At 42.7% G+C, this 57671-nt stretch carries 42 protein-coding genes and 1 tRNA gene (1 of these 43 running past the window's edge); 33 read left to right on the forward strand and 10 right to left on the reverse strand.

Going from position 1 to position 57671, the window contains the following annotated elements; genetic code table 11:
• The 11 genes from ACHEVO_RS09475 to ACHEVO_RS09525 form a co-directional block, all read left to right on the forward strand.
• On the forward strand, window positions 1-77 hold a 77-nt coding region (locus ACHEVO_RS09475), incomplete at its 5' end, for an EF-Tu C-terminal domain-related protein (protein ID WP_449301519.1).
• Window positions 78-406: 329 nt separating this feature from the next.
• Window positions 407-482 (forward strand) — tRNA-Trp (locus tag ACHEVO_RS09480).
• A gap of 51 nt (window positions 483-533) precedes the next feature.
• The gene (gene secE, locus ACHEVO_RS09485; RefSeq protein WP_057761731.1) at window positions 534-1019 is read left to right on the forward strand and encodes a preprotein translocase subunit SecE; all 486 of its coding nucleotides are present in this window, start codon (window positions 534-536) and stop codon (window positions 1017-1019) included.
• Window positions 1020-1090: 71 nt separating this feature from the next.
• Window positions 1091-1621, forward strand: coding sequence for a transcription termination/antitermination protein NusG (nusG, locus tag ACHEVO_RS09490; protein WP_057761729.1), 531 nt, complete (start codon window positions 1091-1093; stop codon window positions 1619-1621).
• Between the two features lie 90 nt (window positions 1622-1711).
• Window positions 1712-2143, forward strand: coding sequence for a 50S ribosomal protein L11 (rplK, locus tag ACHEVO_RS09495; protein ID WP_057761727.1), 432 nt, complete (start codon window positions 1712-1714; stop codon window positions 2141-2143).
• On the forward strand, window positions 2143-2844 hold the full coding sequence (gene rplA, locus ACHEVO_RS09500; RefSeq protein ID WP_057761725.1) for a 50S ribosomal protein L1: 702 nt from the start codon (window positions 2143-2145) through the stop codon (window positions 2842-2844). The genes rplK and rplA overlap by 1 nt, the downstream gene beginning before the upstream one ends.
• 457 nt (window positions 2845-3301) lie before the next feature.
• A complete protein-coding gene (gene rplJ / locus ACHEVO_RS09505) occupies window positions 3302-3829 on the forward strand; it encodes a 50S ribosomal protein L10 (RefSeq protein ID WP_057761724.1) in 528 nt (175 codons plus the stop codon).
• Between the two features lie 120 nt (window positions 3830-3949).
• Complete coding sequence (rplL, locus tag ACHEVO_RS09510; RefSeq protein WP_057761722.1) at window positions 3950-4321, forward strand: 50S ribosomal protein L7/L12; 372 nt, start codon at window positions 3950-3952, stop codon at window positions 4319-4321.
• Between the two features lie 764 nt (window positions 4322-5085).
• Window positions 5086-9204, forward strand: coding sequence for a DNA-directed RNA polymerase subunit beta (gene rpoB, locus ACHEVO_RS09515; RefSeq protein WP_394124749.1), 4119 nt, complete (start codon window positions 5086-5088; stop codon window positions 9202-9204).
• 151 nt (window positions 9205-9355) lie between these two features.
• The gene (gene rpoC / locus ACHEVO_RS09520; protein ID WP_339343191.1) at window positions 9356-13573 is read left to right on the forward strand and encodes a DNA-directed RNA polymerase subunit beta'; all 4218 of its coding nucleotides are present in this window, start codon (window positions 9356-9358) and stop codon (window positions 13571-13573) included.
• A 166-nt stretch (window positions 13574-13739) separates the two neighbouring features.
• A complete protein-coding gene (locus ACHEVO_RS09525; protein WP_296208234.1) occupies window positions 13740-14264 on the forward strand; it encodes a DUF6586 family protein in 525 nt (174 codons plus the stop codon).
• Between the two features lie 158 nt (window positions 14265-14422).
• Here ACHEVO_RS09525 and ACHEVO_RS09530 read toward each other — a convergent pair whose 3' ends face one another.
• Window positions 14423-17059: a penicillin-binding protein 1A gene (locus tag ACHEVO_RS09530; RefSeq protein WP_394124750.1), complete on the reverse strand. Its 2637-nt coding sequence runs from the start codon at window positions 17057-17059 to the stop codon at window positions 14423-14425.
• 193 nt (window positions 17060-17252) lie between these two features.
• On the opposite strand from ACHEVO_RS09530, the gene pilM reads away from it, so the two are divergent.
• From pilM to ACHEVO_RS09585, 11 genes are all read left to right on the forward strand, one after another.
• Window positions 17253-18308, forward strand: coding sequence for a type IV pilus assembly protein PilM (pilM, locus tag ACHEVO_RS09535; RefSeq protein ID WP_394124751.1), 1056 nt, complete (start codon window positions 17253-17255; stop codon window positions 18306-18308).
• Window positions 18308-18967 (forward strand): PilN domain-containing protein, encoded by a 660-nt coding sequence (locus tag ACHEVO_RS09540; protein ID WP_296208229.1) that lies wholly within the window; start codon window positions 18308-18310, stop codon window positions 18965-18967. The genes pilM and ACHEVO_RS09540 overlap by 1 nt, the downstream gene beginning before the upstream one ends.
• Window positions 18964-19683, forward strand: a complete 720-nt coding sequence (gene pilO, locus ACHEVO_RS09545; RefSeq protein ID WP_296208228.1) for a type IV pilus inner membrane component PilO — start codon at window positions 18964-18966, stop codon at window positions 19681-19683. Before ACHEVO_RS09540 ends, pilO begins: the two co-directional genes overlap by 4 nt.
• A complete protein-coding gene (locus tag ACHEVO_RS09550) occupies window positions 19683-20216 on the forward strand; it encodes a pilus assembly protein PilP (protein ID WP_296208227.1) in 534 nt (177 codons plus the stop codon). Before pilO ends, ACHEVO_RS09550 begins: the two co-directional genes overlap by 1 nt.
• Before the next feature lie 27 nt (window positions 20217-20243).
• Window positions 20244-22598, forward strand: a complete 2355-nt coding sequence (pilQ, locus tag ACHEVO_RS09555) for a type IV pilus secretin PilQ (RefSeq protein WP_296208226.1) — start codon at window positions 20244-20246, stop codon at window positions 22596-22598.
• Between the two features lie 203 nt (window positions 22599-22801).
• On the forward strand, window positions 22802-23365 hold the full coding sequence (aroK, locus tag ACHEVO_RS09560) for a shikimate kinase AroK (RefSeq protein WP_341610504.1): 564 nt from the start codon (window positions 22802-22804) through the stop codon (window positions 23363-23365).
• A gap of 72 nt (window positions 23366-23437) precedes the next feature.
• A complete protein-coding gene (gene aroB, locus ACHEVO_RS09565) occupies window positions 23438-24544 on the forward strand; it encodes a 3-dehydroquinate synthase (RefSeq protein ID WP_394124752.1) in 1107 nt (368 codons plus the stop codon).
• 129 nt (window positions 24545-24673) lie between these two features.
• Window positions 24674-25762 (forward strand): hypothetical protein, encoded by a 1089-nt coding sequence (locus tag ACHEVO_RS09570; RefSeq protein WP_394124753.1) that lies wholly within the window; start codon window positions 24674-24676, stop codon window positions 25760-25762.
• Between the two features lie 864 nt (window positions 25763-26626).
• Entirely contained in the window at window positions 26627-31090 is a 4464-nt protein-coding gene (gene gltB, locus ACHEVO_RS09575; RefSeq protein ID WP_394124754.1) for a glutamate synthase large subunit, read from the forward strand.
• Between the two features lie 231 nt (window positions 31091-31321).
• A complete protein-coding gene (locus ACHEVO_RS09580; protein ID WP_394124755.1) occupies window positions 31322-32743 on the forward strand; it encodes a glutamate synthase subunit beta in 1422 nt (473 codons plus the stop codon).
• 289 nt (window positions 32744-33032) lie between these two features.
• Complete coding sequence (locus tag ACHEVO_RS09585; protein ID WP_201568655.1) at window positions 33033-34244, forward strand: FUSC family protein; 1212 nt, start codon at window positions 33033-33035, stop codon at window positions 34242-34244.
• A gap of 83 nt (window positions 34245-34327) precedes the next feature.
• Here the strand turns inward: ACHEVO_RS09585 and ACHEVO_RS09590 are convergent, their stop codons facing one another.
• Complete coding sequence (locus ACHEVO_RS09590; protein ID WP_394124756.1) at window positions 34328-35461, reverse strand: ABC transporter substrate-binding protein; 1134 nt, start codon at window positions 35459-35461, stop codon at window positions 34328-34330.
• A 376-nt stretch (window positions 35462-35837) separates the two neighbouring features.
• On the opposite strand from ACHEVO_RS09590, the gene ACHEVO_RS09595 reads away from it, so the two are divergent.
• Entirely contained in the window at window positions 35838-36665 is an 828-nt protein-coding gene (locus ACHEVO_RS09595) for a 3-oxoacyl-ACP reductase (protein WP_394124757.1), read from the forward strand.
• Between the two features lie 199 nt (window positions 36666-36864).
• On the opposite strand, the gene ACHEVO_RS09600 is transcribed toward ACHEVO_RS09595, so the two are convergent.
• Window positions 36865-37695 (reverse strand): Cof-type HAD-IIB family hydrolase, encoded by an 831-nt coding sequence (locus tag ACHEVO_RS09600; RefSeq protein ID WP_394124758.1) that lies wholly within the window; start codon window positions 37693-37695, stop codon window positions 36865-36867.
• A gap of 299 nt (window positions 37696-37994) precedes the next feature.
• On the opposite strand from ACHEVO_RS09600, the gene ACHEVO_RS09605 reads away from it, so the two are divergent.
• The 4 genes from ACHEVO_RS09605 to ACHEVO_RS09620 all read left to right on the forward strand — a co-directional run bounded on the left by ACHEVO_RS09605 (window position 37995) and on the right by ACHEVO_RS09620 (window position 40865).
• Complete coding sequence (locus ACHEVO_RS09605) at window positions 37995-38501, forward strand: hypothetical protein (RefSeq protein ID WP_394124759.1); 507 nt, start codon at window positions 37995-37997, stop codon at window positions 38499-38501.
• A 451-nt stretch (window positions 38502-38952) separates the two neighbouring features.
• Window positions 38953-39426 (forward strand): BLUF domain-containing protein, encoded by a 474-nt coding sequence (locus ACHEVO_RS09610; RefSeq protein ID WP_394124760.1) that lies wholly within the window; start codon window positions 38953-38955, stop codon window positions 39424-39426.
• 372 nt (window positions 39427-39798) lie between these two features.
• Window positions 39799-40278, forward strand: a complete 480-nt coding sequence (locus ACHEVO_RS09615) for a BLUF domain-containing protein (RefSeq protein WP_191114249.1) — start codon at window positions 39799-39801, stop codon at window positions 40276-40278.
• A 107-nt stretch (window positions 40279-40385) separates the two neighbouring features.
• A complete protein-coding gene (locus ACHEVO_RS09620; protein ID WP_394124761.1) occupies window positions 40386-40865 on the forward strand; it encodes a BLUF domain-containing protein in 480 nt (159 codons plus the stop codon).
• A gap of 127 nt (window positions 40866-40992) precedes the next feature.
• Here the strand turns inward: ACHEVO_RS09620 and parC are convergent, their stop codons facing one another.
• A complete protein-coding gene (gene parC / locus ACHEVO_RS09625) occupies window positions 40993-43299 on the reverse strand; it encodes a DNA topoisomerase IV subunit A (RefSeq protein ID WP_394124762.1) in 2307 nt (768 codons plus the stop codon).
• A 457-nt stretch (window positions 43300-43756) separates the two neighbouring features.
• Here parC and ACHEVO_RS09630 point away from each other — a divergent pair, with 457 nt between their 5' ends.
• The 6 genes from ACHEVO_RS09630 (at window position 43757) to ACHEVO_RS09655 (ending at window position 52350) form a co-directional block, all read left to right on the forward strand.
• The gene (locus ACHEVO_RS09630; RefSeq protein ID WP_394124763.1) at window positions 43757-45550 is read left to right on the forward strand and encodes a vWA domain-containing protein; all 1794 of its coding nucleotides are present in this window, start codon (window positions 43757-43759) and stop codon (window positions 45548-45550) included.
• 353 nt (window positions 45551-45903) lie between these two features.
• Window positions 45904-47631, forward strand: coding sequence for an AMP-binding protein (locus tag ACHEVO_RS09635; RefSeq protein WP_394124764.1), 1728 nt, complete (start codon window positions 45904-45906; stop codon window positions 47629-47631).
• Between the two features lie 509 nt (window positions 47632-48140).
• A complete protein-coding gene (locus ACHEVO_RS09640; RefSeq protein ID WP_290178603.1) occupies window positions 48141-49940 on the forward strand; it encodes an AMP-binding protein in 1800 nt (599 codons plus the stop codon).
• A gap of 181 nt (window positions 49941-50121) precedes the next feature.
• Window positions 50122-50838 carry a ribonuclease PH gene (gene rph / locus ACHEVO_RS09645; protein ID WP_394124765.1) on the forward strand — a complete coding sequence of 239 codons (717 nt, stop codon included), beginning with the start codon at window positions 50122-50124 and terminating at the stop codon, window positions 50836-50838.
• A 118-nt stretch (window positions 50839-50956) separates the two neighbouring features.
• On the forward strand, window positions 50957-51448 hold the full coding sequence (locus ACHEVO_RS09650) for a hypothetical protein (protein WP_394124766.1): 492 nt from the start codon (window positions 50957-50959) through the stop codon (window positions 51446-51448).
• Between the two features lie 263 nt (window positions 51449-51711).
• On the forward strand, window positions 51712-52350 hold the full coding sequence (locus ACHEVO_RS09655) for a hypothetical protein (RefSeq protein ID WP_394124767.1): 639 nt from the start codon (window positions 51712-51714) through the stop codon (window positions 52348-52350).
• Between the two features lie 111 nt (window positions 52351-52461).
• On the opposite strand, the gene hemJ is transcribed toward ACHEVO_RS09655, so the two are convergent.
• From hemJ to serB, 6 genes are all read right to left on the reverse strand, one after another.
• Window positions 52462-52896 carry a protoporphyrinogen oxidase HemJ gene (gene hemJ / locus ACHEVO_RS09660; RefSeq protein WP_394124768.1) on the reverse strand — a complete coding sequence of 145 codons (435 nt, stop codon included), beginning with the start codon at window positions 52894-52896 and terminating at the stop codon, window positions 52462-52464.
• A gap of 40 nt (window positions 52897-52936) precedes the next feature.
• Window positions 52937-54100: a biotin synthase BioB gene (gene bioB / locus ACHEVO_RS09665; RefSeq protein WP_102090479.1), complete on the reverse strand. Its 1164-nt coding sequence runs from the start codon at window positions 54098-54100 to the stop codon at window positions 52937-52939.
• Window positions 54101-54345: 245 nt separating this feature from the next.
• The gene (locus tag ACHEVO_RS09670) at window positions 54346-54852 is read right to left on the reverse strand and encodes an SCP2 sterol-binding domain-containing protein (RefSeq protein ID WP_394124769.1); all 507 of its coding nucleotides are present in this window, start codon (window positions 54850-54852) and stop codon (window positions 54346-54348) included.
• A 206-nt stretch (window positions 54853-55058) separates the two neighbouring features.
• Window positions 55059-55460: an AciT family ciprofloxacin tolerance protein gene (gene aciT / locus ACHEVO_RS09675; protein ID WP_394124770.1), complete on the reverse strand. Its 402-nt coding sequence runs from the start codon at window positions 55458-55460 to the stop codon at window positions 55059-55061.
• Window positions 55461-55734: 274 nt separating this feature from the next.
• Window positions 55735-56724 carry a DUF368 domain-containing protein gene (locus ACHEVO_RS09680; protein ID WP_394124771.1) on the reverse strand — a complete coding sequence of 330 codons (990 nt, stop codon included), beginning with the start codon at window positions 56722-56724 and terminating at the stop codon, window positions 55735-55737.
• A 317-nt stretch (window positions 56725-57041) separates the two neighbouring features.
• Window positions 57042-57671: the 3' portion of a phosphoserine phosphatase SerB gene (gene serB / locus ACHEVO_RS09685; protein WP_394124772.1), read on the reverse strand. 561 nt of this gene lie beyond the right edge of the window; only the last 630 of its 1191 coding nucleotides appear in the window; its start codon lies beyond the right edge, outside the window; its stop codon occupies window positions 57042-57044.

Raw genomic sequence — 57671 nt, forward strand, 5'->3', positions numbered from 1 at the left:
ACAAAGGTCTTCGCTTCGCTATTCGTGAAGGCGGCCGTACTGTAGGCGCTGGTGTTGTTGCTAACGTATTGAACTAAGACTTAAGTCTCAGTAATGAGCTTATGAATTAGTCATAAAAAAGGCCATCCTATTTAGGGTGGCCTTTTTTTATTGGTGGAAGTAAATCATTACTAAAAATAGAATAAGAGCTTTAGCGAAATAATAACTCACGATATGTGAGATAGAGATAATTATTTGTTAGATAGCATATTGTAATCTACGGCATAGCTTGTTATATTATCGCTGCACTTAACGCTAGCAGCTGTTTTAGATTGCGGCAGTGCAAAATCAGGTAAAATTAATAATTTTGCCGTCAAGGGCTTGCATTCTATGCTAAATATTGTATAATGCTGTCCTTTACACCCATAGGCGATTGGCTCAATTGGTAGAGCATCGGTCTCCAAAACCGAGGGTTGTAGGTTCGAGTCCTACATCGCCTGCCATCTTCTTATCACATCTTTGTTGTACCCCACCACCTCCGAAGCGAGTTCTTTATGAGCAATGATCAAGATAACCTCGAGACTAAGTTATCTGATGCCAAGGCGGTTGCTGGTGGAATGCTGTCTAAAAACAAGCATGTTTCAGCTAGCGGTACTACTGCTGTTGAAGTGGCTAAGACTGGCTCAATAAAAGATTTGATTTTGTGGCTACTTGCCGCAGCTGTATTAATCGGTGCGACTCTAGTAAATCAATACTTACCGGGCTATTGGCAACCTGCCAACGACGTTTGGGTACGTATTGGTATTATTGTCGCACTTGTTGTATTTGCATTAGTCTGTTTGGCGCTAACGCATCAAGGCCGTGCTTTTAAAATATTGTTAAAAGACGCTGCCGTTGAGCTTCGCCGAGTGACATGGCCAGGTAAAGACGAAACCTTTCAGTACACATGGCAAGTGATTGTCGTGATTGCGATTGCCGGTTTCTTTATTTGGTTATTGGATAACTTTTTTAATTGGTTCGTTGGTATCTTTATCGGTTAATAGCACGTATTAGTGACTATTAGCGAGATATTTACTCATAACGACTTATTTATAATGATCAGGAGCGTGATATGCGTTGGTATATTGTCCAAGCGTTTTCAGGATATGAAAAACAAGTACAACGTTCATTAACTGATCGTATTAACCGTAGTGACTTTGCTGAGTCATTCGGTGATGTATTGGTTCCTACTGAAGAAGTCGTCGAAATGAAAGACGGCAAAAAACGTAAGAGTGAGCGCAAGTTCTTTCCTGGATATGTATTGATCCAAATGGAAATGAACGACAATACTTGGCACATCGTAAAAGACTGCCCTCGTATTATGGGCTTCATCGGTGGTACGCCTGAGATGCCTGCACCGATTACGCAAGTAGAAGCTGATCGCATTTTAAACCGTTTGAACCAGACTGAGACTGACCCACGTCCTAAGACTCTATTTGAGCCGGGCGAAGAGTTGTTGGTTATCGATGGTCCATTTACTGACTTTAAAGGGTTGGTAGAAAAAGTGGATTATGAGAAGTCTAAACTACATCTAACGGTAAACGTATTTAATCGACCTACACAGGTTGAGCTTGAATTTAGTAAAGTTGAAAAACTAGACTAAACGAGCAAAAAGTTCATCAACCGGGGAGCTGTTAGTCAATTAGGTATATACCATGTTGATTTGGCGCTATTACCCATTTAGGAGAGTATCATGGCTAAGAAGATTGATGGTTACATCAAACTGCAAGTGCCTGCAGGCAAAGCAAATCCTTCACCACCTATTGGTCCAGCTTTGGGTCAAAAAGGCGTGAACATCATGGCGTTCTGTAAAGAATTTAACGCTGCGACCTCAGGCCAAGAGCCAGGTCTACCGATCCCAACTGAGATCACAGTATACAGCGACAAATCTTTTACCTTCATCATGAAGTCACCACCAGCTGCATACTTACTACGTAAGGCTGCTGGTATTGCTAAAGGTTCAGGTACACCGAACACTGCTAAAGTTGGTAAAGTTGACCGTGCACAACTAGAAGACATCGTTAAGACTAAGAATGCAGATTTAACTGCAGCTGATCTTGACGCTGCTGTTCGTACCATCGCTGGTACTGCACGTTCAATGGGTATTACCGTGGAGGGTGTATAATGTCTAAGCTAACCAAACGTCAAAAAGAAATTCAAAGCCGTATTGATAACGAAAAACAGTACACTATTGAAGAAGCGGTTCAAATCCTAAACGATTTGCCAGCGCTAAAATTCAAAGAGTCTATCGATATCGCAGTAAACTTGGGCGTTGACCCACGTAAATCTGATCAAGTAGTTCGTGGTGCAACCAACCTGCCTGCTGGTACTGGTAAAACCAAACGCGTTGCTGTATTTGCTCAAGGCGCTGCTGCTGAAGCCGCTAAAGAAGCTGGTGCAGACATCGTTGGTTTTGAAGACCTAGCAGAGCAAATCAAAGCCGGTAACATGGACTTTGATGTTGTTATCGCAGCTCCAGATGCTATGCGTGTTGTTGGTCAGTTAGGTACTATCCTAGGCCCACGTGGTCTAATGCCTAACCCTAAAGTTGGTACAGTAACGCCAAACGTTGCTGAAGCTGTGACTAATGCGAAAGCTGGTCAGGCTCAGTACCGTGTTGATAAAGCTGGTATCATCCATGCAACTATCGGCCAAGTTGGTTTCACTGCTGATCAAATCGAGCAAAACGCGCAAGCGATTCTTTCTGATCTAAAGCGTGCTAAGCCTGCTACTTCTAAAGGTACTTTCATTAAGAAAATTACCTTGTCTAGCACGATGGGTCCAGGTCTAACGATCGACGCTGTTCCTTATCGTACTGCTAAATAATTAAAGTTTTTATCTTCAAATATTTTGAATGATAAACACAAACAGTTTTTAAAGAATTAGGTCAGCGTAGTATTTGCTACGCTGTCTAAGACCGTAGGTAGAGAGTAGTTTAGAGTCATAGTTAGCGATCTTCGGATAGTTGCTTATGACAATAAGTCACTTTTGTTAATCGACGACAGATGAAAATCTTAGTTGTCCTACGCAGACGGTGGCCCACACAGTTTAAGACACGAGCGAATAGGGCGATAAGATTATTTATAATCTTCAAACTATTACTCAACGTCATTCTGATAACGGTGCCGTAATCAGTCGTTACCAGTAGGTGCTTTTTTTATTAATTGAATCCGCTGGTAATGTGTCGTATCAAGTCAGTCTTAGCTTACAGTTTGAGCGCATAAAAACCTTGTTTTTGGCACTTTTATTATAAGTCGATTGATAAGATTAAAGGAGTCAACTTATGGCATTAACGCTAGAACAAAAACAACAAGTTGTGGCTGAAGTGTCTGAAGTTGCTGCTAATGCTTACTCAGCAGTAGCTGCCGAATATCACGGTATTGGTGTTGCACAGCTTACTAAGCTGCGCGAACAAGCTCGTGATAAAGGTGTCGTTTTAAAAGTGGTAAAAAATACACTAGCAAAACGCGCTTTTGAAGGCACTAAGTTTGAGAGCATGTCAGACCGTATGACTGGTCCACTACTTTTGGCTTTCTCTATGGAAGATTTGGGATCTGCTGCTCGAGTCGTTTTCGACTTCAGCAAAGATAACAAAGCTTTAGAGACCAAATTAGTATCAGTCGGTGGTGAAGTTTATGGTCCAGAAGAGCTAGAGCGCGTATCGAAGCTACCAACTCGCGACGAAGCAATCTCTATCTTGATGGCTACTATGAATGCACCAGTGACCAAGCTTGTCCAGACTATGAACGCTGTTCCTGGCAAGTTCGTTCGCACTGTAGCGGCAATCAAAGACGCAAAAGAAGCTGCTTAATTGCTTGTTTTAACGTAACTTTAACATCGCTAATTTTGGTTGCATTTTATTGTCATATTAGGCAAGCAATCAAGGCGATATTAGAATCAATTAATTTTTATCAGATAACGGAGAGTTCTCATGGCACTATCTAAAGATGACGTGTTAAATGCAATCGCTGAAATGTCAGTAATGGATATCGTTGAGTTAATCAGCGACATGGAAGAAAAATTCGGCGTAACAGCTGCTGTTGCTGCTGCACCTGCTGCTGCTGGTCCTGCTGCTGCTGCTGCTGAAGAAAAAGACGAGTTTGACGTAGTTCTTGCCAGCTTTGGCGAGAAGAAAGTTGGCGTAATTAAAGCCGTACGTGAAGCTACTGGTCTTGGCCTAAAAGAAGCGAAAGATTTGGTTGAAAGCGCTCCAGCTCCAATCAAAGAAGGCGCATCTAAAGCTGAAGCTGAAGAGTTGAAAAAGAAACTTGAAGAAGCTGGTGCAACTGTTGAACTAAAATAAGTTTAACACTGTACGAAAAAAAGCTGGTAATGCCTTGCATTGCCAGCTTTTTTTTACTATAATTCGTAGCTTGACCTTTTGTGTCTGCCAACATACGTATGCAACATCACGGTGGATACCCATCAAAAGGACAGACGATATACATGCAAGCACACATGCCAGTTTTTGAAATCAGTTAATATGAGCTAAACGTCTGTAGATGTTTGGCATTTTTTTGTGTCTGCATGCTTTCCTATCAACACTATAGTTTATACTGATTCTAAAAGTTATAGTTACCCCGATTATTAATCCTGAAAAAAGCGGTATTCTTAAAAAAGCTGTTGATCATAAGTTGCCTACTTGGTGTGGCATGACTGTCGATATTCAGTCTCATAGACAGTTTGTATGTGTAGGGAACATGGTTCGGTAATAAGTAGTCTAGATGGCAAGTGGTATGGATGCAATCTTAATAGACATTATTTCCTAGCAATGTATTTGTAAAGTAAGCCTGATAGGCAATGCGTTATAGATTATATAATATTGAATTTTTTGGTTGCAACAGTCATATAGACTGATTCACTTACCATGAATCTAGCAAGCAACGACGAGATTAAGTGAAGTGTGCTAGGTAAGCACTGAAGAGTAAAGTAGTAATTGACAGAAAAGACATGAACTGAACACGAAAACCCGTTTTATATTATCGTTTACGTCGTCACGTTTGCATCGTATTTATGCATGCTGACCACGCTTTTAATTTGTTTCCACGTTTACTGTAAGGACTCTCGATGGCATATTCTTATACTGAAAAAAAGCGTATTCGCAAAAGTTTTGCTGAATTGCCCACTGTAATGGACATTCCCTATTTACTGTCTATTCAAGTAGATTCTTACGAGCAATTTTTGCAAGAGCACAAAAAGCCGAAAGCTCGTGAGAATACTGGTTTGCAAGCTGCGTATTCCTCTATTTTCCCAATTGAGAGTCACTCTGGTAACGCAGAGCTACAATTTGTTGAGTACTATTTAGGCACGCCTGAATTTGATGAGCGTGAGTGTATCTTACGTGGTTCAACGTTTGCTGCGCCTATGCGTGTCAAAATCCGTTTGATCATCAAAGATAAAGACAGCAAAGACAAAGATAGCAAAGCTGCTATCAAAGATATCCGTGAGCAAAGCGTTTACATGGGCGAGATGCCTTTGATGACTGCTAACGGTACTTTCATTATCAATGGTACTGAGCGTGTTATCGTATCTCAGCTACATCGTTCACCTGGTGTGTTCTTTGACCATGATAAAGGTAAGTCGCATTCAAGTGGTAAAGTGCTTTATAACGCACGTATTATCCCTTACCGTGGTTCATGGTTAGACTTTGAATTTGATGCAAAAGATTTAGTATTTGCTCGTATTGATCGTCGCCGTAAGCTACTTGCATCAATTATTCTACGCGCACTTGGTCTAACAACTTCTGAAATCCTAGATTTATTCTTTGATAAAGTCGCTGTTTATAAAGCTGAAGAGACGTTTGAAATTGATCTAGTTGCTGATCGTCTACGTGGCGAGATGGCTCAGTTCGATATCGTATCACCTGAAGGTGACGTTATTGTAGAGCAGGGCAAACGCATTAACGCACGCCGTATCCGTCAGCTTGAAGAAGCAGGTATGACGAAAATTGCTGTGCCTGATGAGTATCTATACGAGCGTATCTTAGCAGAAGATATCGTCGTTAATGATGAAGTCATCGCTAAAGCAAACACGCCAATCGACCACGAGTTATTGGTTAAATTGAACTCATTTGAAGCCAGTGGTGCTATCAAAGAGTTCAGCATTCTATTCACGAACGATATCGACCAAGGTAGTTATATTGCCGATACGCTACGTGCTGATAGTACCTCAAGCCGTGAAGAAGCGTTGATCGAAATCTACAAAGTAATGCGTCCAGGTGAGCCACCAACGGTCGAAACTGCTGAGAAACTGTTTGAGAGCATGTTCTTTAACGCAGATCGTTATGACTTATCAAACGTCGGTCGTATGAAATTCAACCGTCGTCTTGGTTTAGAATTTGATAATACTGATGATCCTGATATCCAGCGCGAACGCAGTGTATTGACCAACGATGATATCGTTAATGTTCTAAAAGAACTTATCGAGATTCGTAATGGTCGTGGCGATGTCGATGATATTGACCATCTTGGTAACCGTCGTATTCGTTCAGTGGGCGAGATGGCAGAAAACCAATTCCGTGTTGGTCTAGTACGTGTTGAGCGTGCCGTAAAAGAGCGTTTAAGCTCAGCAGAGTCAGACAACTTGTCACCACAAGATTTGATTAACTCTAAGCCAGTAGCGGCTGCGGTTAAAGAATTCTTTGGTTCAAGTCAGTTGTCACAGTTTATGGATCAGAACAACCCGTTGTCTGAAGTTACCCATAAGCGCCGCGTATCAGCGTTAGGACCTGGTGGTCTAACTCGTGAACGTGCAGGCTTTGAAGTACGTGACGTACATGATACCCATTATGGCCGTGTATGTCCTATTGAGACTCCTGAAGGTCCAAACATTGGTCTGATCAACTCACTAGCGACTTTTGCTAAAACCAACAGCTTTGGTTTCTTAGAAACGCCATATCGCCGTGTGGTTGATGGTAAAGTGACTGACGTTATTGAGTATCTATCAGCAATCGAAGAAGTAGGCACTGTCATTGCACAGGCTGATTCTCCAATGACTGAAGATGGCGCGTTATCTGACGAGATGGTCAGTGTACGTAGCTATGGTGAATTTGTTCGTATGCCGCCAGAAAAAGTGACGCATATGGATGTATCGCCAAGCCAGGTAGTGTCGGTTGCAGCAGGTCTGATTCCGTTCCTAGAGCATGATGATGCTAACCGTGCCTTGATGGGCTCGAACATGCAGCGTCAGGCTGTTCCTACGCTACGTGCTGATAAGCCGTTAGTAGGTACTGGTATGGAGCGTCACGTTGCTCGTGACTCTGGTGTTTGTGTTATCGCTAAGCGTGGCGGTGTAATTGAAGATGTTGATGCATCACGTATCGTTGTTCGTGTAAACGAAGACGAGATGACTGCTGGTGAAGCGGGTATCGATATCTATAACTTGATCAAATACACGCGTTCTAACCAGAACACTTGTATCAACCAACGTATCATCGTTAACCAAGGTGACGAGATTGCTTTGGGTGATATCTTGGCTGATGGTCCATCAACGGATCTTGGTGAGCTAGCACTAGGCCAGAACATCCGCATCGCATTTATGCCGTGGAATGGTTACAACTTCGAAGATTCAATCTTGTTATCTGAAAAAGTAGTTAAAGAAGATCGTTTCACTACGATTCATATCCAAGAATTGACTTGTGTGGCTCGTGATACCAAGCTAGGTACAGAAGAGATTACTGCTGATATTCCAAACGTTGGTGAAGCAGCATTATCAAGTCTGGATGAAGCAGGTATCGTCTATATCGGTGCTGAAGTTGATGCTGGTGATATCCTAGTTGGTAAAGTGACGCCAAAAGGTGAAACACAACTAACGCCAGAAGAGAAACTACTACGGGCTATCTTTGGCGAAAAAGCGGCTGATGTGAAAGACACTTCACTACGTGTACCGACTTCAAGTAAAGGTACGGTTATTGATGTACAGGTATTCACCCGTGATGGCGTTGAAAAAGACGCACGCGCAAGAGCGATTGAAAAATCGCAGCTTGATAGCTATCGCAAAGATTTGAAAGAAGAGCTACGTATCTTTGAAGAAGCAGCACGTGGTCGTATTGGTAATCTATTAGATGGCCAAAAAGTCAGCGGCGGTGCTGGTCTAAAAGCTGGTACAGTTATGGCATTGGCTGATATGAAAGATATGAGCCTTGAGACGTTGCTTGATATCCAACCAGTAGAAGAAGAAATCTCTGAGCGTCTAACGCAAATCGCTGATTACTTAGTTGATAAGCAAAAAGACATCGATGTGAAGTTTGCTGAGAAAAAACGCAAATTGACTGCTGGTGATGACTTACAACATGGCGTACAGAAAATCGTTAAAGTATATCTAGCGGTTAAGCGTCGTATTCAGCCTGGTGATAAGATGGCTGGTCGTCATGGTAACAAAGGTGTGGTATCGCGCATCATGCCAGTTGAAGACATGCCTTATGATGAAAATGGTAATACCGTTGACATCGTATTGAACCCACTTGGTGTACCATCTCGTATGAACATCGGTCAGGTTCTAGAGACACATTTGGGTATGGCAGCGAAAGGTTTGGGCGAGAAGATTGACGGTATGCTCAAATCGCAAGCAGCAATCAAAGAGCTACGTGACTTCTTGGACAAAATCTATAACCAAGTAGGCGGTGAGCAAGTTGATCTTGATAGCTTGAGTGATGATGACATCATGGCGCTAGCAGACAACTTACGTGGCGGTGTACCGATGGGCACAGCAGTATTTGACGGCGCAAGAGAAAGCCAAGTTAAAGACTTGCTCGAGCTTGCTGGTATGGATCGCGATGGTCAGCAGACGTTATATGATGGTCGTACAGGTCAGAAGTTTGACCGTAAAGTAACCGTTGGTTACATGTACATGCTCAAGCTTAACCATTTGGTTGATGACAAAATGCATGCGCGTTCAACCGGTTCTTATTCTCTAGTAACGCAGCAGCCATTGGGTGGTAAAGCTCAGTTTGGTGGTCAGCGCTTCGGTGAGATGGAAGTGTGGGCACTAGAAGCATACGGCGCGACTTACACCTTGCAAGAAATGCTAACAGTGAAGTCGGATGACGTTGAAGGTCGTACTCGTATGTACAAAAACATCGTTGATGGTGAGCAGTATATGGATCCAGGCATGCCTGAGTCGTTTAACGTACTGACCAAAGAAATCAAATCACTGGGTATTAATATTGAGTTAAAACAAAGCAACTAGCCCGTTGTTTAACTTAGTTGTCCACTAAAGGCAGTCTGCTTTATTGCTGCTGCTTTTAGTGATTTGTCTCAACCCTATTCATTGCCTTCATTCATCTTATCTGCGTCAATGGTACGCTGTCAGATGATTATAAAGATAACGGAGAAGCAACTTGAAAGATTTACTCGATATCATGCAAAGCCCTACCGGCAACGGTAACCAAGAGTTTGATAGCATTCAAATTACTTTAGCCTCACCTGACGTTATTAAGTCATGGTCGCACGGCGAAGTAAAAAAGCCTGAAACCATCAACTATCGCACGTTCAAGCCTGAGCGTGATGGTCTTTTTTGTGCCAAAATTTTTGGCCCAGTAAAAGACTTCGAATGTTTATGTGGTAAGTATAAGCGCCGTAAGTTCCAAGGCGTTATCTGTGAAAAATGTGGTGTTGAAGTTACCACTGCTAAAGTTCGTCGTGATCGCATGGGTCATATCGACCTAGCCAGTCCAGTTGCGCATATTTGGTTCCTAAAATCATTACCAAGCCGTATCGGTTTATTGCTAGACATGACGCTACGTGATATCGAGCGCGTTCTATATTTTGAAAGCTACATCGTTACTGAGCCTGGTCTAACTAGCTTAGAAAAGTACCAGTTGCTTGATGATGAAGATTATTACAAAGCGCTTGAAGAGTTTGGTGATGAATTCACAGCCAAGATGGGTGCTGAAGCCGTTCAAGACCTATTAAAAGACATCGATATCGATCTTGAAATTGATGAACTACGTGAAGCGATTCCACAAACTGGTTCTGAGACTAAGCTTAAGAAGATGTCTAAGCGTCTCAAATTATTAGAAGCATTCCGTGATTCTAATAACAAGCCTGAGTGGATGGTAATGAACATCTTGCCAGTACTACCACCAGATTTGCGTCCTCTAGTACCGCTAGAAGGCGGCCGTTTTGCGACGTCAGATCTAAACGATCTATATCGCCGTGTGATCAACCGTAACAACCGTCTTAAGCGTCTGCTTGAGCTAAGCGCACCTGACATCATCGTGCGTAACGAAAAACGTATGTTGCAAGAGTCAGTAGATGCGTTGCTTGATAACGGTCGTCGCGGTCGTGCCATCACTGGTAGTAACAAGCGTCCATTGAAATCTTTGGCAGATATGATCAAAGGTAAGCAAGGTCGTTTCCGTCAGAACTTACTTGGTAAGCGTGTCGATTACTCTGGTCGTTCGGTTATCGTTGTAGGTCCAACACTACGTCTACATCAGTGTGGTCTACCTAAGAAAATGGCACTAGAATTATTCAAGCCATTTACTTATAACAAACTATTGTCTCATGGTTTAGCGACTACGATTAAAGCTGCCAAAAAGATGGTAGAGCGTGAAGAGCCACAAGTATGGGATATGCTGGCCATGGTTATCCGTGAGCATCCAGTACTTCTTAACCGTGCGCCAACACTTCACCGTTTGGGTCTACAGGCATTTGAGCCAGTATTGATCGAAGGTAAAGCCATCCAGTTGCATCCGCTTGTTTGTACTGCATTCAACGCCGATTTCGATGGTGACCAAATGGCCGTTCACGTGCCATTGACGCTAGAAGCACAGCTTGAATCACGTGCCTTGATGATGTCTACCAACAACATCTTGTCACCTGCGAACGGTGATCCGATCATCGTACCATCTCAGGATGTTGTGCTAGGTCTATATTACATCAGTCGCTCGTCTATCAATGCCAAAGGCGAGAGCATGATTTTTGCTACCGTTAATGAAGCATTGCGTGCGATTGGTTCAAACGATCTACATGTAAACGCCAAGATCAAAGTGCGTGTTACTGAGACGCAAATTGACGAAGACGGTAACGAGACTAAAGAAATCAGTATCAAAGATACGGTTGCTGGTCGTCTACTTATCTGGAACATCATGCCTAAAGGTATGACGTTTGATGAGTGTAACCAAGAGATGACGAAGAAAAACATCTCTCGTTTGATCAACTCTTGCTACCGTAAAGTTGGCGTAAAAGAAAGTGTTATGTTTGCTGACCAATTGATGTATCTTGGTTTTGCTCAAGCAACACTATCTGGCGTGTCTATCGGTATCGACGACATGGTCATTCCACCACTTAAGAAGCAAATCATCGAAGTGGCAGAAGGCGAAGTTCGCGAAATCGAAGATCAGTTCGAGCAAGGCTTTGTAACTGCTGGTGAGCGCTATAACAAAGTAGTTGATATCTGGTCACGTACCAATGACAAAGTCGCTAAAGCGATGATGGACAACTTGGCAACAGATAAAGTTATCAACGCAAAAGGTGAAGAAGACGAGCAGAAGTCATTCAACTCTATCTTTATCATGTCAGATTCTGGTGCTCGTGGTAGTGCGGCACAGATTCGTCAGTTGGCTGGTATGCGTGGTTTGATGGCGAAACCAGATGGCTCAATCATTGAGACGCCGATTAAAGCTAACTTCCGTGAAGGTTTGACGGTACTACAGTACTTCATCTCAACTCACGGTGCACGTAAAGGTCTAGCAGATACAGCACTGAAAACAGCTAACTCAGGTTACCTAACTCGTCGTCTAGTTGATGTGGCACAAGATTTGGTTATCACTAGCGATGATTGTGGTACTGAAGAAGGCCTACTCATGAAACCACATATTCAAGGTGGTGAAATCATTGAGAAGCTAGGTGAGCTAGTACTGGGTCGTGTGACTGCTCGTGACGTTACTTATAATGACGATGCTGATAAAGTATTGATTCCAGCTGGTACATTGATCGATGAGTACTGGGTTAACGTCCTTGATAACAACGCAATCGATGATATCTGGGTACGTTCAGTAATTACTTGTGATATCGAACATGGCGTATGTTCACAGTGTTATGGTCGTGACCTTGCACGTGGTCATAAAGTGAATATCGGCGAATCAGTCGGTGTTATGGCAGCTCAGTCTATTGGTGAGCCAGGTACTCAGTTAACCATGCGTACGTTCCACGTGGGCGGGGCCGCGAGCTCAGCCTCTGTAGACAACAGCATCTCTGTACGTAATGCTGGTCAAGCGCACTTTGAAAACATGAAAACAGTACAGCATACCGATGGTCACTTAGTCATTGTATCGCGTTCAGCTGAAATCGCATTGACCGATGAGCTTGGCCGTGAGCGTGAGCGCTATAAAGTACCGTACGGTTCAAGCGTACTTGTGAAAGACGAAGAGCAGGTTGAAGGCGGTCAAACTATCGCTAAATGGGATCCGCATACGCATCCAATCATCACAGAATTTGCTGGTACAGCACGCTTCAGTGACATCACTGACGGTATGACTGCAACAGTAAAAGTTGATGATGCGACTGGTATGAGCTCATTTGAGATTCTAGCTACTCGTGACCGTTCAAGTTCAGCAAAAGACTTACGTCCTGCGATTATCTTGAACACTGACGAAGGCAAAGAAGTGGTTTACTTCTTACCAGCTGAAACTATCATCCGCGTGAGCGATGGTGAAAAAGTAGCAGCAGGTTCGATTCTAGGCCGTGTACCACAAGCGTCTTCTGGTACAAAAGATATTACCGGTGGTCTACCACGTGTTGCTGACTTGTTCGAAGCACGTCGTCCAAAAGATCACGCCATTATGGCAGAAATGACTGGTGTGGTTAGCTTTGGTAAAGAGACTAAAGGTAAGAACCGCTTCATTATTACTAATGAAGATGGTGAAGTACATGAAGAGCTAATCCCGAAATGGCGTCAAATCAACGTCTTTGAAAACGAGACGGTAGCACGTGGTGAAGTGATCGCTGATGGTCCACAGAACCCACATGATATCTTACGTTTGAAAGGTCAGACTGCACTTGCTGATTATATCGTCAACGAAGTACAGGACGTTTATCGCTTGCAGGGTGTAAAAATCAACGACAAGCACATCGAAGTTATCATTCGTCAGATGTTGCGTAAAGTTGAAATCACTGACGGCGGCGATTCAAGTCACTTCAAAGGTGATCAGGTCGAGTATGCAGATATCAAAGCATTGAATGCTAAGCTAGAAGCGGAAGATAAATTCCCAGTACAGTTTGAGCGTCAATTACTAGGTATCACCAAAGCAAGTCTAGCAACTGAAAGCTTTATTTCAGCGGCTTCTTTCCAGGAAACAACCCGTGTACTAACTGCGGCTGCTGTGACTGGTAAAGTAGATGAGCTACGTGGTCTGAAAGAAAACGTGGTTGTTGGTCGCTTGATTCCTGCAGGTACTGGTCTTGCTTATCATAAAGCACGTAAAGAAAAAGCAGATCAGAAACTACAAGATAAAGATTTGAATGCAGCGTTTGATATGACTGCAAGCACTGATAGCAAAGACTTTGCAAGCTTCGACGAAGCATTTGCTCAAGAGTTAAATCAAGATAATTAATCGTATTAAGTATTTTGATTCATTCTTAATTTGATAAAAAAGCCAGCCTAAGTTGCTGGCTTTTTTGTGCGTATAAAAAACTGAGAAAGGCATGGTGCTATTATCTAAAAAAATAGTACACTGGAAATATGCTCTAATTCACTATTCACAAAAGGATAATTAGCAAATGGCAGGTAAAACTCGCGTCGCCAAATATCAAGCAGATCGGACCAATCAAAAGTTATATTTTTGTCGTTTATCTTGCCAATCTGCAGGAAGTACCAATGATAAGCAGTTATACCAAGCACACTGTGAGACTGCTATTTTTCACTTGCATGGTGCTTTGCTAGCATTTATTCAGGAGCTCGGTCATTTCTATAGCCTAAATATGACGGCGCCAACTTTGCTCGATATTGAGCAAGCACTGAGCGAGCGTACCCAAGTATCTCCTGAGATTCAGCGTTTGCAGCAATTACAGCAGCAAGGTTTTATTGCCAATATAGAACGTGCTTATCAGCGTTGTCTTTATGCAGTACCGCCAGATACTATCGTCGATGAAGCGCCAAGCAGCCATTTAGCGTCGCCAGACTTGATTGTCAATGTCGTCACTTTATCTAACCAATGGCTGCCTGATGAGACCACAATACGAGAATGGCGTAATCAGCTTTTAGAGTTGATTGAACAACTGCGTGCAGGTATGGTTGAATTCTAATAGGAAGTAAACTAGCAAATTTATTCTTGATAGCTATTTATTGAACAATTTGAAAGTATGATTAAGTAGGGTAGGCCATAGTCTAAAGCACATAAAAAAGGCTTATTCAGTCATTACTGAATAAGCCTTTTTTTATTGATTAAGAATTGTCTTGTTTGTTACTCTGGCATCGGTGGCATACTTTCAACGGGCGTCACTGTCAATGGATTTTCCGGTACGCTATCATCACTACGATTGTTGCTTGGTTTCGTTGATGGTGGAGTACGGGTATTTTCAGTAGGCTCTGGAGCCGAAGGCTTACGCTGCTGAGTTTGAGTCTTAACTGGCTTGGCTGATTTCTTGGCGTCATCATCAACTAGGATGCCATCATCAGTCATCTCTATGATACTTTGCTGTTGCTTTCTGGATTTTGAGCGGTTATTGATAGATACCCATTGGCTTGGCGTGTCTTTTAGCTGAGCTTTCATAAAGTCCATCCAGACTGGCAGCGCTGCCACACCACCATATTCACGGCGACCCATAGTCGCTGGTTGATCAAAGCCCATCCATACTACTGTCGCATTGGTAGGGTGAAAGCCTGCAAACCAAGCATCTTTAGCTTTATTGGTGGTACCAGTTTTTCCGCCAATATCATCACGGCCCAACGCTTTTGCTCTCCGCGCAGTCCCAAGCTGTACAACATCTTGTAATATATCTGCCATCTCAAAAGCCACTCTAGGTTGCAGTATACGCGGTGCTTGTTTGGCTCTTACATATTGTACGGCAGGTGCTTTCAGGCGGTCTGATTGTGGACCTGCGTTATATACCTTTAAATCAAGCTCTTTATCTGTTGTTTCGCTATCATCATTACTTTTCGATGATGAATTATCGGTAGTTATTTCATTAGTGCCATCATCAAGCGCTTCAATTGACTTCTCATACTCTTCAACTAAGCTGCTATTAACCTTTTCAAGTTTTTCGTTAAAGCATAGTGCACATGCTTGACGTGGATTTGCCTGAAACAACAGCTCGTTTTTATAATTGTAAATTTGTTCAATAAAGTAAGGTTGGACACGATGACCACCATTCGCGAAGGTTGAGTAAGCCGTGGCCATTTGTAATGGTGTGGCTTGTCCTGCTCCAAGTGCTAATGACAAGGTTGTTGGTAGCTTTTCTTTATCAAGACCGAATTCATCTAATAGGTTGCGCGTACTTGAGATACCGATAGCTTGTAACAAGCGAATAGATACGAGGTTACGGGATAAATATAAACCACGACGTAAAGTGATATCACCTAAGAAACGTTCATCAGAGTTTTTAGGTTTCCAGTCACCTACTTGGATAGCTTTATCAGACACTATGGTATCTGGGCGATAACCTTTCTCTAAAGCAGCGGTATAAACAAGTGGCTTAATGATAGAGCCAGGTTGACGCCATCCTTGCAAGGCACGGTTGAATTTACTGTGGTTAAAATCAAAGCCACCAACCAATGCATTTACAGCACCAGTCTCTGGATTCAACGAGACCAAACTGCCTTGAATTTTAGGTATTTGACCTAATTGCCAGTTGCCATTTGAAGTAGGTATCACACGAACGATATCATTTTTCTTAACAACTTGACTGGCATTGCTAGGGTAATAACCAATACGGTCAGCAGAAATATATTTACGTGCCCATTTCATACCAGACCAATTAACGGTCACTTCTTCACCAGATTGTAGAACCGCATTAAAACTACGAGAATTGACTTTAGTCACCTTGGCAGGAGACATATTGCTGTAGCGTCGGAAGTTTTCGAGAGGCTCATCGTTTGCTTCAGCCCCGCGCCAACCATGGCGATGCTCGTAGGCAATTAATCCTGTTACTACTGCTGCTTCTGCATCTGTTTGTGCTTTACTATCTACTGTGAGACGTACGCGCCATCCACCGTGCATAACTTGATCGCCATAACGTTCGACTAAAGCAGCGCGTGTCATTTCTGCTAAATAAGGCATATTTACATCGAGCTTTTCTTTATATAGGTTGATACCTATAGGAGAGTTGACCGCTTCATCGTACTGAGCTTTGGTAATATAGCCAAGCTCATGCATGCGTCCAATAATCCAGTTACGGCGAGTCAATGCGCGGCTAGGATTGGCAACAGGGTTATACTTAGAAGGGGCTTTTGGTAGACCTGCTAACATCGCCATTTCAGCAATAGTTAGATTGTCTAATGACTTACTATAATATTTTTTGGCTGCAGCGCGGATGCCATAGGCGCCTTCACCTAGATAGATCTTATTGACATATAGTGTCAAGATGTCATTTTTGCTCAGTTCGTCTTCGATCTTCCGCGCCAAAAACAACTCTGTTAGTTTGCGGTTTAAAGTACGTTCTGGACTTAAAAAATAGTTTTTAGCGACCTGCATCGTAATGGTAGAGCCACCGGTTTGACCATCGTCATCAGTGACTGCTTCGGTGACAGCGCGACCAAGACCTTTAATACTAATTCCGCTATGCTGAAAGAAAGAAGCATCTTCGGCTGCTAAAAAGGCATGAGTTAAATCTTCAGGAATCTCATCAAAACTAACTGGTAACGATAAACGATTGCCATATTGGCCGATTAATTTATCATCACTACTATAAATCTGTAATGGCATTTCTAGTTTGGCTGTTTTAATTTCTTGCGTACTAGGTAGGGTTGGTGACAAATACATTGCCATCCCATAGAAACCAATAGGTACAGCAAGTGCTAGAACAACTGCCAATGCTAGGCAAGCGATAAAAAGTCCCACTAAAAAACGAATGAGACGAGCAGTAGCATTTTTCTTGGCCATAATAAGACTTATTAGTTAGAATTTGTAGCAGACAATATTATTATACCTTGAACAAAATGAGCAGGTAATAATAAATGTGTAAGTTAGCCTTAATATATTTTTAAATGCTTGAATCTATCAATTAAGTAAAGTATTGTATTCAATTATTACAAATAACTATCAGATTGTACACTTAATATAAGGTATAGAGTTTGTGAGGCTATTTACTTCGAAAAGTCGACATTTGATTGGTGTGGATATTTGTGCCACCTCAGTAAAGTTGGTTGACATACAGCGCCAACAAGGCATGTTCCACCTAAAATCTTATGGTATTGAAAGGCTACCAGAAGGTGTCGTCATTGATAAGCTTCTAGCAGATACAGAGGCAGTTGGCAACATTATAATGAGTTTGGCAAAACGTTGCCAAGTATCGGGTAGTAGTGCTGCAACTGCGGTCTCAGGGTCTGCAGTGATCACTAAAATCATTGATATGGATATGGCACTTAGCGATGTTGAGCGTGAGGCTCAGATACGTCTAGATGCTGACCAATATGTGCCTTATCCATTAGAAGATGTCAACTTAGACTTTGAAGTATTAGGACCATCTTTAGTTAGCGAAGATATGGTTCAGGTATTGCTTGCTGCTTCTCGCTCGGAAAATGTTGACCAACGTGTAGATGCTTTAGCGTTCGGTGGGATGCAAACGAAAGTCATGGATATCGAATCGCATGCAATTGAGCGTGCGTTTGGATTGATGGTGGATAGTCTCCCAAATGTACCAGAACTGGTGGCTTTGATAGACATAGGTCATAATCAAACTACCTTATATATCGCCAAAAATGGTGAGTTTATCTATAGTCGGGAACAGTTATTTGGAGGTGTTCAATTAACAGAAGCCATACAAAACCGCTATGGCTTATCGGCAGAAGAGGCGACGCTGAGTAAGCGCGAACGCACCTTACCTGATGATTATTATCCTGAAGTTTTGACACCCTTTATAGAAAACACTATTCAGCAAATCACTCGCTCTCTACAGTTTTACTTCTCATCAAGCCAATATAGCAGCATCGATCATGTGGTGCTCGCAGGGGGAAGTAGTTCCATTGCAGGTCTCGCTGGTATGGCACAACAAAAGCTAGGTGTAACTGTCAGTGTTGCTAATCCATTTACTAATATGACTATTGCACCAAATATTGATAATGAGCAATTGGCTATTGATGCTCCAAGTTTGATGGCTGCATGCGGTCTTGCGTTGAGGAGCTTTGACTAATGGCTCGTATTAACCTTTTACCTTGGCGACAAGAAGAACGTGAACGTCGCAACAAAGAGTTCATCACTTTAGTAGTTGCAGTTACATTGCTAACTTTATTGGCAGCCTTTGCTTCATGGAGTTATTTTAACAATGAGCTTGATGAACAGCTTGATGCCAACGCTTTGATCGAACAAGAAAACACTCGCTTAGACACCGCATTGACTGAAATTGATAGTTTAGAACAGCGTCGTGACGATATTATTTCACGCATGCAAGTTATTCAAGATTTACAAGGTCGACGTCCTGTCCCTGTACGCCTATGGGATGATCTTGCTAAAGCTATTCCACCAGCGCTATATCTAAATAACCTTAAACGTGAAGGCGATGTCTTAACTTTAACAGGTTTAGCAGATAATCCAAATATTGTATCAAGCTTAATCCGTAACCTTGATAGTAGCAAATGGATGGGTAACTCAGCAGTAAGTAACATTCAACAGAATATTACTGCTTATCAAGCTGCACCAGCTCTCAATAATACAGTTGAGACAGGTGAACAGCCACGTCCTGTGTATCCTGAAGACAGTTACGTACAGTTTATAGTGACGACTAAAGTCCAGTCAGAGACACCTAACCCTGATGACGCTGATACTAGTGCTAGTCTTGGAGGTGAGTTATGAAGCTTATCCGTAAAAAAAGCCTCACTAAAACCAAAAAATCTGCTTTAAAACCGAAAAAGCAATTTGATTTAAATGAGTTTCGCCGTAGCTTTGAGTCGTTAGATTCAGAAAATTATGGCAGTTGGCCATTACCAGTAAAAGTGACAGTAATTGGCCTTATTATTATCTTTATCGCAGCTTTGTCATGGGCCTTACCGATTAGCAGCAAAATTGATGCAATTAATGCTGCTGAGGCTCAACAACGAACCTTACTTGATAGCTATCGTGAAAAAGAGTCGCGCGCTCGTCATTTAAAAGCTTATCAGGCGCAAGTGGTTCAAATGGAAACTGAGTTTAATACTTTATTAGATCAGTTGCCAAAAGATACTCGTGTGTCAGAATTGGTAGAAGGCATAAACATGACAGGCGTTGGTAGTAATATCCGTTTTCAAGATATTTCAGTAGAGCCTGAGATTGAAAATGAATTCTTTATTGAGCAACCAATACGTATTGCTGCGTTAGGTGAATATCATCAGTTTGGTAGCTTTATTAGTGGTCTTGCCGCACTTCCTCGAATTATTACGATGCATGATTTTGAAGTCAGTAACCCGCAGCCTACTTTGGATGTTTTACCAGAGCTTAACTTAGTCTTGCAAACTAAGACTTATCGCTCTAAAGAAGCGGCTCCTGAAGGTGATGAAGCCGTTGCTACTGATGCAAACGCAGGAGGCAACTAATGAGTATTCAAAAAATGCCCATGCTATTGGCTTTAAGTATTGCTGTTTTATCTATGACAGGGTGTAGTGACCGTATAGGTATGGCAGAGCAGTCAATGACTGATATCCGTAATCAGCCTGCACAGCCTATTGAGCCGCCACCCAAAGCTGAACTAGTAGAGGATTTTGTTTATAGCGCTAGTTCGCAGCGTAGTCCTTTTTTACCGCCAAGCTTGGTCAGTGTGCAAGGGGCTAGAACCTCTATTGAAGGTGTACGTCCTGATATTAACAGAATAAAAGAACCACTTGAGCAGTACGAACTGTCGCAACTGATTTTTCGAGGTGTAGTAATTTCGCCTGAAGGTCAGCGATATGCGTTAGTACAACGTCCCGACGGTTCAGTTGCCAGTGTTAAAGTAGGCGATTATCTTGGAATGAACGACGGCCGTATTGTTGAAATCACGCCGACCCAGATTAACTTGATTGAAATTGTGCCAGATAGCCGCGCAGGGTTTGTAGAAAAACCCCAGTCGCTGGTATCCCCTATAAGCTAAGTCGGCAGATTTTTTGAGGAATAAATAATGACAGTACGCAATAACAAGGTAATGATGATGAGCAACCGCGTTTCTTCTGCTTTTGCTATTTCAGCACTGGCAGTCAGTATGGTGGCTGTGACTAATAGTGCTTATGCTGCACAGCGCATTGATAGTGTTTCTGTAGTACAGACTGCACCTGCAGTGACTCAAATGCGTTTGGGATTTACAGGATTGCCAGTATTGCCTGCAGCCTATCAGCTTGATGATCCTAGTCGCTTAGTCCTAGATTTCGAACAAGTACAGAATGGGCTTGCTAGCCGCTTCAACGAATATAACGTCGGTGCAATCAATGATGTGACTACGCTAAGTAGCGATAGTACCACACGTCTCATTGTCGGTTTAAAAGAGTCAGGAAACTATACGACAGCGATTGAAGGCAATGATTTATTACTGACAATTACTGATCCTAATCGTCCAGTTATTACTAGCGACCCGATTCAAGATGTACTTAATAACAATAATAGTATGACAACGACCGCAGTCGTTACGCCTATTGTTGAGACCTCTACTGTACCAGTGGCACCTGTACGTACTACGAGCAAGGCAGTAGTAAAAAATGAAGTGCCAGCTGATACGATGGTAGTGAGAGTAAACCCACTATTAAATCCGCAACTCGCTGCTTCACAGGTAAGCAAACAGTATAGCTATGATGGACTAAGTGCAGTCAATTTTTCGGCAGGTAGTGATGGAGGTGGCAATGTAAGTGTTGTACTTGCTAACGAAGCCATCCCAGTAGATGTACAGCGCCAAGGTAAAAAGCTTGTCATACGTTTGACTGGTAGCACAGTTCCGAGAAATTTATTACGTCGTTTGAATATTAATAGTGGTCTTGTTGATAGTGTTGATACTAAGAATCAGGGTCAAAACGGTGTCGTCACCATCAATATGACGGATGACTACGAGTATCAGGCTTATCAATCAGGTAACCAGTTAAATATCAGTATCAAGAAACCTGAATTGTTACGTGAGCCAACGCTTGAAGAAAGAGTCTATAGTGGCGAACCCTTATCGATGGAGTTCCAAGATGTTGAGATCCGTAGTGTCTTAGATATTTTGGCACAGTTTACTGAGATGAATATCGTTGCGAGTGATTCTGTTGCTGGCAACATCACTTTGCGTTTGATCAATGTTCCTTGGGATCAAGCGCTTGATATTATCTTGAAAAGTAAAAATCTTGGCAAACGTGAAAATGGTAATGTGATTTTGGTTGCGCCTTCTACTGAACTTGCTGAGCAAGAGGCTCGCGAGCTTGAAGCGCAGCAAGCTGTTGATTCGTATGCGCCTTTACGCAATGAATATATTCGTCTGAACTACGCGAAAGCACAAGATGTATTGACTCTTATTTCTCAAGGCAGTGGATCATCTAGTAATAGCGGCAATAACTCCAACAGTGCTGACGATAACAATACGTTATTATCTAATCGTGGTACGGTAACGATTGATGAACGCACCAATACTTTGATTATTAAAGACGTGGCTGACAGCATTGAAAATATCCACAAACTAATCAGTAAAATTGATATTCCTGTTCGCCAAGTTATGATCGAAGCACGTATCGTTAGCGCGTCTGATACCTTTAGTAAAGAAATTGGTGTACGTTGGGGTATATTATCAAACGGTGCAGCCAACAACCGTAGTTTATTGGTTGGTGGTAGCGATCAAACCCTATGGGATCTAAAAGATTTCGATGTAGAAACAACGACGGTCAATGGTCAAACAGTTTCTTATCCTTCGTATGACATTAGTCGTCCTGATAACTTAAACGTCGACTTAGGCGTTTCCAACCCAGCAGGTAGTATCGCTTTTGGTTTGCTCAGTATGTCTGATGTAATGCTTGATCTTGAGTTGTCAGCGCTACAAGCGGATAACCGTGGTGAAGTTATTTCTACACCAAAGATTCTGACCGCGGATAAGCAGACAGCGAAGGTTTCTTCTGGTACTCAGATTGCTTATCAAGAAGCCTCAGCAAGTGGTGCAACAACGACTAGCTTCAAAGAGGCTGCGTTAAGTTTAGAGGCTACACCAAATATAACGCCAGATGGTAAAATTGGTTTAAAGTTGGTAATCACAAATGGTACTCCGACTATTATTAATAGTCAGGTTGCAATTTCTCAGGATTCTATTTCAACCAACGTCATTATTGAAGATGGTCAAACTGTCGTGTTAGGTGGAGTTTTCAAGAACCGTACCAATAACGAAGTAACTAAGGTCCCTTTCTTAGGTGATTTGCCTTATATCGGTCGTGCCTTCCGTAAAGATGTACGAAGCAACACTAAAGAAGAGCTACTTATCTTTGTGACTCCAAAGCTTATTAATGATGGTACTAGCCGTATTAACTGATTTAGTTTTTCTAATCTTTCATTGAAAAAGCAAGCCATAGTGCTTGCTTTTTTTATGCGCGAAATTAGTGGTTTTAGCGTTGCAATATTTATGTAGGCACTGATGAATGGTGTGCTCTAAATTTTACTCACAATAATCACGGCTCATTACTAGCCAGAATAACAATGACGTTGTATCATACCTAATTTAGCTGAGTAAGTATTATGGGGCAGGAATTACCGTCGGTGTTTTTAGTGGGTCCGATGGGAGCAGGGAAGACGACAATCGGAAAACTGCTTGCCAAGCAGTTAGGTCGCACTTTTGTAGACAGTGATTGGTATATTGAATCGCAGACGGGTGCCGACATTGCTTGGATATTTGCCAAAGAAGGTGAGGCAGGTTTCCGTGAGCGTGAAACGCGTGCCATTGATGAATTGACCCAAAACTCTCAAATCGTATTAGCGACCGGTGGCGGTGCAGTCATGTGTGCTGAAAACCGAGAGTTCCTAAAACAGCGTGGCATCGTCGTTTATCTTAATGCACCTGTCGAGGTGCAGCTGGCACGTACCTCTAAAGACAAGTCTCGACCATTATTACAGCAGCCTAATCCTAGAAAAATATTGCAAGAGTTATACAGTGCGCGCGATCCACTCTATCGCCAAGTCGCCCATATTATTATGCCTACTGGTCACACGTACCCACGCCATATGGTCAATCAATTGATGCAGCAGCTAGAATCATTCGTCGATTGCACTACGGACTCATCGGCGCACCAAGAAGACGAGTAATAGACTGGCAACTACGATTGATATGCAGACTCAATTACTTTTACCTCATTAGAAATGCTTTAGGAGTATCACATGGTAATGCCGTTTCATGATGGCCTAATAGTTCATACGCAAAGTCATGATTATCCTATTGTCATTACTGAAAAATCTACGACTGAACATAGCAGTATGGCGAAGCAAATCGCGCCTTATGTCAGTGGTCGTCAGGTTTTGATCGTCACTAATGACACTGTGGCACCTTTATACTTAAAAGTATTAGAAGATGAGCTAGCAGAGCAGTTTGTGGTAAAGGTGTGCGTACTGCCAGATGGAGAACAATACAAAAATCAGGCAAGTATTGATCAGATTTATGATGCGCTAATGACAGAACACTTCAATCGTGATGTGACACTTATTGCCCTTGGCGGTGGTGTAATCGGAGATATGACTGGCTTTGCTGCTGCCAGTTTTATGCGCGGTGTCAATTTTATTCAAATTCCAACGACGCTACTGTCACAAGTAGATTCTAGTGTTGGTGGTAAAACGGGTATCAATCATCCGCAAGGTAAAAATATGATTGGTGCTTTTTGGCAGCCGCAAATGGTGCTTGCTGATATGAGTACGCTTAAGACACTGCCTGCACGTGAGCTATCGGCTGGAGTGGCTGAGATTATTAAATATGCCCTTATCATGGATGAGGCGTTTCTAACGTGGCTTGAGGCAAACTTGCCTGCAATGATGGCGCTTGATTTGGCAGTACTTGGTGAAGCTGTAAAGCGCTGCTGTCAATACAAAGCCGATGTAGTGGCACAAGACGAAAGAGAGTCAGGTGTGCGCGCGTTATTGAACTTTGGTCATACTTTTGGTCATGTGATTGAAACGCATGAAGGCTATGGCAATTGGTTGCATGGCGAAGCAGTGGCGGCTGGTATGGTACAAGCAGCTGAGCTATCGCAAAAAATTGGCTGGTTAACTGATGATGAAGTTGTACGTATTAAACGTGTTTTAGAATTGGCAAACTTACCTATTACGCCACCAGCTATCGATGTATACACTGCTTTAGATTTAATGGGACACGATAAAAAAGTGAAACACGGACAAATCCGCCTAATTTTGTTAAAATCAATAGGCGATGCGGTAATGACTAATGAGTTTGACGGCGAACTATTGCATGAAGTTTTGTCAAAACATAGCGCGTAATATCTCATAAATTATCGCTTATATATTTATACTAAAATCTCGTACTTATAGCCGACTGGTTAGCTGTACCTCTGTTTGAATAAGCATTTATATCATGCTGTAAAACATGTGTTTACCAAGGACCGCCTCATGGCAACATCAAAAACAAAAACGCGTACTGCTAGTCAATCATACAGTCGTCAAGCACTGATTTGGCTAATAGTGACCTTGCTCTTAGGGGTGGTCACAGCGTTAGTATGGATGTTTAGTCAAACGCCAGCCATGGGTGCCAAAATTGAAAATGCACCGATATCAGCGCCAGAGATTTTGAATGAAGAGTTTGAGCAACCATTAAAAGTCGAATCATTACATGAGTTAGATACGGATGTACAACCGATTAACTTTGATGCAACGATTCGAGATTTGCGTGACTATCCCGATGAGTTTAAAGACAAGCGTTATCTGCTGGCTAATAAAGGCAAGTGGACTGTTCAAGTAATGAATGTTGCCGAAAACGATGTGATTGTTAGTTACCTAGAAGGTCGTCAAGATCGCGATAAATTTGCTTATTTCCGTTATCTTGATGATGAAAAACAAGTCCGTTATATGCTGACTTATGGGATTATGAGTAGCCCGCAAGAAGCAGTAGGAGCCGCAAAGCTAATAGACTTTAAGTTACCTACAAACGTACGTGTACTGCCAGAAGAGATTAATCGGTATGTCAGTATCATTGATAATTATGAGCGTCCTGATCCAGTAAAAGATTTGAGTACAAAACGTACACGTGCCGTCGATTTGAAACCTACTAAGCGCGAAGTGCCAGCTCGTTTGCAAGAAGAAGCAGATGACGCCGCTGCTCAAGCAGCCAGTGCTAATAATAATCGAGGTAACCAAGAAAGCGCTAATAGTAGCAGCACTCAAGAGAGTATTCGTCAGTCGGTAGATACCTCTGCCACGTTATCTGTTAGTGAAGAGCGTACAGTTGGTGGTGAGACGCAGACAATATCTGAAACATCGCCAAAAGACGAAAACAACGTAAGTAAACCCGCGCCAGAAAACAAAAAGCCTGCGGTACCGGCGGAGAACTCTACTAGTAAGAAACCACCAGTAGTACCAACGCCTAAGCCCCCTAGCAGCACGAACAATAATTCAAATGCTAATGGCAAAAGTGCTAACGCTAATCCTCCCAAAAATAATAGCGACAGTATAAAAGCGCTAATAGAAGATAAGAGTAATTAATTTTTGCTTAATTAAAAAAACCCACTAGCTATTTGGTTAGTGGGTTTTTTTAGCACTATACAAAATAGTTTTATCGTCACAGTAAACGGCAAGCTACTACTGCTAAGTATTATCAAAGCCTTTTGCTAAATGTCATCTATACGGTTTGCATTAAAATTTTAATAGCAGTTTTATTTGTCTCATAACCAATAGTAATAAGTCCTCTTACAATTTATGGCTGATGAATCGATAGAAAAGACTAGATTTTTCGACAATCATTAACTAATATAACTGTGGGCGACGTTCTGTATAGTTATCGTAAAAAATGTCTATTTAACAACTATTTAGTGGTTTTTTCTTAGTTTTTAGAGTTCTTTACTAAATATTATTGTCTCAAGCGCGGTTACTTACTATCCATAATAAGGTTATCGTAGGTGACGCAACCTCTCTTATTGTCACTCTTTTTAGGGTAAACAAAGTGCTTGAATACAGAGCGTCAGATATTCAAGATAAACAAGTGCACCGTTATTAAGTTGTTGTATGCTTAGCTCTAAATGCTAGACATGACAACATAACAAATAATGCTTAAATGAATGGCATTAGATATCACTGATTGAGTAACTGGCATTTAGGGGTGTAGATTCTCCCGTTGCCAAGGGCTGCTACTTACTATCTTTTGATACACGGACCATATGTCAAGACATCAGCTAATGACCAGGAGGGTCAAGGGTTTCACTTTCTCTTAGAGTATGATGTCTATCGAGCATTGCACTATTTGCCAATTCGAACACACGAATATCCACTATCAGCCCGTTCTGCTTACGGGTACCAACTTATACTCCGCATTGGAAATGTAAGTTGCCCGTCTACTTAAAAGGACAAGCTATGTCAATGATTTCCTCACAAACACACCTGGCTACGCCAGATGATTTTTCTGATAATTGCGGTTTTGGCCTAATTGCCCATATTGAGGGTGAAGCAAGCCATGATTTGGTGAAAACTGCCATTCATAGTTTAAGTTGTATGACACATCGCGGCGGTGTTGCTGCTGACGGTAGAACTGGTGATGGTTGTGGCTTACTATTAGCGACGCCTACCGATTTCTTTAAACAGATTGCTGACGAGCAGCAATTTGCCATTACGGACAACTTTGCTGTCGGTATGGTGTTCGTGAATTTAGATAGCGATAAAGCCAAGCATAGCCAGCAAGTATTAAGTGATGAGATTACAGCCCAAGGATTAGAAGTGGCTGGCTGGCGTGATGTACCACTTGACTTGAGTATTGTTGGTGAGATTGGTCGTGAGACATTGCCAGACTTTAAGCAAGTGTTCGTTAATGCGCCAGATGATCTAGCTGCTGATGATTTCAACCGTAAGCTGTTTGTTGCACGTAAAAAAGCAGAGCAGCGTTTGACGGATGATGAGCTATTCTATGTATGCTCATTGAGTTGTCAGACCATTATTTATAAAGGCTTGGTAATGCCTTCAGATTTACCAGCGTTTTTCTTGGATTTGCAAGATGAGCGTTTGGCATCACATATCGTAGTATTCCATCAGCGTTTCTCAACCAATACGTTACCGCGCTGGCCACTGGCACAGCCATTCCGTTATCTTGCGCACAACGGTGAGTTAAATACCATTACAGGCAACCGCAACTGGTCTAAAGCCCGTACGCCAAAGCTAAAATCAGACAAACTGCCTAACTTGAATGAGCTGACACCACTTGTAAATAGTACAGGTTCAGATTCATCTAGCTTAGATAACATGCTCGAAGTGCTTATGTCTGGCGGTATGAACCTGTTCCATGCAATGTCTATCTTGGTACCGCCAGCGTGGCAGAATGTGGATAGCATGGACATGGATCTGCGTGCGTTTTATGAGTTTTACTCACAGCATATGGAAGCGTGGGACGGTCCAGCAGGTCTAGTCATTCAAGATGGACGCTATGCGGTCTGTATGCTCGATAGAAACGGTCTGCGCCCGTCACGTTGGGTAACCACTAAGAACGGCTATATCACTGTTGCATCAGAAGTGGGCGTTTGGGATTATGAGCCTCAAGACGTATTGGCAAAAGGTCGTGTTGGACCTGGTCAAATGTTGGTTATTGATACGTTGACTGGTCAAATTCTAGATACGACCGCTATTGCAACTTTACTAAAAACGGCGCATCCATATCGTAAATGGTTGCGTGAAGAAGCAACGCGTGTTCGTGATGATGAACGTCTAGAAGAAACGTTGGCAACGCAAGCGTGCCGCGGTGATAAGCTTAAAGCGCTACAAAAGATATATCACATCACCAATGAAGAGCGTACAGAAATCATTCGCCCTAATGCTGAAAATGGTCAAGAACCAGTCGGCTCAATGGGTGACGATACGCCAATGGCTGTACTGTCGCAGCAAATCCGCCATGTCGGTGACTTCTTCCGCCAGCAGTTTGCACAGGTAACCAATCCGCCAATCGATCCATTACGTGAATCAATCGTGATGTCGTTGCAGACTTGTCTAGGCGCTGAAACTAACGTGTTTGCGCCATCTGCGAGAGACGCTCATCGTATTATTTTGTCATCGCCAGTATTGTCAGCCAGCAAGATGCAGCAGCTTGAAACCTTGGATGATCCAGCGTTCAAGATGGCTCGTATTGATCTAAACTATGACCGTACTTTAGAACTATCTGATGCTATCGTGGCTATTTGTGAGCAGGTGGCAGATAACATTCGCTCGGGTAATACGTTGATTGTCTTGTCTGATAAAGATATCGATGCAGACAAAGTACCCGCCAATGCCATTATGGTTACTGGTGCTGTGCATCATTATCTAATCGCGCAAGGTATCCGTACCGATGCTAATTTAATCATTGAGACAGGTCTTGCTCGTGACTCGCATCAAATAGCGGTATTGATTGGCTTTGGTGCAACTTGTGTGTATCCATATCTGGCATATGATGTCATTGATGATTTGGTCGCTACTGGTGAGCTACTTGGTGATCCGATTCAAGCCCGTGTTAATTTCCGCAAAGGCTTGGATAAAGGTTTGCTAAAAATCTTATCAAAAATGGGTATCTCTACCATTGTTTCTTATCGTGGCGCGCAGTTGTTTGAAGCAGTAGGCCTATCAGAAGAAGTCGTCAATTTATGCTTTAAAGGCGTACAAAGTCGTATCAAAGGCGCTACCTTTGCAGACCTTGCTGCTGATCAAGCACAATTGGCTGCCAATGCGTTTAAGCGTCGTGCCCCTCTAGATCAAGGCGGTCTGCTTAAGTTCGTCTTCAACAAAGAGTACCATGCCTTTAACCCTGATGTGATTAACAGCTTGCATACCGCGGTACGTACAGGTGATTATGATAATTACCGTAATTATGCCGATCTAGTTAATAGCCGTCCGGTTGCGACCTTACGTGATTTATTGCAACTGAAAACTGACAACAGTATCGATGTCAATGAAGTGGAAGATATTTCTGAAATCTTGACGCGTTTTGACTCAGCTGGCATGTCACTAGGCGCGCTATCTCCTGAAGCGCATGAGTCGATTGCGATGGCTATGAATACCATCGGTGGTCGTTCAAACTCTGGTGAAGGCGGTGAAGATCCTGCACGTTATGGCACATTGCGCAACTCAAAGATTAAGCAAATTGCGTCTGGTCGTTTTGGGGTAACGCCTGCCTACCTTCGTTCCGCTGAAGTCATGCAGATTAAAGTAGCACAAGGTGCCAAGCCTGGTGAAGGTGGACAGCTACCTGGTGGTAAAGTCAACGCGCTGATTGCACGTTTGCGTTATTCGGTGCCAGGTGTGACCTTGATTTCACCGCCGCCGCATCATGATATTTATTCTATCGAAGATTTGGCACAGCTGATTTTTGATTTGAAGCAAGTCAATCCAGATGCACTGGTATCGGTTAAGTTGGTTTCACGTCCAGGTGTTGGTACGATCGCGACAGGCGTTGCAAAAGCCTACGCCGACTTGATTACTATCTCAGGTTATGACGGTGGTACAGCAGCGTCTCCGCTATCGTCTATCCATCATGCAGGCTCGCCATGGGAGCTAGGTTTGGCTGAGACTCACCAGTCTCTACGAGTGAATGGGTTACGTGATAAGGTACGTGTCCAGACTGACGGTGGTCTAAAAACAGGGCTAGATGTAGTAAAAGCTGCTATCTTGGGTGCAGAGAGCTTTGGTTTTGGTACCACGCCGATGATTGCAGTTGGTTGTAAGTACCTACGTATCTGTCACTTGAACAACTGTCCGACAGGTGTTGCTACTCAAAAAGCCAAGCTGCGTGATGAGCATTTCATTGGCGAAGCAGAAATGTTGATTAACTTCTTTAAGTTTGTTGCGACCGAGACACGTGAATGGTTGGCAGCGCTAGGTGTTCGTAGTATGGAGGAGCTGGTCGGTCGTACTGACTTGCTTGACATCCTAGAGGGCAATACTGATAAGCAACGTCATCTTGATTTAACGCCATTGCTATTTAGTCACCCAGCCAGTGTGGGCAAAGCACAAACTTGTCAGGTTGAGCGTAATGAGCCGTTTGATAAAGGCTTGCTTGCTGAGCAAATGATTAGCGACATGCTTGTGAATATTCGCAAAGGGGCAGGCGGCGACTATAGCTATTTTGTTGGTAACTGTGATCGCTCTATCGGTGCGCGTATTTCTGGTGAGATTGCGCAAGTCTGGGGCAACCTTGGCATGAGCGATATGCCAATTAAGCTTCGTCTAACTGGTACTGCAGGGCAAAGCCTAGGCGTATGGAATGCTGGCGGCCTAAATATCGAGCTTGAAGGCGATGCCAACGACTATGTGGGCAAAGGTATGGCAGGCGGTGAGATTGTTATTTATCCACCGAAAGACTCAAACTTTGTAGCACAAGAAACGGCCATCATCGGTAATACCTGTCTCTATGGTGCAACTGGCGGTAAGCTATATGCTGCTGGTACAGCAGGTGAGCGTTTTGGCGTCCGTAACTCTGGCGCACATGCAGTCATCGAAGGCACAGGCGATCATTGCTGTGAATATATGACTGGCGGTATCGTTACGATTCTTGGCCGTACTGGACTTAACTTCGGTGCTGGTATGACGGGTGGTTTTGCGTATGTACTCGATATGGAAGGCGACTTTTTTGACCGTTGCAACCATGAGCTAATCGATCTAAACCGTATTTCAAGCGAGCAAACAGAAGAGCATCGCATTCATTTGCAACAAGTGATTGAAGCTCATGTAGATAAAACAGGCAGTGCATGGGGTCAGACAATTCTGAACGACTTTGAGCACTATGTTCGTAAGTTCTATTTGGTTAAGCCAAAAGCGGCGAACATTGCAAGCCTTCTTAAAACTACCATGGCCGACCCACAATAGCCGATACATGACTGCCTATCGTATCAATGGAATGCATTGATGGATTGTATTGATGGATCGGCAGTCGCTTTAATCAGGTTAGCCAGCGTTCCGTTTTTAGAAACGTTTTAACTCACAGGTTTTCAGCAGGTACGTGACAGCAGCGATATATGTCTTAAATTTTAGACAAACCAAACATCGCTGACTGTCGCCACCCACTGCAAAAGAGCCTTATATAAAAGAGATAGCACCATGGCAAAACGCTTAGAAAATAACTTCCAGTTTTTAGATGTACCAAGATTTGATCCAACCAAAAAAGACATTGCAACGCGTTCAACAGAGTTTGTTGAAATTTATAAACCTTTCGAAAACGAAGCCGTTGCTCAGCAAGCGCATCGTTGTCTTGAGTGTGGCAACCCGTACTGCGAATGGAAATGTCCAGTACACAACTATATTCCTAACTGGCTAAAACTGGCCACAGAAGGCCAGATATTTCAGGCAGCTGAATTGTGCCACCGTACCAATACCTTGCCTGAAGTGTGCGGACGAGTTTGCCCACAAGATCGTCTATGTGAAGGCGCTTGTACGTTAAATGATGGTTTTGGTGCAGTGACCATTGGTAATGTTGAAAAATATATCAACGATACTGCGTTTGCACTTGGTTGGCGTCCAGATATGTCTGAAGTCGTTTGGACAGATAAAAAAGTCGCTATCATTGGTGCAGGACCAGCAGGTCTGGGTTGCGCGGATATCTTGGTTAGAAATGGCGTCAAACCAGTTGTCTTTGATAAGCGCCCTGAGATTGGTGGCTTACTGACATTCGGTATTCCTGAATTCAAAATGGAAAAAGACGTCATGCGCAATCGCCGTGTGATCTTTGAAGACATGGGTATCGAATTCCGTTTAGAGACAGAGATTGGTACAGACGTCATGATTGATGAGCTATTGGCTGAGTATGACGCGGTATTTATGGGTATGGGTACATACACCTATATGCGTGGCGGCTTCGCTGGTGAAGAGCTGACAGGCGTCTACGATGCGTTAGATTACCTGATTGCCAACGTGAACCGTTGCAATGACTGGGAAAAAGACGCTGAAGAGTACATCGACTTTAAAGGTAAAAAGGTGGTGGTACTTGGTGGCGGCGATACAGCAATGGACTGTAACCGTACCAGTATCCGTCAAGGCGCCGAAAAAGTAGTTTGTGCCTATCGCCGTGACGAAGAAAACATGCCGGGTTCACGCCGCGAAGTGGTCAATGCTCGCGAGGAAGGCGTCGAGTTCTTATTTAATCGTCAGCCAACCGAAATCATTGGCTTAAACGGTAAAGTTAACGGCGTAAAAGTTGTTACTACTCAGTTAGGCGCACCAGACAACCGTGGTCGTCAACGCCCTGAGCCAATTCCTAATTCTGAAGAGATCATCCCATGTGATGCAGTCATCATGGCCTTTGGTTTTAGACCAAGTCCTGCTGATTGGTTTGAGTCTCAGCAAGTGGGGATGGACAGCTCTGGTCGCGTATTAGCAGCCGAAAAGCAAACCTTCAAATTCCAGACTCAAAATCCTAAAATCTTCGCTGGTGGCGATATGGTGCGCGGTTCTGACTTGGTTGTGACCGCGATTTGGGAAGGTCGTGAAGCTGCGGAAGGTATTTTAGACTACCTAGAAGTATAATACGCTAGCGCAATAGACTATTACTCATTCACACTGATGCAGTTCTCAATGAACAATTTGTTGAGTCATTTGATAAATAATCTTCAATAGCGTAGATTTCAATATAGTGTGCTAGGATATTTTTTATAACGCCTTTTACCTGTGAATAATGGGTAAAAGGCGTTATTTTTTGCCCGTCATTTTGCTGATAGAATATCCATTTATACTTACCCTTAGTTATTGAGATATTTTAATAATCCTTTACTAAAATATCTCACCTAAATATTCCACCCAAAAAGAGTAGCCTTGCGTGAAACCCACCCTTTATCAGCGTATTACTGCTCCATTTGTCGAACCTTATGTTCGCTACCAACATGCAGATATCCTACATGCCACCCGCCTAGGTACAGCTGTGATATTGGCCCTATTGGTCAATAAAATCACCAATCTTCCGCACGGTGAATGGACGACTATTACCGTATTTATCATTCTAGGGTTATTGCAATACCAAGGCGCTATTTATACTAAGGCGAAAGAGCGCGTAATCGGTACTTTGTTAGGTATTGGTACTGCGCTTGGGGTGTTATGGTTTAATCAAAATGCAGGTGCATGGCTATGGGTGGATTATGCCCTCATTGGTCTGCTCAGTGGCATTATTGGCTATCTAGCCGTCAGACAGCTTGGGTATACAGGACTGTTAACGGGTATCACTATGTTGATGATTGTCTCTGATTTAGGCAATAACAGCATTGGTCAAGATGGTATCTACCGCGCGTTAAATATCTTACTGGGGACAGGCGTTTCGGTAGCAGTGACGCTGATTTTACCGCTCAAATCAACGTTGATGTGGCGGTTCTTATTGAGTAGTAACCTTGACGCTTGTAGTAGTCTCTATGCAGGCGTAGGTCATCATATTGACGCAACGGATGGAGTGGTGGACGACTCTGTTCAAAAGTTAAACCCCGTGGCTTTTCCTGTTAAGGAAGTACCCGTTGATAGGGCATTGGTCACAGCGTTACAGCAGATCAATAAACGCTTGCTAGCCGTGCGACCCCATATCGCTGCGACAGCCAGTGAGTCAGGTATCGAAAAAGAAACGTTAGAGACGATTCAACGTACCCACCGTAATATTATCGGGACGATTGATTTACTACTAAGTGCGGCACCGCGCTTGGCAAATATCGAAATTGATGAAGAAAATCATGTTTTATTGGTACATTATCAGCATGAGCTAACCCAAGCGATGCAGCATATGGCAGCGGTATTACGTAGTCCAAGTGACGAAGTATTCCGGCCCATTACCCGTATTGCTGTCTCGGAGTATCCAAGCGTACAGCACCTAGCATTTGAGTGGCAGGGCTATTTTTGGTTGACACAAACCTTGCAGACTCAGTTGCAGCAGCTGAGTGATTTATTACAAACATCGAAGCCGCATTGGTTTGCTGCATCTGGTCTAGGCTATCAGCGCCGCGAGCAGCGCCGGATGAAAGAGCAGGGCGGCGAAACAGATTTACATTTATAACGAACAAAAAAACGCTGACCATTTAGGATCAGCGTTTTTACTTTAGAAGACTACTTTAATTTTAAAGTGCTAAATCAAAACTATTAACGACCAGTCTTTAGCTTATCCCAATACTGTTGATACACTTGCAACGCTTCGTCGCCCACATCTTCTTGGAACTCAGCTTTTGCCAGTACTTCTTTGGAAGGATAAATCGTTGGGTTGTTTTGGACACTCTCATCCATCAGCTCACGCGCTGCTATATTTGGTGATGCGTAGCCGATCTCTTCGCTGACAATTTTTGCATTTTCAGGACGTAATAAGTAATCAATAAATTTATGTGCTGCATCAACTTGCTTGGCATTTTTTGGAATGACAAAGTTGTCCATCCATAAGATAGCGCCTTCGGTTGGATACTTATAAACCAAGCTAGTCAAACCTTCGTCATTGGCCATGACTGCTTCACCATTCCATGTCATACCAAGCGCAGTCTCACCTTCGATATATGGCATACGCGTCGCATCAGAGTTAAAAGTTTTGACGTTTGGCATCAACGTGGTGAGCTTATCGTAAGCGGCTTCGATTTCTTCAGGATTGCTACTATTACCTGAGTAGCCAAGGGTCAGCAGTGCCATACCAAAGACTTCGCGCACGTCGTTAGTCAGCATCACCTGACCCTTATACTTAGGATCCCATAGGTCATTCCAGCTATTGACAGTTTTCGGATCGACACTGTCACCGTTAATGGCTAGACCAGTGCTGCCCCACATATAAGGAATAGAGTATTTGTTGTCAGGATCGACTTTGGTATTGGTAAATGAGGTATCAAGGTTTTTGAAATTGCTCAATTTAGATTTGTCTAGCTCTTGTAGTAGTCCTTCTTTCGCCATCTTTTCAACATAATAAGTTGATGGAATGGCTAAGTCATACTGGCTCGAATCATCGAGTAGTTTGAGCTTGGCATACATCGCTTCGTTGGAGTCAAACGTGGTGTAATTAACTGAGATGCCAGTCTCTTCTTCAAAACCATCTAAAATCTCTTGCGGCATATATTCTGACCAGTTGTAAAGGTTCAGCGTCTCATTGCTCGCCGCAGCGCTGCCATCCGCTGCATTATCAGAGTTGCTACAGCTGGCAAGCACCAAGCCGACAGCCGCCGCTAATAATGCTTTTGGCACTATGCGACCGACACTAGCCGAAGTGTGAGTAGTTGGATGGGACGACGATAAATGGGTCAAAATATCTCTCCTAAATAAAGATAATGCAAATCAGAAAAATTCAATAAAAAAGCCAAAAAGATACAAGCCTAACATGGCCAATAAAACTATTATGGTCATTAATTTATGCAATTTAAAGGGTTGTTATTAAGGTAATACTCAACAATACTAATAAAAATAGCCAGTTGGGCTAATGAGATGAGTAGCAAAACTAATTTAATGACAGCTAATTTTGGGTAGAATTGCTAGCGAGCTGCTAACGTCGAATCGAAAAAAGATAGCATATAACCATGCTATGATTGGTGCAGGCCGAAAGTATGACGAACATCATCTAAGCAGATATCAGCCTTTGGCTCTAAGACACCAACCATACCATAATAATAAAGGATACAGCACAATGACCGAAAGTACCTCAACTCAAAACGCTTTGAATCAAAGCCGCTCAGTTATACCGGCATTGCTTACGGATAAAGTCGCCATAGTCACTGGTGCCAGTCGTGGACTTGGTGCACAGATTGCACAGCAAATGGCAGCAGCAGGTGCTATCGTTTGCGTTAACTACCTCAATAGTAAACAGGCTGCTGAGGCAGTAGTGGCTGATATCATAGAGACAGGCGGTCAAGCATTTGCTTATCAGGCGAATGTCACCGAGCTTGAGCAAGTACAAGCCATGGCAACTGAAGTCATCACTCGTTATGGTCGTATTGATATATTGGTCAATAATGCATTGCCGAATTATCAGTTTAATCCAAGCGCTGCGTACACCAGTATTGAGACCGTAAAGTGGTCGCACTTTTCGCAACAAATGGACGGTATTGTTAAAGGTGCGGTCAATATGGTGCAAGCAGTGCTTCCGCAAATGAAAGCGCAGCAAGTAGGTAAAATTATTAATATCTCAACCAATCTTGTCTACAACCCAGTGGTTACCTATTATGATTACACCACGGCTAAATCAGCATTAATTGGGCTAACGCGCAATCTCGCGAGCGAACTTGGACAGTATGGTATTCGGGTTAATTTGCTAGCAGGTGGCTTATTAAAAACCACCGACGCAAGCAGCTTAACCACTGAAGAGGTATTTGATTATATCGCGACTACAACACCGCTGCGCCAAGCGACTTCAGTAGCTGACTTTGCCAATTCAGTATTGCTCATGGCATCTGATTTGAGCATGGCTATTACTGGACAGTCTATCGCTGTTGATGGTGGCTTGACGATGCCTTAATTGAGGCCTTAACTGATGCCTTAATGCTCTATTGGATTTGTAGAAGAAAAAATGATCGTCAAGGTATTGGAGTCATCACCGCTACAGTTTTTATTTGAATCGTTTATATAAAATTAGCCCATAGCAAAAAGCCCTTACTACTCGGTTAGTAGGGGCTTTTTTTAAATAAATATTAATGGCTTTATGTGCCTGAACAGTCTTACGACTTCATTGCTAACTGATTAAGCACGGTTTGGATACCATACTCTTCAATCGTCCCAGTGACGAAGTCAGCACGTTCTATTAAAGCTGGCTGCGCATCTCCCATGGCCACAGCAAATCCAACCAAGTCGAACATTTCTAGATCATTCATACCATCACCAAATGCCATACACTCGCTTGCATCTACCGCATAGTACTCGCATACATCTTTGATACCGCGCGCTTTTGACGCATCTACTGGCAATATATCGGCACCAATCTGATGCCAATGTACCAGCTTTAAATCATACTGAGCAAAGTCGATGTCCTGCATTTTTTCTTGCTGATTGTTAAAAAATACCGAGCACTGATAGACGGTATTTGTTTTGTAGTACTCAGGGTCAAGGATCGAATTGGGCGTGACAGCATTGAACTCGCGTAAACGTTCATTTTCACCTGACCAAGCGATATGAGTGGCAGAGTCAAACTTATGAATCAAATCACTCTGTTGGCACAGGCGTACGATTTTATCTGTCTGTTCAGCAGTTAAAGGGTAGTGGCTGATTCGGCCGCTTTTATCAAAACTGTATTGTCCATTCATACAAATAATGGCGTCCAATATATCTGCATCAAGCAACGCTAAAATGTCTTCAGGCAATATGGCTTTAGAGCGGCCAGTCGAAATCACTAGTTTAATATCGGTATCTGCAAGCTGCTCAAGCGTCGTTTTATTGTGTTCAGCGATAATGCCGTTACGGCTCAAGGTATCATCGATGTCAAAAAAGATGATTTTTGGGGTCGAGATCTTAGTAGTCATACTTTCTTTGGCAATCTTATCTTCGATAAACATGATGATCCTATTATTTTTAATCGTGTAGATACAATGATTCAGATATTACTACAACATACCCAATCAGATAAATACCTATCGAGTAACCTACGATGCTACAAATACGCTTATTGAGACAGTATTTGCATGTAGCCTGTAGAACCGCTCATTGCTTGTCCAGAGGATTAACAAAAATGCTAAACGATATGATTAACTTAACCGTGTTTATTTATTATAAAGTTATATTCAATTATCAAAACTAATCTACGAAATAAGATGGACTATCGTTATTAATGCATCAGCTATCTAAAGGAACAAGTATGAACTTTTTCACCTTAAAATCGGTTACAGTTTTGGCAACAGTAGCTTTATCTGCTAACGCTTTTGCAATGGATGTTAAATTTAATGATGCTGCTTGGGATGGCAAGAAAATACCTGAGGGGCAGCAATGTCTGAATTATGAGGGTAAAAGCCCAGCCACACCTAGCATGACTGTTTCAAACATTCCGGCAGGCGCGGAAAGCTTGGTGCTCGTCTACAACGATGTAAGTAACAAACGTATGCAGCATGGTGGCCATGGCATTGTCGAGTTTGCACTACCAGAGGGTGCTACGAGCGCAGAAGTGCCACGAGTATTTGGTCATACTTACGAAGTACCAGTAGGTATTGAGATGGTCGCAGAATACCGTAACCGCAAAGGTGAGGCGGGCGGTGCATATAAGCCGCCTTGCTCTGGCGGCAAGAACCATCTGTATACGGTAGATGTACAAGCATGGCAGGGCGATTCGGTACTTGCTGAAACAACAGTTGAGATGGGTCGTTATTGATACGTTAGCTATTCAATTAATATGCAACAATTAGTATGCAACAAAGCCGTCTATACAAAACTGTTTATACATAGCGTAGATGGCTTTTTATTGAGGGCAGGTTATGTTTGATATACCTATAAATACGCTAATTTAATAAACATGATAGACCCTGATAAATGCTTGTAGAGTTTAGTCTATAAGTAAACATGACTTAGTCATATAAGGGCGTTGAGGCAGGGCTATAGGAGAATATAGATTAGGCTTGTTAACTATTGGAATAATGCCAAGATACTGAACGTGACAACTTTGTAGTATAATTTTACTACTATGGATATCGGTATGCTATATCATTGAAACTTCTATGTTATAAATCTAAAAAAATCATAGCAAATGATAAAAAACGTTATTAATTATACTTTATCTTAAAGTATACCTTGATTTAAGTGAATTTTTATAAATAAGGTTTCTTATGAACATAACGACAAGCCAACCTTCAGAAGATAGAAAAAGGCATGGCGAACATATTCTTATCCACATGACATATATCGCCAAAAATGTCGATCTAGATTCTGGGATTGAGCTGACTCGCGCACTTGAGTACTGGCGCAGATATTTTGAAGAAAACGATATCGTTTCAGCTTTAGTCATTAGTGAAGGTTATTTCGTTCAAAGTTTTCAAGGAACAAGACCTGCTATCAATACTGCCTTGGAAAAGATACTTGACGAGCATTCCACCATTGTCCCTAATATTGTGAATATAGAGGAAATAGAATCGCGCCAATGGAATGGGTTCTTAGTTAAACATCTAACCTCAAGCGTTGAAGATGAAGAGCATGCCCTAAAGAACTTTTCAGCAGGCTCTGACTACAATCCTTACCTAATGAAAAGCTCTCAGATTGAAAGCTTTTTGAAAGCGATATTTGAAGATGCGGAATCTAATTAATTTTAAATGAGTGGCATTTATTTCTTGAATATTTGCCTCTTATAGTTGTTAGTAGCACTTGCCCTAGCTAGAATAGAAAAGCCGTCCATACGTTTGTATAGGCGGCTTTTTATTGAAAGCAAGTTAGCAGTATCGGTACAGGATGTTTTCTTAGCAATTGGACAGAATATTGGCGGATGTTCATAAGTGACTATTCATACCTGACTCTTGCAGGATTTAACTACTAAAAATTACCTAGTGATATCTGTTTTTGTCATGTTATTTTAAGGTATGAATGATAAGAAACTGGTCAATTACCAAGAGTTTTATTGATTATACTTTATGATAAAGTGTATATTAATTTATATACCTATTATATAAATGGATTTTCTTATGCAAATAACGACAAGTCAAACTTCAGAAAATAGGAAAAGACATGGCGAGCATCTGCTGATTAGCCTAACGTATATCGGTAAAAATATCGAAATGAAAACAGGTATAGAGTTGACTCGTGCTCTTGAACAGTGGCGAAGATACTTTGAGGAAAGTGGGTTAGTTGCAGCGCTTGTGATCAATGACGGTTACTTTGTTCAAAACATTCAAGGTTCAAGACCGGCGGTTAACGCTGCTCTAGCGAAGATAATTGATGAGCATTTCAAGATTATTCCTAATGTTGTCAAGGTTGAAGAAATAGAAGCGCTTCGGTGGGATGGGTTCGTAACCAAACACCTGACGGAAAGTGCCGAAGATGAGGAGTATGCCTTAAAAAGTTTCTCAGCAGGTTTTGATTTCAATCCTTATCTAATGAAAAGTACTCAGATTGAAAGCTTTTTGACAGCGATATTTGAAGGTGCTGAATCCGATAGGTTTTAGATGAGTAGCATTTACATATCATCAGAGTCATCTATTTTAATTGGCGTAAAAAAGCCGTCTATAAAGTATCTTTTGATTTAGATAATTTTTTATAAATAAGGTTTCTTATGCGTATCACTACCAGCCAACCTTTAGAAGATAGAAAAAGACACGGTGGGCATATTATTCTCAGCCTAACCTATATTGGCAGAAATAGTGACAGTAATAATGGAATAGAGTTGGCTCGTCTTCTTGAGGAATGGCGAAGGAATAATGAAAAAAGTGGTGTAACCTCGGCGCTTGTCGTGAATGACAATTACTTTATTCAAAATATTGAAGGTCCAAGATTTATTATCAATGAAATACTAGTTAAATTGATCAATGAGTATTCTTACCTAGTACCCCAACTCAGTGAGATTGAGGAAGTAGAGGAACGTAGGTGGGATGGATTTTTAATAAAATATTTAACATCCAGTGCAGAAGACGAAGAATATATTCTAAAAAGCTTTTCAGCAGGTGCTGACTTTAATCCTTATCTAATGAAAAGTACTCAGATTACAAGCTTCCTGAAAGTGATCTTTGAGGATGCTGTATCTAATAATTCTTAAATAATTTCTCTATTTTGAGTAGCGTAGAAAAGCCGCCTATACTGTGTATGGGCGGCTTTTTGATAGGAGCTATTTAATTTTATCAGCTAAATTTTGAACTAGGATTTCCAAAATTTAACTAGTCAAACTACCCAACTTCAACACTCGTCACATTCTGAAAGCCTCTTGGCAATTGACCACCACGATTACCACGAACACCCGTATAGTTAGCCAGATCATTTGGCTTGAGTGTCACATGGCGTTTGCCAGCAGTAATGACAAGGCTATCTTGCTGACTAAGTGGTGTGATAGCGAGCACTTCCTCACCCTTTTTCAGTTTGATAAGTTTATTCCCTTTACCGCGAGCTTGTTCAGGCAAATCATCAAGGGCAAATATCAGTAGATACCCTGCATTGGTCGCGACAGCAACATAATCAGGTGTCACACGCACATTGCTATTTTCACCTTCTGTATTAGCGGCCGTCTCTACTGGCGCATCGATACGTGCGACAGGGAGCAGTCGACTGTCAGATGCTAGGTTAATAACGTTTTTACCTGCTTTTTGATTACTATCGAGATTGCCAATGGTATTGATAAAACCATAACCTGCTGAGCTGGCAAGGATAATACGTTGATCGTTATCACCCGTTAGTAGCTGCTCAAAGCTAGCGCCTGCTGGCGGCTTTAACACACTGGTTAGCGGATCACCTTGACCACGTGCAGATGCTAAGTTATGCGCATCGATACTATAGCTGCGTCCCGTACTATCGAGTACGTAAATCCTTTCGTTTGATTTGCCGCGCACGTGCGCTTGATAGCTGTCACCTGAGCGGTAACTCATACCAGCGGCATCGACATCATGGCCCTTGGCGGCACGAATCCAACCTGCCTTTGATAAGATGGCAGTGACCGGCTCACTCGGTACGAGGTCTGACTCTTTTAGTGCCTGAGCTTCTTCGCGTTCTGCTAATGGCGACACACGCTCATTACCGTGTTCTTTCATATCGGCGGTAAGCTCATCGATCATCAGATTGGTTAGACTGTCTGGATTGTCTAAGTACTCTTGAATGATGGCACGTTCGGCAGCGAGTTCATCTTGCTCGCGACGCAGCTCAATTTCCTCTAATTTTGCCAACTGACGCAAACGAATATCCAAGATAGCATTGGCTTGAATGTCAGTCAGGTCATAGTCCTGCATCAAGGTCGCTTTTGGATCGTCCTCTTCACGAATGATGCGAATCACTTCATCAATATTCAGATAAGCAATCAGCAAGCCCGCCAAGATATGCAAGCGTTTATCAATTTTATCTAGGCGATACTGCAGACGGCGTGTGACTACTGAACGGCGACAGATTAACCATTCTTCCAAGACTTCCTTTAAGTTTTTTACCTGCGGCTTACCATTTAAGCCAATCATATTCATATTGACGCGGTAATTGCTTTCTAGGTCAGTACTGGCAAATAGATGACTCATGACACGATCGACATCGACTCGCGTTGAGCGCAACTCAAGGACGATACGACAAGCGTTTTCGTGATCTGATTCATCGTGAATGTCGGTCACCCAAGGCAGCTTCTTATCAGTCATAAGCTTAGCAATTTGCTCTTGGATTTTGTTGCCTGAAACTTGGTAAGGAAGCGCATCAATGATGACGAGATTCTTTTCTTTAGAGTCAACATGAAAGGTGGCGCGCATCTTATAACTGCCGCGTCCAGTCTCGTACATCGCTTGCAAATCTTTTTTGCTGGTGATGATTTCCGCTGGTGTCGGTAGGTCAGGTGCGGGTATCGATTGGGTAAGCTGCTTGATCGATAGTTCAGGATTTTTAAGCAATCGAATAGCCGCGCGTACCACTTCATTAAGGTTATGCGGCGGAATATCCGTTGCCATACCAACCGCGATACCTGTCGTACCGTTTAATAAAATATTAGGCAGGCGGGCAGGTAGGGTAGTTGGCTCTTGCATCGTACCATCGAAGTTATCTTGCCAATCGACCGTGCCTTGACCCAATTCTGCCAGCAACGTATTGGCATAAGCTGACATTTTGGCTTCGGTATAACGCATCGCGGCAAAAGATTTCGGATCATCTGGGCTACCCCAGTTACCTTGACCAGTGATGAGTGGATAGCGATAGCTGAACGGCTGAGCCATCAGTACCATCGCTTCATAACATGCACTATCACCATGCGGATGATATTTACCCAATACGTCACCGACCGTACGTGCAGACTTTTTTGCCTTAGCAGATGACTTTAGCCCAAGCTCGCTCATGGCATAGACGATGCGACGCTGGACAGGTTTTAGACCGTCAGCGATATTTGGCAACGCCCGATCCATGATGACGTACATGGCATAGTTGAGATAGGCTTGTTCAGTGAACTCTGCGACTGAACGAGTATCCATCGGCTCATTGGGAATAATTGGGGCGATCGTATGATCAATAACATCAGACATAAAATAGGATTCACTTATCAGTTTTAATAGGTATAGATAATTGGTTCAAGCATACAAATAGGATAGTGCTATCGTAAAGGATATTGCACCAATTAAAAAGACGTATGTCAGAATATACGACATCTCGTGACGTGCTTAAAACAAGCGCTTATAGGAGTTTTTTCTACTGTGGTGATTCATAGCTTTTATAGATTAAATTAAGTATAGTAAATCTAATATTTGTTTTTTATATGGTTAATAAATATCTTAAGATTGAATCATTTTTATTTAGGATATCTTGTCTGTCATTAGTCTAAAAACAGTAGGTTCAAAATAGTTTTACTTCAAAATTAATGGTTGAAAGTATGACAGCTAATAGACTAAATAAGGCGACTGATTTGCCTATTTAAATAGCGTTAACCATATATTGACACGGACAAGTCGCTACTGAATTATCTTACAATAAGGAATTTCTGTTATGTCATTTGACTCTTTATCTAAAACTTCAGCCTCTACCATACTAAGAAATGAAAATAAGCACCTAGGGAAAAACGCTACTAGAAATGTGCTGTTGATTACTGCTATAGCCAGTCTAGGATTGACAGCCTGTAGCCCCTCACAAATGAGCAAAACGCTACCAGCCGAGACAAGCAGCACAGTCAATCAAGATGCAGCAGTGGTGTCAGAGTCTATCATGGCGTCACCCAGTGTTAAGCCCTCAGTCATCAGCCAACAAATGATGATACGTTCTGCGGCGCAGACAGGTATCGTACGCCCATTACCGAGCATCATAGTCACGCCAAAAGCAAAAGACAACTATCAAAAAAACGCAGCCAATCCTGTACGTCGAACTACGGATATGGCGGTATCCACTTTGTCTATCGATACCGATACGGGCAGCTACGCCAATGTGCGCCGCTACCTAAACGAGGGTCAACTACCACCTGTTAATGCCGTACGGGTAGAGGAATTGATTAATTATTTTAACTATCAATTTGATGATGGCAAACGCTTAGGTAGTGCCCCGTTTATTGTGTCAACTGAGGTAGTAGACTCACCTTGGGATAGAGCAGATCAGGATAATAAAATCGTCAAAGTCGGTATCAAAGCCGTTGATGGTAGCTGGTCGCAAAAAACAGACAAGCAATCTATGCCACCTGCCAATCTCGTATTTTTAGTAGATGTCTCAGGCTCTATGTCGTCGCGCGATAAGCTGCCACTGGCACAGTCTTCGCTTAAGCTGTTGACAGAGCAGATGCGCGCCCAAGACAGCATCAGTATCGTGACCTATTCAGGTCGTACTAGTGTGGCGTTGCCTGGGACCAATGGTGACCAAAAAGCAAAAATATTGGCTGCTATCGAGGAGTTGAATGCCTCAGGCTCAACCAATGGGGAAGACGCTCTGAAATTGGCCTACAGGCAAGCTGAACAAGGACTAAAAAAGAACGGTATCAATCGAATCATGATGTTAACGGATGGCGATTTTAACGTTGGTATTAGTGATGTCGATGATATGATGGATTTGGTCAAAGCCAATCGCGATCGCGGTATCTCTTTGTCTACCGTTGGCTTCGGTCGTGGTAATCTGAATGATCACATGATGGAACAGATGGCGGACAACGGCAATGGTAATTACAGCTATATTGACAGCTTAACTGAAGCAAAAAAAGTCTTTGGGGATGAATTAGCCGCGACATTTAACACCGTCGCTAAAGACGTAAAAGTCCAAGTTGAATTTAATCCTGATGTGGTGAGTGAGTGGCGCTTGATTGGTTATGAAAATCGCGTACTGGCTGAAGAAGACTTCAATAATGACAAAATTGATGCAGGTGAGCTTGGGGCAGGTAAAGCAGTTATCGCTTTGTTTGAAGTGACACCAAAAGGTCAAAAAGGGTTATATAGCGATCGCCGTTATGCTGCTAGCAATGCTAGTACTAGTTCGAATAATAAACAGAACTCTAATGAGCTTGGCTATCTAAAAATTCGTTATAAAGCACCGACAGGTGATAGCTCCAAACTGATTAGCCAACCGATTAATAAAGTTAGCCGCGCTTTAAATAAAGCCAGTATCGATACTCAGTTTGCGATGGCAGTAGCAGGATTCGGCCAACGCTTGACTCAAAGCGATTATGTTAATGACTGGCAATACAGTGATAGCACTAAGCTTGCCAAAAGTAGTATCGCAGATAGTCCAAGTAGCGATACTGATGGTACTCGTCGCAACTTTGTGACGTTGACTGAGCTGGCGAGTGCGCTAAAAAATAGCCGATAGTGAACAGTTATCGTGTCGGGATGGTCATTAGGGAGCAGAAGTCAAGGGTCATATTTTCTAATAGCTTGACTGATATTTTATATCTAATATATTGATATTTATAGATATATTGAGCGTCAAGCCTATTTGAGAACTGGTATAGCAATCTTTTGTATTGAGTACTATGTATAAAGTGTGTATGTTAATGAACAAAGGGCTATTTACCGCTATATTGTTCGCTCAGCACTATACAAATATGTCGCAGCCTTGCTTTTTATCATAACGATAGGCAAGACTCTGACGTTTTGTATATTTATCACACTGTGATTGGCGTGGGTTGACGGTAATGTATTATTACTAGGAGAGAAAAGATTATGGAAAATCAAGGAAACTTAACCCGTCGTGACGATAAAGTTTGGCTAAAAACGTATGAAGAACTTGGTCTGGAGTATGACATTGAGTTGCCAGCCGACAATACGTCACTTATCGATATTTTCGAAAAAAGCTTCGCTGAAAATGCTGATAAAACTGCCTATATCTGCATGGGTTCATCGTTAAGCTTCCAAGAAGTAGATTTATACAGCCGTCAAATGGCCGCTTATCTACAGTCATTAGGATTGGTCAAAGGCGATAAAGTTGCGGTCATGATGCCCAACATTTTGCAGTTACCAATCTCTGTCATCGCTGTACTACGTGCAGGCTTTACCTTAGTTAACGTCAACCCTCTGTACACTACCAGAGAGCTTGAGCATCAATTGACCGATTCAGAAGCCAAAGTACTGATCATGGTCGAAAACTTTGCCAAAACCTATCAAGACATCGGTCGCAATGTGGTCGATAAAGTCGTGATTACGGGTATGGGCGATTTAATGGGTACGCTCAAAGGCTTTATGGTTAATACGGTCGTCCGCCATGTCAAGAAAATGGTACCAGACTACAGTATTTCTAATAGCGTTAGTTTTAAAAGTGCATTAAAGCAAGTCACGGCTAGTAAATATAAGCGCCCAACCAATATCACGCTTGATGATATCGCTGTCTTACAGTATACCGGTGGTACGACAGGTGTGGCGAAAGGTGCGATGCTAACGCACAAAAACTTGGTGGCAAACTTAATTCAGTCTAATACCTTTTTGGGCACCGCTTTTGATGATTTCGATCAAAGAGGTGAGCAACCTGTAATTATGACGGCATTGCCGATGTATCATATTTTCTCATTCACCGTATGTGGTATGTTCGGTCTGTATCGCGGTTGTGTTGTATTATTAGTACCAAATCCACGCGATCTTGATAGCTTGTTAAAAGCATATAAAGCCAATCCACCAGCGTTCTTCCCAGCGGTCAACACGTTATTCAACGCACTTGCCAATAACGAAGAATTTATCGCGATGGATCATAGCAAGCTGCGTCAATCGATGGGCGGCGGCATGGCAGTACTGAGCCCAACAGCAGAAAAATGGCGTCAAGTAACTGGTAATATTATCATTCAAGGTTACGGCCTGTCTGAAACAGCACCAGTAGCGACTTCTAACCCTAGTAACAGCAAAACATTCACAGGTACCATTGGTGTACCGATGCCAGCAACAGATGTGGCAATTTTGGATGATGCAGGTAATGAAGTAGCACTTGGTGAGCGCGGTGAGATTAGTGTTCGTGGTCCACAGGTCATGAAAGGTTACTGGAACCGTGAAGATGCTACTGCCGAAGTCATGACAGCAGATGGATTCTTCCGTACTGGTGATATCGGTATCATGGCTGACAACGGATATGTGACCATCGTTGACCGCAAAAAAGATATGATTTTGGTGTCTGGTTTTAACGTTTATCCGAACGAAGTCGAAGAAGTCATGGCTGGCCATCCTAAGATTTTAGAATGTGGCGTCATCGGTATCGAAGACGAGAAAAGCGGTGAGATTCCTAAGATCTATGTTGTCCGTAACGATCCAAGTCTGACTACCGAAGAAGTTCTTGAGTACGGTAAAGAGAACCTAACAGGTTATAAGCGTCCTCGTCGTGTTGAGTTTATTGACGAGCTACCAAAATCGAACGTTGGTAAGATTTTGCGCAAAGATTTACGCGTACTTGAAGAAAAAAACCACGGTTAATTTGCTGATACACGCACCTAGAAAATTGTTTGATAGCTGCGTGTATTAACTAAAGATACTTGTGAAAGTATCGCTCGATTAGATACTGTAGTAACTAAAGTAGTAACCAAAAATGATAAGGCTGCAACCATGCTGTCTTATCATTTTTTTGTCTTTATCGCTTTTGACATTTGCGGATGACAGCTACTATTAATAGAGAATATCTATTAAAACTGCTATAGTGCCCATCGACGTATTTTTGTTTTTGTCCAAAAAATCGTACTGGTTTTGCTTAAGACAACTAGTGAAATCATGGTAGTAAATATCGTTTTCGACTTGGTCGTGCTGAGTGGTAGTATTATTTATCATAGACCCAGTAACACACTTTAATTTGCAAAGCTTATGAATGACAAACCCGATCATACTTATCTATTTCTTATTCATAAGCTTCTGCTGTCAGCAATAATCATAAAAAATGGTGTTTCCATTAGCATATTCAATGTTTTTAACAGTAACATTTAGGGAAAATTATGACGGATAATATTAATAAAAAAACGACAGATAATAGCGCTGCAACTGACGATAAAGCCAATACTACTAACGACGTTTATCAAAGCAATGCGTTTCCTACTATGCCGACCATCGACAGCGATAGTCCGTGGCTGAGCGCTTATGAGCGCTATAGCATCGATGCTACTATCGAGATGCCAGAAGACAATACCTCTCTACTTGATGTGTTCGAGCGCAATTTTAGCCGTTATGGCCAAAAACCTGCCTATATCTGCATGGGCTCATCGATTACTTTTAAGCAATTAGATCTATATAGTCGCCAGATTGCTAGCTATTTGCAGTCAATAGGACTGGTCGCAGGCGATAAAGTTGGGGTAATGATGCCCAACGTCTTGCAGTATCCAGTGGTCGCTTTGGGTATCATTCGAGCAGGGATGGTGTTGGTCAATGTAAATCCTCTATACACCAGTCGTGAGCTGTCACATCAATTGCATGACAGTGGTGCTAAAGCACTATTTATCGTAGAAAACTTTGCCAAAACCTATCAAGAGGCCGAAGACAAAGGTCAGGTAGAGCATGTAGTCGTGTGTACCATTGGCGATATGCTAGGTACGATTAAAGGAGCCGTGGTCAACCTCGTGGCTCGTCATGTCAAAAAGATGATTCCTGCTTATAGCATACCGAATAGTGTGAGCTTCAAGCATGCTCTGAATGCTGAGTCAGCCAGTAAGTACCAGCGCCCTGAGTTAAACTTAAGCGATGTGGCCTTGCTGCAATATACTGGTGGTACGACAGGAGTAGCGAAAGGCGCGATGCTGTCTCACGGCAATTTAGTCGCCAACATGTTACAGGTCAGCGCGCTGATGAACAGTGCATTTGATGATGATATAGATGGTAGAGATGTGATTTTGACCGCACTGCCGCTATATCACGTATTCTCATTTATGGTCTGCGGTATGTGTAGTATGTATCAAGGTTATGCCTCGCTACTCATTCCGAATCCGCGCGATCTTGATGGACTTATCAAAGAGATGGCCAAGTACAAGCCAGCGTTTATTCCTGCGGTGAATACTTTGTTTAACGGCTTAGTACACAAAGATAACTTTGCTGATTTGGACTTTTCTAATCTAAAAGCGTCTATCGGCGGCGGTATGTCAGTATTGCCTAGCGTAGCGAAAGAGTGGCACAAAATCACTGGCCTGCCTATCGTTGAAGGCTATGGCTTGTCAGAGACTTCACCTGTCGTAGCATTTAATCCGATGACTATTGCAGAGTTTACCGGAAAAATCGGTATTCCTGCGCCTAGTACCGATATCGTACTCATTGATGATGACGAAAATATAGTAGCCATGGGCGATCGCGGTGAAATCTGCGTCAAAGGTCCACAGGTTATGATTGGTTATCAGAATCGTCCGAAAGAAACTGCTGAATCCTTTACGGCTAGCGGTTACTTAAAAACGGGCGATATCGGCATCATGGACGAAAAAGGCTTTATCAAAATTGTCGATCGCAAAAAAGACATGATTTTGGTATCTGGTTTCAACGTCTATCCAAACGAAATCGAAGAAGCGATGAGTGAGCATCCAGCAGTCGTAGAATGCGGTGCTATTGGTGTTCCGAACGATGATCGCGGCGAAGAACCAAAACTGTTTGTGGTCAAAAAAGGCGACGTGACTGAAAAAGAGCTACTAGAATATGGCAAAAAACAACTGACTGGCTATAAGCGCCCACGTCATATACAGTTCGTTGACGAATTACCAAAGTCGAACGTTGGCAAAATCCTACGTAAGGAATTGCGTAAGATGGAAGGGTTAGAATAGTTTATATCTGACATTCTGTTGATAACGGTGGCGTAATGGCAGGTGCGAATCTTGCTATTGCGCCGTTGTCACGTTAGGATATCTTAAGATTTTAGTCGACTACATATCTATCAATGTGTTTACTAACGACTGATAGGTATTTTTATGACACTGCTTTTATAACATTGTACTAGGAATTTTTATGCGTATTGACAATCGTGAGCTTGACCAACTTCGCTCGATCAGCTTTGAGCGCCATTATACGAAGCATGCTGAAGGGTCAGTACTGGTAAGTTTTGGCGATACCAAAGTACTATGTACTGCCAGTGTAGAATCTGGTGTGCCGCGCTGGCTCAAAGGTAAAGGCAAAGGTTGGATCACAGCTGAGTATGGTATGTTGCCACGCGCGACCAACACGCGCAATCAGCGTGAAGCGGCTCGCGGCAAACAGTCAGGTCGTACGCAAGAGATTCAGCGTTTGATTGGTCGTAGCTTACGTGCCATGATTGATCTGAGTAAGCTTGGTGAAAACACTATCTATCTAGATTGCGATGTGTTGCAAGCGGATGGTGGTACTCGTACGGCGAGTATCACTGGTGCTGCAATTGCACTTATCGATGCGCTAGAGAGTATCCAAAAGGCCAAGAAACTTAAAGCAGATCCACTAATCGGATTGGTTGCTGCGGTTTCTGTTGGTATGAAAGATGGCGAAGCATATCTTGACCTAAACTACGAAGAAGACTCTAGCTGCGATACCGACTTGAACGTTGTGATGACCCAAAAAGGTGAGTACATTGAGCTGCAGGGTACTGCTGAAGAAAAGCCGTTCACTCGTGCTCAAGCAGATGCTATGCTGTCATTAGCTGAAAAAGGCATCGCTGAATTGATTGAAATGCAACAGACGGCGCTTGGCTGGTAGACTACCATTTAGATACAACACACTGTCTTTGTTTTTAGTGTCAATAACTGCCTGTTAGCTGCTAATAGGCAGTTTTTTAATAGAAAATATTCGTACATTACGTAATAGGTAACAACACATGCTCAAGCTAACTGATGATGGCGCCAAAATCACCTTACAAGGGCAAGCAAATGCTGCTGATAATGGCATGTTTTGGTTTGGTTCTGCATTATTGATAGGGGCAGTCGCAGTCGCCATGGCGATGAGCTTGTTGCCTGAGCGTTTAGCCATCGGTGCACTTGCACTGCTTATCATTGGTAGCTTTATTTTTAATAAAAAGCGCCAACAGCATAAAAAAGCCATGAGCGGTATGATTAGCAGTGGCACATTGTGGGTAAGGGCTGGCGAGCTGGTACATGACAATCTAGGTAAGCGTGAACATATTCATTTAACGGATGGCGATAAGATAACGCTGATTGGCGAGCAATTACAGATTGTCGATAGCAGTGACGTTCGCAAATATCGTATTACTGGTTTCGAGAGTGCTCAAGAAGCAAAAGCTGCTAAAGCTATCTTAGAAGGGCAAGCGCTAACGAAACGCCATGTAAATATTAAAATGAAGAGTAATTAATATCTTTTCTTAATTTCATACTTTACCAAAGCATAGCTATTGTCTTCATATTATCTAAACTCCTAACTCAAGTGTCATTTTAAATTTCACTCGACGTGCCTCTCCAATATTGTCATCTATCAGTATATTTATACCGTCTATCACCTATCGCAGGCGAATAGTGCTTGCAGATTTGTGGCTAAATGGTTTATAAGTAGGATTATAAAATTTGTCTTTCTTATTATTGATACTGTCATTGAGATTTAGTTGACAAGGAGTTAGTCATGTCGCGTTTGTCTATACCGTCAGTCGCCGCGTCGTGCGGTTTTTTACTATTTACCTGCAGCATGGTAGGGCAAGCCCATGCAGATAGTATGAGTATGCTTATCGCCCAAAAATCTATTCAACCAACGACGAATACATCCTATCGTTATCCTGAGGTACAGCGTTCAGCACCTACAGTCTTACCAGCGTTTTTATCAGGCAACTATGACAATGTCGATAGCGAGTATCTCCCGCTGCTTAGTAATGCAGAGACGCAGAGTAGTATGGCAGCGCGCGAGGTGGTCAGTACTGCCCGCAAGATGGCACTTAACGAGCGCACGATTATTCAAGGTGGCTGCTGGGACTATTTAAATGCTGTATTCAATCGGGCAGGGGTATCGCGTAATACCATACATAAAGGCACTTATGCGCAAGGGCCCTATGCTAGTAGCAGCGAGATTGAAGCAGGCGACTGGCTCTATTATATCAATCATGGCTACAATGGCGTTGAGCATAGTGGACTGTTCGTCGGTTGGGTCGATGAGCGTGCCAAGCAAGCATTGATATTAAGCTATGCTGGTGAAAATCGCCGTGAACCAGCTCGTTATCGCGTTTATGACTTAAGCAATGTTTATCAAATTATGCGCCCTAGTGTTTAGTGTCTGATATTTCCAGTTTGATAACACGGTCTATAAGTGAATAAAAAAGCGTCCGTAACTCATTGAAGTTACGGACGCTTTTATTTTGCATGTCTAATTGGTTTTCTTATGCTAAAACGGTTTTACCACAACGAGAATGACGATAATCACTAAGGCTAAGACAGGCACTTCATTAAACCATCGCCAGAATTTATGCGTTTTATAATGTGGATTATCTATCAGCTTTTTACGATAAAAGCCGCAAGCGCCATGATAGCCTGACAGCAACACTACTAATAGCAATTTGACGTGTAGCCAGCCTTGGGTTTTATAGACATCCCAGCCCAACCCTAACATCCATAGACCAAAGATCCATGTCGCTATCATCGATGGGGTCATGATGCCGCGATACAGCTTGCGCTCCATAATGGCAAAGCGCTCATGGCTGATGCTATCGTCACTCATCGCATGATAGACAAACAGGCGCGGCAAATAAAATATCGCCGCAAACCAGCAGACCATCGAGATAATGTGTGCCGCTTTAATCCAGTTAAAATAATCTGCCATTGTAGTTTCTCTTGCTTAACTTGTATTTTTTAGCTTCGGCTTAATCTGCCAATACAACTTGTGTTTGATGACCATTCATCGCATCCATTACAGGCAGTACTTTAGGTGCTCTTGGTGCGGCAAACTGTTTGGTTAGGCCAAGCTCACGCATGAGTCTGTCGTCGCCTGACTGGCTGGCGTTACCGGTGGTAAGAAGTTTGTCACCATAAAAGAATGAGTTAGCACCTGCCATAAATGCCAACGCCTGCTCAGAATCTGACAGGCTTTCGCGGCCAGCAGATAGACGCACGTAGCTAGTCGGGCAGCAAATACGGGCGACCGCAATAGTACGAATCCATTCAAGTACAGACAGCTGACCTTCAGCTAATACTTTGTCACCAATTGGTGTCCCTGCAATAGGCACCAGTAAGTTGACTGGAATTGATTCAGGCGCTTTAGGCATTTTTAGCAGCTCAAGTACCCAATCGATGCGATCATCACGGCTTTCACCCATACCAACGATATTACCACTACAGACATTAATGCCAGAGTTACGCACGTTTTCTATCGTATCTAAACGCTCATCATAGCTACGCGTGCTAACGACTTGCTCATAGTAGCTACGCGAAGTATCTAGGTTATGGTTGTAGTAATCCAACCCTGCATCGGCCAACTGTGTTGCTTGATTGGTATCGAGCATACCCAGTGTCATGCAAGTCTCAAGTCCCAATGCTTTGACTTCTTTGATCAGCTCAACCACATAAGGCATGTCTTTGGCACTTGGATGTTTCCACGCGGCACCCATGCAGAAGCGCGATGAGCCACTGTTTTTGGCACGCTTGGCCGCAGCGATGACTTTATCAACTTCTATGCGCTTTTCTGCTTGTAGTTTGGTTGTGTCGCGATGGTGACCTGACTGTGAGCAGTAGCCGCAATCTTCAGGGCAGTTGCCCGTTTTGATAGAGAGTAGCGTGCTGATTTGCACTTCATTGGCAGTGAAATGCTTTCTATGGATAGTCTGTGCTTGTAATAGCAAGTCCATTAGAGGTAAGTCAAACAGTTGCGCGATTTCTTCACGGCTATATGTCGTAGCTACTTTACTATCGGTTTGAGTCGCGTCTGTGGCTAGATTGGCCAAAAAATCACTGTTGGTCGTATCTGGCTGAGTGGCTACATCAGTTGGCTGGGTGGCGTCAGGTTCGGAAATGCTAAGCAATCCTGCCATAAGGTAAGTCCTTTTATAAGAATGAGAGGGTATTGAATAAAACCAATGTTTTTATCTATTGTCATTTATAAGGTAACAAAAAAGGTTGCCGTATAGTATACCGCAACCTTTTTAGAAAACCAGAACACTGCTAGACAGTATGTATAATTGTCACAGTAGCGCATATAAATAGTAACTATACGTTTGGCTATTTAGTTCTATATCATCCATTCTACCAATGACTACCGCTCAGTGCACCATTCTTTTTATTTACCAAGTTTGTGCTTGGCGATACCAACCCAATGCTCAGCAAATTTCTGTGCTTTATAAGCGTAAGGTTTGGCTTTTTGGATATATGGTTTGCACTCTTCTGGAATAGCTGGAACGATATGCTTAGCAAGTTTGTTGAACCACATCATTAGGCTATAGTCGCCTTCAATGCTCAAGTTGCCTTCTTGTACAGCAGTCATAAAGGCAGGCAAGCTACCTTTTGTTAGCAGTCTAACGCCAGTCATAGAATCTTTAAAAGTGATGGTCAAATCGGCTTCTTTTGCATGGCCGCTTTGTTGACTGAACTGTCCATTGTCAAAACTAAAAGAACGGGCGATATTAGACTCAGTACTAGCAAATTCAATCGTAACTTGACGATCAGCGAATAACGCTTTGACGTCTTCATTATCGCTATCAGCTAACATAGACAAACGATAGCCAACGACAGCTAATAAAGCATCTAATGGATCAGATTTGATATCTAATACAGGAACAGTAAACATAGCAGAACTCCTAAAGAAATGAGGCATAACAATAAAGCGTACTTTATACCAGTTTTTATGACAAATATATAACTGGATTATAAACTATCACAGGGTGTCAACTCTTTAGGAGTTAAGTAGAGAGCGTTAAGTATCTTGTAACATTCGATGTCACTGACGTAAGCAAGGTATTGATATAGACAAACAGAGGTATAAATAGGACAGTTTTAACGGAAACGTGGCTGATAGTTATCATCATAGACAGGAGTGTGTTCGATATAGCGTGCGGCTTCTAGCTCACGTTGCTGACTAACTGTTTGGCTCACATCATCATAGCGTAATGCCCGATACAATACCCAAGCTGCCAACGGTAACCAACTGATGCCCATAGCGATGATATAGCGATGCCATGACGATAGCTCCATCAACATAGGGCGACCGGCTAATATATTTTGAATCAACTCAACGGTGAACCAGTAGGCCATACCGCCAAACAGATATAGCAGTAGCCAACGATACGACGATAAGGCAAGCACCACTACTAAACTGGCTAGCAGTCCATAACCAAACCATGCCGCGCCGCTCCATGCCTCTACACCGATAAAAGAAAATATAGTCACTAACATCATTCATCTCGCTATTCATAAGGTGAATTCCAATGAGACTATTATGAGAGGTTATTGAGTAAAGCTGAAGAGGGTACAGGCGACTTTGCGACAACCGTTGACGTTTGGTTTTTTGGCTCGTTTTTGCGATATTTGATGTCTAGATGCTAGGCTAAGCGCCGTAAGGAATGGCGCTTATTTTGAGGAATATGGAAACGATTTTTCTAGTCTAGGAAGGCGTTTATTAGCTGGCAAACCAAGCCAAACTAGAAAACAGGATTGACAGTTTGCTAAATACTTAGACTCGATTGGTACGATTACCCCACCAAGATAATAGCGAAACTAGAATAGCACCGAGTAGCATAAGTCCTACTGTCGTTGACCACTGTGCGCCAGTAGGGTATTGCCATGGCATGACATTATGGACGGCTTCAGTGTTTAGCGAGCCTAGCGCATCTACTTTCCATGGCCAGACTTTTATTAAAGAGCCTGCAATAAAGCCTGTCAGCAATGCTAAGGTAGCCTGATAATAATGTGAGAGCAGCCACTTAAGTGCACGCGTGAATAGCAATAGCCCAGTCGCCATACCCGCAATGACTGTGAAAATGGCACTCAGATTCATCGTATCGACTGCTTCTAATACTGCATCGTAAGCGCCTAGCAATAGCAAAATAAACGACCCTGATATTCCCGGTAGGATCATGGCACAAATAGCAATTGCCCCTGCAAAAAACAGATACGGTAAGCTAGGCGTGGTCGTAAGCAACGGCATACTACTGATGACTACGGCGACAATAAGCCCAGTCGCAAACAGTGCGACACGTCCTATATTCCAGCGCTTAATTTCACTAAGTAAGATAAACACCGTTGCGACGACCAGTCCAAAAAAGAACGACCAAATAAGCAATGGTTGATTGTCCAATAAATGCTTAATGATACCGGCTAAGGTCGCAAAGCTAGTGGCAATACCCAGTAGCAAACACAATAGAAACGTCGCGTCTACTTGTCGCCAAATCGCCGCGAATCCTTTGATGCCACCTTCTTGTCGAAAGATCGTCCAAAGATTGGGGCCGATACTACCAAGTGCGTTAATCAAACGCTCGTAAATCCCTGCAATCAACGCAATAGTGCCACCAGAGACGCCAGGTACGATATCAGCTGCTCCCATGGCCATACCTCTGACATAAATACCTACCAACTGTTTTGGACTATCGGTACGTACAGGTGCCGTATCTTGTTCTATTGGCGCTGACGGCTGAGTTGGCCGCGGAGATTGTGGTGCCGTCATGGGTATTCCTTTATCATTTAAAAATAAGTGTTATCTGAAAGTAAGCATTGGCTAAAAACAGGCGTTAGCTAAACATCAGTGTGCATAGCAGATTTTATTAATTATCATCACGTACTAATGCATGTCTTCCATTCACTTAATAGTCATCTAACTGGTCTGAAAATGGCTAAATCTTGTCAAATATCGTCAAATAGCTGGTTAATATACTGATACTATCTACGCTACTTTTCTTGGTTAAGCCACGCTCTAAAGCATAAAAGCCAGATTAATGACAAAACATTAACCTAGCTTATTGAATGGCGTAAAGCGTTCTGCAATTACTCAGTAGGCGCCAGTGCAGGATAGCCCAATGCATATAAAGTACCTTCAAGCCCTGTCACGTTGATAGCGGCATCAGCACGTGCTTGGACGATTGGTTTGGCATGATAGGCCACACCAAGATCGGCCAGTGCCATCATTGGTAAGTCATTAGCACCGTCACCGACACAGACCACTTGTGACATCTCAATGCCTAAGCGCTCAGCAGTATGCTCGACGATAGCGGCTTTTTTGGCACCGTTGACAATAGGCCACTGTACATGACCAGTCACTTCACCTTCCTCGATATCTAGAGCGTTGGCATGTACTTCATCGATACCTAGCTGCTCGGCGATATAACGTGCAAAATAAGTAAAGCCTCCTGAAACTAACACCGTATGATAGCCCAGTGCTTTTAGCGCACTGATCGTCGTGCGCGCACCAGTCGATAACGTTAAGCGGTTACAGATATCATCAAGCACATCGGTAGAGGTGCCTTTTAGCAAAGCCACACGCTGAGCAAACGATTCATCAAAATCAATTTCACCGCGCATTGCGGCTTCAGTGATGGCTTCAACTTCTTCGCCAATTCCAGCCGTTTTTGCCAGCTCTACGATGACTTCTTGCTCGATCAGGGTTGAATCCATGTC

It is taken from the genome of Psychrobacter nivimaris (assembly GCF_043419765.1).
Classification (GTDB): Bacteria; Pseudomonadota; Gammaproteobacteria; order Pseudomonadales; family Moraxellaceae; genus Psychrobacter.

Excerpts from the sequence above, each read along its gene's own strand:
- ACHEVO_RS09550 (WP_296208227.1), top strand. The coding sequence starts at position 19,683 with ATGAGTATTCAAAAAATGCCCATGCTATTGGCTTTAAGTATTGCTGTT.
- rpoB (WP_394124749.1), top strand. The coding sequence starts at position 5,086 with ATGGCATATTCTTATACTGAAAAAAAGCGTATTCGCAAAAGTTTTGCT.
- nusG (WP_057761729.1), top strand. The coding sequence starts at position 1,091 with ATGCGTTGGTATATTGTCCAAGCGTTTTCAGGATATGAAAAACAAGTA.
- ACHEVO_RS09650 (WP_394124766.1), top strand. The coding sequence starts at position 50,957 with ATGCTCAAGCTAACTGATGATGGCGCCAAAATCACCTTACAAGGGCAA.
- rplL (WP_057761722.1), top strand. The coding sequence starts at position 3,950 with ATGGCACTATCTAAAGATGACGTGTTAAATGCAATCGCTGAAATGTCA.
- gltB (WP_394124754.1), top strand. The coding sequence starts at position 26,627 with ATGTCAATGATTTCCTCACAAACACACCTGGCTACGCCAGATGATTTT.
- ACHEVO_RS09615 (WP_191114249.1), top strand. The coding sequence starts at position 39,799 with ATGCAAATAACGACAAGTCAAACTTCAGAAAATAGGAAAAGACATGGC.
- ACHEVO_RS09600 (WP_394124758.1), bottom strand. The coding sequence starts at position 37,695 with ATGTTTATCGAAGATAAGATTGCCAAAGAAAGTATGACTACTAAGATC.
- pilO (WP_296208228.1), top strand. The coding sequence starts at position 18,964 with ATGAAGCTTATCCGTAAAAAAAGCCTCACTAAAACCAAAAAATCTGCT.
- ACHEVO_RS09580 (WP_394124755.1), top strand. The coding sequence starts at position 31,322 with ATGGCAAAACGCTTAGAAAATAACTTCCAGTTTTTAGATGTACCAAGA.
- aroK (WP_341610504.1), top strand. The coding sequence starts at position 22,802 with ATGGGGCAGGAATTACCGTCGGTGTTTTTAGTGGGTCCGATGGGAGCA.
- bioB (WP_102090479.1), bottom strand. The coding sequence starts at position 54,100 with ATGGCAGGATTGCTTAGCATTTCCGAACCTGACGCCACCCAGCCAACT.
- aciT (WP_394124770.1), bottom strand. The coding sequence starts at position 55,460 with ATGATGTTAGTGACTATATTTTCTTTTATCGGTGTAGAGGCATGGAGC.
- ACHEVO_RS09570 (WP_394124753.1), top strand. The coding sequence starts at position 24,674 with ATGGCAACATCAAAAACAAAAACGCGTACTGCTAGTCAATCATACAGT.
- ACHEVO_RS09640 (WP_290178603.1), top strand. The coding sequence starts at position 48,141 with ATGACGGATAATATTAATAAAAAAACGACAGATAATAGCGCTGCAACT.
- ACHEVO_RS09670 (WP_394124769.1), bottom strand. The coding sequence starts at position 54,852 with ATGTTTACTGTTCCTGTATTAGATATCAAATCTGATCCATTAGATGCT.
- secE (WP_057761731.1), top strand. The coding sequence starts at position 534 with ATGAGCAATGATCAAGATAACCTCGAGACTAAGTTATCTGATGCCAAG.
- rplA (WP_057761725.1), top strand. The coding sequence starts at position 2,143 with ATGTCTAAGCTAACCAAACGTCAAAAAGAAATTCAAAGCCGTATTGAT.
- rph (WP_394124765.1), top strand. The coding sequence starts at position 50,122 with ATGCGTATTGACAATCGTGAGCTTGACCAACTTCGCTCGATCAGCTTT.
- rplJ (WP_057761724.1), top strand. The coding sequence starts at position 3,302 with ATGGCATTAACGCTAGAACAAAAACAACAAGTTGTGGCTGAAGTGTCT.
- ACHEVO_RS09605 (WP_394124759.1), top strand. The coding sequence starts at position 37,995 with ATGAACTTTTTCACCTTAAAATCGGTTACAGTTTTGGCAACAGTAGCT.
- parC (WP_394124762.1), bottom strand. The coding sequence starts at position 43,299 with ATGTCTGATGTTATTGATCATACGATCGCCCCAATTATTCCCAATGAG.
- ACHEVO_RS09680 (WP_394124771.1), bottom strand. The coding sequence starts at position 56,724 with ATGACGGCACCACAATCTCCGCGGCCAACTCAGCCGTCAGCGCCAATA.
- hemJ (WP_394124768.1), bottom strand. The coding sequence starts at position 52,896 with ATGGCAGATTATTTTAACTGGATTAAAGCGGCACACATTATCTCGATG.
- ACHEVO_RS09655 (WP_394124767.1), top strand. The coding sequence starts at position 51,712 with ATGTCGCGTTTGTCTATACCGTCAGTCGCCGCGTCGTGCGGTTTTTTA.
- ACHEVO_RS09595 (WP_394124757.1), top strand. The coding sequence starts at position 35,838 with ATGACCGAAAGTACCTCAACTCAAAACGCTTTGAATCAAAGCCGCTCA.
- rplK (WP_057761727.1), top strand. The coding sequence starts at position 1,712 with ATGGCTAAGAAGATTGATGGTTACATCAAACTGCAAGTGCCTGCAGGC.
- ACHEVO_RS09530 (WP_394124750.1), bottom strand. The coding sequence starts at position 17,059 with ATGGCCAAGAAAAATGCTACTGCTCGTCTCATTCGTTTTTTAGTGGGA.
- ACHEVO_RS09610 (WP_394124760.1), top strand. The coding sequence starts at position 38,953 with ATGAACATAACGACAAGCCAACCTTCAGAAGATAGAAAAAGGCATGGC.
- ACHEVO_RS09525 (WP_296208234.1), top strand. The coding sequence starts at position 13,740 with ATGGCAGGTAAAACTCGCGTCGCCAAATATCAAGCAGATCGGACCAAT.
- ACHEVO_RS09620 (WP_394124761.1), top strand. The coding sequence starts at position 40,386 with ATGCGTATCACTACCAGCCAACCTTTAGAAGATAGAAAAAGACACGGT.
- ACHEVO_RS09540 (WP_296208229.1), top strand. The coding sequence starts at position 18,308 with ATGGCTCGTATTAACCTTTTACCTTGGCGACAAGAAGAACGTGAACGT.
- pilQ (WP_296208226.1), top strand. The coding sequence starts at position 20,244 with ATGACAGTACGCAATAACAAGGTAATGATGATGAGCAACCGCGTTTCT.
- ACHEVO_RS09635 (WP_394124764.1), top strand. The coding sequence starts at position 45,904 with ATGGAAAATCAAGGAAACTTAACCCGTCGTGACGATAAAGTTTGGCTA.
- ACHEVO_RS09630 (WP_394124763.1), top strand. The coding sequence starts at position 43,757 with ATGTCATTTGACTCTTTATCTAAAACTTCAGCCTCTACCATACTAAGA.
- aroB (WP_394124752.1), top strand. The coding sequence starts at position 23,438 with ATGGTAATGCCGTTTCATGATGGCCTAATAGTTCATACGCAAAGTCAT.